A 57,671-nucleotide genomic window follows, 5' to 3' on the forward strand; every position below is an offset into this window, starting at 1 on the left:
GCTTGCGAAAGAAGTCTACGAACTGCCCTACACTCGACGCAACGAAGGCGCCTGCTGTGGTAGGCGTAGCGAGGAGACAGAGACAGGCGAACTTCCTGTCTGTGGCTCATCGCGAGAGCCATCCACCAGCGCCGAAGTGGGTACAATGAATTTGCCACTTAGATCGCTAGCTAAACCACAACCTCCTAATTGAACAGGAAAAAGAAAAGCACGTGCTAGAACCACAACCCATTGCCGATTCTTACGCACGCTTAACAAAACGTAATCCGAATAGGACTTAATCACTAAATCTAGTAAAAACAACTACCCAAACCGCCCTACACACTTCCTCGCTTCCCCGCTTATTTACTAAGACAAAATAAAAAGCAAACAAAAAAGACCGTTATAAGGAGCAAGCTCCTCATAACGGATCATTATATTATACAGTCAGCTGATTAACCTCTTTCGCAAAAACATTTTGCGCCTTAGAAATATCTACTTGATGACCCATCTCATTCAACGTTTCACCAATTTGCATAACGGCCTTTTCCAACATATCCGCTGTAGTATTCCCCATATGTCCGATACGGAACGCTCTTCCTGCTAAATGAGCGAGCGAGCCGGAAAGAACCGTCCCCTTCTCTGCCATCGCCGCACGGAACTTTCCATCGTCAACACCTTCAGGATACAAAATACAGCTCAGTGTCGGTGCCGCCACTTCTTCTGAAGCGATTGCCTTCATTCCATAGACTGCTAGACTCTGTCTGACAGCACGACCAAATGCTTTATGGCGTCGAATACGAGTGTCTAGTCCCTCTTCCAATACGATACGTAGTCCTTCTTCTAGCGCATACACTAAGTTTACTGCAGGCGTTGCGAAGTATTTTGAAGGATCATGCATGACCGGAATCCAATTATAAATATCACAATAGTAAGCTTGCACACGTCCCATAGCGGCACGTGCATCCAAAGCTTTCTGATTGAACGCTACGAGCGCAATGCCTGGTGGAACACCAATGGCTTTCTGTGATCCGGTCAAGACGATATCGACTGTATTGCCTGCTCCACCATATTCTTTACTCATGTCCTCGTCCATCGCAGTAGTTGCACATACGCCGTCTACGATGACAAGAGCACCGTGCTTCTTAATTACAGGCACAACGGCTTCCAAATCAATTCTTACGCCCGTTGAAGTATCTGCGTGCGTCACAGTAACTGCTTTATAATGACCTTCAGACAATTTCTTATCAATTTCTTCAGGTGTTACTTGCTGCCCCCATTCGGATTGCAATACATCTACTTGAATACCAAATGCTTGTCCCAATTTAATGAAGCGATCTCCGAAGTATCCTTGGCTGACAACGAGAAGTTTTTCGCCTTCTGCAATCGTATTAACAATCGCCATTTCCATTCCAATCGTTCCTGAACCAGCTACTACAAATACTTCACCGTCTGTATTAAAGATTTCCCTCGTCTGATCGATAGTATGTTTATAGATTTTGACAAAACGTGGATCCGTATGTGACCATGTCTCACTCGCCATTGCATCATAGATTGAATCCACGACTGGTGTGGGTCCAGGGATTAACAGCATTTCTTTATTTCTCATCATTGAATTCCTCCTCTTAATGAAGTACATATCTCTTATACTATATAAACTATCTAAATTTTTCAAATAAAATAAAAAGCAGGAAATTGGATATTTTTTATCCAATTCCCTGCACACTACATTTCATCTATTAAAAGATGTTGTGATCCGTTATCATATGAATACCCCTTTGTTGAAGCGAACGAAACTTTCTCCCAAAAGTGACATTCGGTAAAGCAGTTATACTATTAGAACTGTGCTGTTTCAGTTGAACCAGACATAGCAGTTGTTGAAGATTGACCTTCAGAGATTACCTGTGTCACTTCGTCAAAGTAACCTGTTCCAACTTCACGTTGGTGACGAGTAGCAGTGTATCCTTTTGCCTCATTTTCAAACTCAGCTTGTTGAAGCTCTGAGTAAGCAGCCATTCCACGAGTTTTGTAACCGTGTGCCAATTCGAACATGCTGTGGTTTAATGAGTGGAAACCAGCAAGTGTTACGAACTGGAACTTGTAGCCCATCTTACCAAGTTCAACCTGGTACTTCGCGATTGTTTCTTGATCAAGATTCGCTTTCCAGTTGAATGATGGTGAACAGTTATAAGCAAGCATTTTTTCAGGGAATTTCGCGTGAATTGCGTCAGCGAATTCTTGAGCTTCTTCAAGTGATGGATGAGAAGTTTCACACCATACTAGGTCAGCGTATTCAGCATAAGCAAGTCCACGTGCGATTGCTTGTTTGATACCTGGTGTAGTTTTGAAGAACCCTTCGTTCGTGCGCTCTCCTGTGATGAATGGAGCATCGATTGGGTCGATGTCGCTAGTTACCATATCAGCAGCGTCAGCGTCAGTACGAGCGATGATTACAGTATCAACACCTAGTACGTCAGCAGCTAGACGTGCAGCTGTAAGGTTACGAACTGCGTTTTGAGTTGGAAGAAGTACTTTACCACCCAAGTGTCCACATTTCTTTTCAGATGCTAATTGGTCTTCCAAGTGAACACCAGCAGCTCCAGCTTCGATCATGCCTTTCATTAACTCAAATACGTTCAATGGACCACCGAAACCAGCTTCCATGTCAGCTACGATTGGAGCGAACCAATCAAATCCGTCTTCACGGCCTTCAGCATGGTCGATCTGGTCAGCTCGTTGAAGTGCTTGGTTGATGCGCTTAACAACTGCAGGTACAGAGTTTGCCGGATATAAACTTTGGTCAGGATACATTTGTCCTGCAAGGTTTGCATCAGCAGCAACTTGCCATCCGCTTAGATAAATAGCTTGTAGACCAGCTTTAACTTGTTGTACCGCTTGGTTACCCGTTAGTGCACCTAGTGCATTAATGAAATCTTCTTCATGAAGAGAATCCCAAAGGCGAGCAGCACCCTTTTCAGCTAGTGTATTTTGAATTAGAAGTGAACCTCTAAGTTTAACTACGTCCTCAGCAGTGTAGTTACGTTTGATTCCTTTCCAACGACTATCCTCAGCCCAGCTTTTCTCCAATTGTGCAATTTGTTCTTGTCTTGTTGACATTATCTTCACACCTTCCCAATTTTTCAACGGCTAACTGTTACAACCTGTTTCATAACAGCTATCTTCGTTATGTATTACTATATAACAGCACTTCAGAATTGTCAGTTCATTTCGACAAAAAGGCTTTTTTAGAGGATGAAAGAATGATAGAATGGATGAAAGGGCATACATTGGAATATAACTATATAAAAAGGGGATTTTATGAAAATTATGGAAAATACCGATATCCCAAAGAAAATTCTGAATCAATACGCTTCTGTATTAGAAGACTGGATTCCAAAAGACGCTTCTATAGCTATTGCAGTCTCCGATCACTATATCTATTACGTTCCGGGTATGCATGATATTCATTTGCGGGAAGGCCAACATATCCAGACCGGCAGTATCGCTGAAGTTACGATTAAAGACCAGCGCAAAGTAGAAGTCGTTATGGACAACTCTCTTTATGGTACATCGTACTTCGGTATCGGCTATCCTATTAACGTGCAAGGCGAAAACGGCGCGTTAATCATTATCCTCCCACCTAACTTCCACGTACTCAAGAAAGATCAGTTACAGTTCCTAACAGGGAAGAAAGATGATGAATGGTTTCCTATTCCATTAAATCAAGTCAGTTATGTAGAAAGTTTACATAAGAAAACGTGGTTTTACACAGCGGACGATAATTACAATATTAGTTTCACGCTGAAAGATTTACACCTTCGTTTACCGAGGTACTTCTTACGAATTCATCGTTCGTACATTATTAATATGAATTGTATTGAAAAAATTTCACGTGACTTCTCTTCGAATCTTGTGATTAAACTAATAGACGGTACGGAGTTGCCAGTTAGTCAGACGTATTTGAATGAAGTGCGAGCTCTTTTAGGATTTTGATATAAAAAACTGAAGACCGTTCCTAATTCAGGATCGGTCTTCAGCTGGAGCGTATGATTTATTTCATATGCTTTTTTTATTTGTTCTTTTTAATGGCGTTGGTAAATTGTTCGGTCCCTTTCATTGCTTCTTCATATAATAAAGTGGAAAGGTTTTCAGTTTTTTTACACGTCTCTTTCCAGTCTGCCGCCAGCGAGTCGAAAGCTTTAGAGAAGTGGTCGTCCGCTTTATGCATTTCACCAATTGGAATAGCTACTTCCGATAGGTCTGCTAACTTCATGAAGTCCGTCACTTTGTGGTGATAGCAGACGGCAATGACAGGTGTTGCAGTACATGTCGCTAAGATCAGCGAGTGTAGTCTTGTCCCAATTACAATATCTTGTTCAGCAGAAATTTGTAGTAAGTCTACTGGTAGTAGATTACGATCGATCACTGTAGTTTTTTCAGCTTCCTTCATTAAGGACTGAATATCTTTCGTAACATCTGCGTCTTGAGGGAACTTGGTAGCGAAGAATGTGATTTCGACAGGATGCTTAGCCGCTAGTTCATCTAAATTTCTCGCCATTCCTTCTATATACTGTTGATAGATGTCTTCCTTACTCTCCGGCCAGTACCCCGCATGATAATAAGGTACAGCTGTAATACCGATTTTTAACGGACGATCAGCTGTCACTCTGCGCTCACGTTTTAAGGAAAAGGCTGGATCCCCTATCACTTCTACAGGATTTTGTACGCCTACTGACTTCAATAAATCAGCCGATTCAGGATCTCTCACGGAAATACTTTCAGCATGTTTACCCATGTACCGGATGAACCATTTGCCTAACTCACTACTGAGGGGGCCTGCTCCACAACCGTAAATCACATACGGAACGCCAGAATTCTTAGCCATCATAGCGTACGATCCGTATAAGGGTGCTTCGCGTTTATAAAGATCCATTAGAATTCCGCCACCACCTATAATGAGCAGGTCAAATGTTTTCACGATCTTTTTATTTTGAAGATAGGTGGCACCGAACGTTTTCACCGCGTTTCCCTTTTTATAATACAAAGGTGCACTCTTCACTTGATAGCGTTTCGCAGTTTGCTTCGGGTTATTGCTGAAGACCGTAATGACGTCACTTGGGACATTGAAGGTCGATGTAACTTGCGAAATAAGACTCAATAAAATGGCTTCATCGCCGTTATTGTCGTTTCCATAGTTCCCTACTATTCCTATTCTCAATTTTTACCATCCTCTACAGTTCATTTGCTATAAGTATAGCAGAGTGACCTTTTATAGTGTATTCAAAAGACAGGAAAGCCTTCCAATCCAAGGACATGCCAGGGATTGGAAGGCTTCTCTACTTACTTCGCTATACTTCTATATAGGAATGCACTAAATTGGGCACGGTTAACCGGCTTACCTGGCATGAATTCGCCTTTTTCATTGCCCGTTGTAATTCCGTGATTTGCCAGAATATGAATTTGCTTATACGCACCATGCTGTGGTGAGACGTCTATGAATTTCTTCGCAGACTCTCCTTCTAAACTATAAGCTTTGACTAAAATCATTGCCATCTGCGAACGAGTTAATTGACCTGTCGGATTAAATGTCCCATCAGAATGGCCGCCTACGATATTGGCATTGGCAATCGCACTGATTTCATTGTAATAGCGATGTGTTTTTGGTACATCACTGAACTCTCTACGCGCTTCCTCTGCCGGTGGTAAATTGAAAGCTCGGCTTAATATTAATGCCGCGTGCTCTCTTGATAAAGTATTACCCGGATTGAATGTTCCGTCCGTGTCGCCATTAATGATACCGCGATCATGTAAGAAATAAATTTCTGTCGCGTAAGCATAAGATAACGGTACATCTTTAAACAATTCTTTACTCGGATTATCTACAATAGGTGGCACAGGTCCTGGTTCTACTGGTTGAGTTGGGACTTCGGTGGATTTCACTTCAATCGGTACAGAAATCACTTTCTTGCCGAGAGTCACTTGCACTTGTCCTGTTCCTGCTTTGGTTGCCGTAAACGTTCCAGAAGAAGTGATAGAACCAATATCATTTGTAACGCTCCATACTAATTGGTGCGGTTGATAGATGATTGGTTTCCCGGAAGCATCTGCCGGAGTAGCTGTAAATGTAATCTTCTCCCCTGGTTTAACGCTTGTTGCAGAAGATTTCACGTCGAGTCTTGCAGGCTGATCAATGACCGTTACCGGGAAAGATTGTTCAGCTAATCCGTAGTTGACGCTGATGCGATCTTCCCCTGCCTGAACCGCTTTATATGTCAGACCTGTTCCTTCTACCGTTCCTTTTGCAGATGTGGTTTTCAATTGGGAAGCGCTTGGCACAATGGGATTATAATGCGCATCCAATACATGATTGATTTTCAGGTCAGCAGTTGCACCGACCAACATTTCTCCCACTTGAGAACGGGAAACACTTACGTATGCTGGTTCTCCTGTTGGCGCAGTACTTACCGCTTCAAGAATCGCTGAAATATTTCGCTGAGTAGAATTGGATGTACGATTAGCCAATACTACTTCGTTACTGCCATAGTTGCGAATTCCCATCGTAGTAGACCCGCCACCGTCAAAGTTTAACGCGCGATCGTATCCTTGTGATACAAGATAATTTGCAAATTGCGTCAATGTCATGCCGTTACTGTATCCAGCTCTTGAATCAACGGTCACCATATGCACTTGCTTTTTATCTTTACTGATCGCGATAGCAGTTCTTGCCGTCTTTGCTGTGGCACGCCAGTTATTCGTATCCATTGTGATATGGCGTTGTCCATCTTTAACAAGCATCGGGCCGCTCGCCATCATAAATTCGGAGTCTTTCCATTTATCATCAATGGATAGATTTAATGAAAGTGGATCTCCAACAGCTACTGATTTGAAACGCTCCAACCCCTTCTTTCCATGGATGGATACAACAAAACCATTTTTCGGTATCGTCACTGCCTGTTTATCTCCATAACCACGCACGTTGACCACTTTACCTTGAAGTTGCTGCCCATAATGTGTCGATGTGATCGGTGCATTCGTTTCAACGACTAATTCAATACCGTATTCATTGGAACCGGTCGTGTTTTTCACATGCTGCGGAGTGAAGATGATCGTTTCATCCGCCTGACGTTCACGGTTAAGTCCTGTCATTTGAAAACTGTTACCATTGACACCGACTTCAATTCCTAGATTAAAATAATCAATTTCGGCAAGACCGTTACTTGTCACACCAAACGCAATCGGATGGCTGACATAGTAGGAGTTCGCACTCGAGATGACACCGCCATTTACGATTTCATTCCCTTCGGACAACAAATACATCGGCATACCTGTCTTCATATCGAAGAACGAAGTGTTTACTGCACCGACCACGCGATGGCCTTCTTTTGAATCACGGTTTGCCATAGTCAATGTAGGCGCTGTCTTCGAAATGGGCGCAGGAAGGCCCATTTTCAGTTTCGTGAACGGATCACTCAGATCAACGCCTATGTGATTGATGTGACTGCTTGCTGAATATGTATAGTGAGAATAGGTAACTCCTGATGACACGGGGTAACTAGAAACAACTTTCGTGCTTGCTGCCGCTGAGAATGGCAATGAAATTAGCATGGCTGCTGACATAGCGGTAACAACTAACTTCCGCTTTGTGCGAGACAGCAAAGTATTTTGTACGATAACACAACTCCACCTTTTCTACTCATTATCAATATATAGTCTATCAAATAAGGCCTAGACTTTCATGTACCGTTTGAACGAAATAAGTAAAGAAAAGAAAATTTATGGAATTTAAGAGCGATTTTTGGTTTTCTTGAAGTGATGGATTGGGTTTATGCGTTTTTTTACTTGTTTTAGGTCGGGGGGATGGGTCTTGGGTTGAGTTATGAGCGCTTGTGGGGTGGTTATGAGCGGATGGCAGGTCGCATTGAGCGCTTGCGAGGTAGCTATGAGCGGATGGCGGGTCGCATTGAGCGCTTGCGGAGTAGCTATGAGCGGATGGCTGGACGCATTGAGCGCTCACGAGGCAGTTATGAGCGGATAACAGGACGCATTGAGCGCTTGCGAGGTAACTATGAGCGGATGGCTGGACGCATTGAACGCTCACGAGGCAGTTATGAGCGGATAACAGGACGCATTGAGCGCTTGCAAGGTAACTATGAGCGGATGGCTGGACGCATTGAGCGCTTCCGGGATAACTATGAGCGGATACCAGACAACATTGAGCGGATGCACAAGAACCATGAGCGGTTAAGCCGTTACTATGATCACTTACAAAAAACTACGCGCGGACAAGCCAAATAAAAAAACCTACGAATGGATTAACCATTCGTAGGCTTCGATGTGTCTTGCTGCTTGCTGAACGCAACAAATGCGCCAAGCAAGATAAAGTAAAACAATGTATACATCTTCAATTCCCAGATATTATAGTACATTCCGGAAACGCCTGTTGAAAACCATAGCGCAATCATAAACACACCGAAGTTCGTATGACGTGATTGCCAGAAGAGCCGCAGCATACTTAACAGGAAGAGTGCAAAAATCAGCACGCCAATTACACCGGTTTCTGCAATAACTTGAATATATTGATTGTCTGAATAGAAATATTTTCCACCATAGATATCCGAACTTATACCATAGTGATCATAAATCGGTGACCCGTACGATAATGTGGCTGAACCGCCGAATGAACCGAATCCGGTGCCCGTTATAGGATGATCACCAAAGATTTCAAAACCCTTACTAATATAGAAGAATCGTCCGCTCTCAGTCATGAGGGCTAAGTTCTTTTCATCAAACGTTTCGCCGAAGCGTCCCCCGATACTTCCGGCCCCGTCAGGTTTCTGTTCTACTTCTACGCCCAACGTTTGTATATATTGTACAGCCAAGTTTACTGGGTAATATATTAGTATAATCGAAGCGACACCTGCAATCACCAGTCGTTTCAGAAGATACCATTTTCTCGTCATGAGGATGAAGACAATACCGAACACCACTGCTGAAATCCACGTTCCTCTTGAATACGTAAGAACTAGTATTCCGAAGAACAATACGAGCAATACACGGAATGTCCATTTGTATTTATTTTGCTGGTACACATGTTGCAAATAAATGATCCCGATAATCCCGAAAAATAAAGATAAAGCCAAAGAGTTCGGATTACCAGTAAGTCCGTAAATTCGCACAGCATTAGTTGCGGATAAAACTTTATACTTCCATTCTTCAGGCAGTAGCCACTGACGCAGTGACAGTTTTTCCACCAAGCCATGAAGTGACATGACAACGTTCAACCAGACCGTCGTCCACGCAAGTTGTTGTAGCCATTTGTTCGTCAACGTCATTCTTGAAATAATGTAGTAAAGCAAATACATAATCAAAAATGTTCGAACTTGGAAAATGATAGACGTTGGTGTGACGTCATTTAGGAACCCTACGATCGAGCCAAATAAAATAAAGGCAAAGTAGGACCACTCAAACCATTTAAATGTAAATAGAGAACGAAGATTATGTCGATAATGGAACAACGTCCACGCAAATACGACAAAGATGATTAAATCTCCTATTAACTTCATCCCACTGTTTACTTCCAGCAAAAATGGTCGTATGTTGACGTAAATCACCAGAAATAGAATACTTTGCTGTGGTTTAATAATAGTAAATAGAACAAAAAATAAGGTCGTTCCAAGCAAAGCTATTTTTGACGGTAGTAATAATGCGATGAGCATTACAGCTACTGCAATCAGTATTGTACTTATGGTTTGTTTTTCTAATTGCTGTTTCCATATATTCATTAGTCTATAAAACCCTTTCTACGCTTGCTAGTTCCTTGTTGCATTATATCACTATCTAGGACGGAATAGTGAAAGCTTTCGTTGCATCTTCTTGAATAATTGTAGATTGTCGTTTATTGCTATATTTGGCATTTCATCTTAGATAAGTATTTTACATAATTAGTATGCATTTCCACCCTAACGATCTATATGTACCATTCATTATATAGGAACTTATTATAATAATAGTCTATTAATATATCAAAAGTTGCTTACCAATACTAGTCCTTTCTGCTACAATAGTAGGAGATTTATATAGGAGGTTTTGATTTGAAACGTTTGATTACAGTACTGACACTATTGCTTTTAATTGCTTCTCCTATCTTCACACCGGTGGCGAGTGCAAATGATTTCACTAGTCATCAAATGCAACAAGAACTGACATTTTGGGTAGATAAAGGGGTTATCCAAAAGGACGCAAAGGGGAATGTCTATCCGAATCGCGCAGTTACACGTGGTGAGTTTGCTTCGTATTTGGCACGTTCACTCGCATTACCTGCTTCGACAAGATATACCTTTAAAGATTTAAAAGCAAACCATTCCCGTACAATTGAAATTCAAAACGCTGCAGGTGCTGGAATTTTAGCAGGCTATCCTGATGGTACATTCAAAGCGAATCAGCAGATTACCCGACAGCAAATGGCAGGCATGATATTTAAAGCATTCCGTTTCCTTGACATCCCTGTCAATTCCAAGACCGTTCAATTTAAGGATAGCAAGAAAATCTCGACCAACTTCATACCAGCTGTATCAGCGGCTTCTTCATTGAATATCATACGTGGAGATCAAGGCTATTTTAAACCGACAAGTAACGCAACGATTGCTCATGCTTCTGCATTTTTATTCCGTATGTTCGCAGTTGCTGACGGAAAAGGTAATACCCGTCCCCCTACGAATGTTGGCGGTACGGACAATCCTAAAGTGCATAAAGTCAGCTCGATTTCCAACAGTCAGCTGAATGTAACGGATGAATCATACATCACGTTTGAAGACGCATTAGCAGCGTACAATGCTTCTTCCATCATTCAAACGATTTCCCTTAATAATAAAATCATCAAGATGAAGTCAGGTCAGGCGTTTGCTTCAGAAAACCCAAAGCAGTATACATCACTATATAGTGATCCTGCATTGAAAAATGAAGTGACATATGTGCAGAAAGGTTATGAACTAGACTATATAGGCAGTAGCCCAGAACGCGTTGTAGTAGATGTAGGCGGCTATACCTATTATGCGAAACACGCAGAAATTGATCTAGTCCCTTCACTGTTATCTAAAGGTGCAAGCCAGTACAAAGTAACCAGTGATGGCTTACTAATTCACCAACCATACTATCGTACATACGATGCCAAAACGAAACAGTATAAAGGTAGTTACGCAGAGTATACAGTAGGCCCAGCTTCTCCTGCAATGAAAAAAGGACAGACCTATACGAGTAACGATGGAGTTCACTTTAAAGAATTGAACGGCTCCGCAACGATTACCTATTATCCGTACTTCCAATTCCAATCGGTGCGCCAGCCTTCTACTTACACTGGGCAGGAACTAGATCGCTTTATATCTAACGCATTACAAGCAAGACAGAAAACAGGTATTGCACGCTATAAAAATGCTACATCCAAGTCGAAATTAATTGGACTAGGTACGTATGTGAAACAAATGGAGAAACAGCATAACGTCAATGCGATGTTCATCTTAGCAACAGCTATACATGAGAGTGATTACGGAATGAGCGGCAATGCGCAGCAGAAAAACAACATTTTCGGTATCCGCGTATTCGACTCTTCACCGGATAAAGGTGAAGTCTATGGTAATCCTACAAGAAGCGTCGATGCATTCATCACTCGCTACATCAACTTAAACTATGCGAATCCCCTCGGCGCGTATGCCAATGGTGCAGCTCCAGGTAATAAAGCAGTCGGCTTCAATATGAAGTATGCATCCGATCCTTTCTGGGGAAGTAAGATTGCGGGCCATATGTGGCGTATCGATCAGTTCCTCGGGAATAAAGATGCAAATCAAGCGCAATTAGCTGTGATTTCATACACAGGCAATACAGCGGTCAATATCCGGACAAGCCCTGAAGCGGTGAATAGAAATAATATTTTATTCTCTTACAAGCCTAAGCATCCAGGCAATTTGGCAGCATTCGGCTATCCGTTAATTGTTACAGATCGTACGACAGGCGCAGATGGCTTTGTTTGGTACAAGGTGCGTATGGATATCAATCCAGGAACGACACAAATCAATGAACCATACGGCTGGATCCGTTCCGATCTCGTTACGCTCGTTAATTAAATAAACAATAAAACCACCTATTCCAGAGACTTTGGAAAGGTGGTTTTTTAGTGTGAAGAAGTTTACATTTACAAACAACTTAGTGTCAATGGCTTTATGTGTAACGCTCATTCTTCCACGATATCCGCTCATAAAGTCTTTAGAAGTGCTCTATCATCCCTCGAAATCGCTCTATCTAACTAATTAACCGCTCAATGAACCTCTGCAAACGCTCTATGTCCGTTAGTAACCGCTCTATTAACCTTCCCGAATCCGCCTGGAACACCAATCCACATGCATCCCCTATCATTTCTCAGCAAAACAACAAAAACACCATCTCCTAAACTAACGGAGATGGTGTCTTCATCATTATAATGCGTCCGTATACTCTTTACCTGCTGGCAATAAGTTGGACATGTTGATTCGTTTCAGACCTTCTTTGATCTTGGTCGTATATCCTTTTTTCGTACTGTTCAAATAACCAGCCTTCGACTTAATCATCCGCTCGAATACTTTGGCTTTCGACTGATCGATTTGTGACCACTTTTCATAAGAGTAAATCAAGTCTTCCAATGTCAGATGAACATAATCTGTTCCTGAAAACTGACCATTTGGCGCACGTTTGTACCAAATGTCACCGTTTGGACGGGTCCAGTTCTTTTCTTCGAAGCGTATCGCTTTTTCAATAGCACTAGCATTTTCCAAATAGACTGGATCATTGAACTCTTGGAATGCGAGTAAGAGAATGTTCATGCCGCCAAGTAAATGGTTCATTGACGTATGAGTCTTCACCTGCGATTTTGCTGGGAAGTAATCCGGGATATAGTATGCAGTTGGAGACAAGAAGTTTACATTCCCTTTTCTATGTTGCTGTACAAGCAAGTTCGCATAGTTACGCAAGCCTTCATTGTAGTCTTTATGATTGAATGCTTTACCACCATTATAAAGGAATAAGGCAATCTGTTCATTGAAACGTGTATCGACGAATGGTGCTGTAAAGTTATATAAATGTGTCAAATACGTACTCGTCACTTCAGTTTCCCAATATGGCTTACTTCCTCTAAAGACGGCTAGGTTCGTAAAGGAGTTATGCAAAATATCTTCATAATAGCGTTCTTTCGTTTGGTTGTATAACAGCATGACACGATCTTCTTTTACTAGAAGTAAATTACGCCCATATCCTCGCCCTGAAGCAGGCATAGGTTCGATAGTTGTCGCCATCTTATTGTATGGCCCTTCAGCTGTATACCATTTGTTGCGCTTTTTATAGTTGGTAATGGATTCCCGAAGCCATGAATCCAATCTTTCCTTTGATGAGAAGAGTTTTTTATTGGATGAAAGATACCATTGATCCACAACATCGTATCCTCTAGAGTTTAACTCATACACCGATACGCGGTTATCGCCCATTAGAATATTGCTGTAAGTTTCTTTCTCGTCCTGTAGTTCCCGTGTTCGGCTGACTGCACCATTACGATACTTTAACTCAAGCTCACGTGAACGATATGTTTTCGATATCATTTGCTGTCCAGTACCTTGTTGTGAAATCGTTTCAAGCACACCTACTGGCGAAGTAGCAATATCGAATCCGAATGTATCATCCACATCTTTTTTCATTGGGAACTTGTCAAAACGTTCTATTGTATTCGTTTGGATGCCTCCATCAATTCGTACCAAGTCGACACGAATCGGTAGACGGTCAGGGTTTCTCAACTCTACGAATGTAAAATAATCACCGTTTGGCAATTCTCTTTTCGTTACAGTAACTTTTGTGCTTTTTCTTTCACTGACTCCATAGACATAAATATGATCCGTTGCATGCCCATGTGTTTTTACCCGTTTAGCTGATAAAGACAAGAAATGGTTTGAACGCAAGTATGTCTGTCCTTCTTGCGTCAAAGGAACTTCCGTAATAAATTGTTCAAAACGAATGGGTTCGAATTTCCCCATAGTTTGTGTTTTATTGAAAACAATCGGTTGCTTTTTTTCGAGCATTCCTGCTTGAATCATTGCTCTATGTAGGAATACAGCAAATGAACCACGGTTAACGGAAAGTTTTGGAGCAAAAGATCCATCCTCTTTACCAGTTGTAATACCGTGCTGCATAAGTACTTTTACACCGTATCTGTGAGATTCACTAATACTCTTCTCATCAGTAAAATGTACTTTTTCACCTGTATCTTTCAATTTAAATGCATTGACTAACACACTTGCCATTTGTTCACGTGTTAATTCATCACTAACACCGAAATTACCATCGGGCTTCCCTCTAAATATGCCTTCTTGATAAGTAGACATGGCACCGCGTAAATGGGAAGACTTTGCGCTAACATCTTTGAATATCGGCTGATAGGGAGCTTCAGGTAATTGCAATGCGGCGGTCAGCAAGTTTGCGGCTTGCCCACGTTTGATGCTAACACCTGGACGATATTGTAAATCTTGATAACCGTTAATGATTCCTTCTTCGACAAGCTGTGTTACTTCATCTTTTGCCCAATATTCATTGCTGACATCGGAGAAACGCTGGTTTACTGTTTCTGCTTTCGCATGTATTGGCAGTGCGATAAAGCATACTATCGCCGCGATCAGCAATGAATTAAAAATTGCGTATGTATTTTTCTTTGATGCGCTGAACATCTTTAAAATCAACCCCATTCTTTGAATTTCTTGGTTATAGTATGTAGTTTCCTTCGACAATTATAGCATACCTAACTTTTCATTTGGACTATCGTTATAAAGGAAGAAGTTTCCATGCAATCTAGTTATGATATTTACTCAGACCATCTTCCATTTCTCCATAATCGCACCGTACAGACGCAGAAAAACAGAATTAGTTTCAAAATTACACACGTTACTTTTAATATGTAAAAAACAGTTCATGCTTAGTAAGCGATGAACTGTTTTGAACTATGCATGCTTTTGTTCGTACTCTGAAATCTTGTCTTCATATTGGAATGTCAGGGAAATTTCATCCCAACCGTTCAACAACATCTTTTTATAATACGGATCGATATCAAAGCCGTATATTGAACCGTCTTCCCCTGCTACAGTCTGGTCTTCAAGACTAACTGTTAATGTATACGGAACTTCTTTCCCTTTTCGTAGAAATTCATCAATTTCTGCAACAGATAGTGTAATCGGTAAAATCCCATTCTTGAAGCAGTTATTATAGAAAATATCTGCAAAGCTTGGAGCAATAACTACACGGAATCCGTAATCCAAAATTGCCCAAGGTGCGTGTTCTCGAGAGGATCCACAACCGAAGTTTTCATGTGCAACCAAAATAGTTGAACCGTCAAATCGAGGATCATTCATCACGAAATCTTCGTTTTTTGTACCATCTGCATTAAAACGCCAATGATAAAATAAATATTTTCCGAACCCAGTACGCTCAATGCGTTTTAAGAATTCCTTAGAAATAATTTGATCTGTATCTACGTTATTTTTATCTAATGGAGTGAGTACACTCTCTATTTTATTAATTGGTTCCATCTGAATACCCTCCTCAAATTTGCACAGCTGCATCAATTTTACGAACATCTACGAAATGTCCGTGTAGGGCAGCCGCTGCAGCCATGGATGGGCTGACTAGATGTGTGCGTGAGCCTGCACCTTGGCGTCCTTCAAAGTTCCGGTTAGATGTAGAAGCACAGCGTTCGCCCGCTGGAACTACATCATCATTCATAGCTAAGCACATACTACACCCTGACTCTCTCCACTCAAAACCTGCTTCTGTGAAGATTTTATCAAGACCGATATCTTCCGCCTGCTTTTTCACTGTACGTGAACCAGGTACGACAATTGCAGTCACAGTAGGATGAACGTTCTTACCTTTTACGACATTCGCTGCTGCTTCCAAGTCGCTAAGACGCGCATTGGTGCATGAACCGATAAATGCGTGCTGAATTTCAATATCCGTTAACGCCATTCCTTCTTCTAGTCCCATATATTCCATTGCGGAACGAAGTGCAGATTTATCTGTCTCTGATACATAGTCTGCAGTTGTAGGAATAGTAGACGAAATTCCAGATCCCATAGATGGGTTCGTTCCCCACGTTACGAATGGTTCAATTTCATCTGCATGAATTTCAAGCACTTGATCATATGTTGCACCTTCATCTGTATTCAATGCGAGCCAACGCTCTGCTGCCGCTTCAAATTCTTCACCTTGTGGTGCGTAACGACGGCCACGTAAATAATTGATTGTAGTTTCGTCCGGACCAATCAAACCCGCTTTTGCTCCCGCTTCAATGGACATATTACAAATCGTCATACGTTCTTCCATTGTAAGTCCGCGAATTGCTTCTCCTGTATACTCGACGATATGTCCAGTACCGACGCCAATTCCAAACTTCGAAATAATCGCAAGAATGATGTCTTTAGCTGTTACTCCAAAGCCGATTTTACCTGTCACGCGGATCTCCATAGTTTTCGGTTTACCTTGCCATAGTGTTTGTGTAGATAATACGTGCTCTACTTCACTCGTTCCGATACCGAACGCAATCGCTCCGAATGCACCGTGTGTTGAAGTATGGCTGTCACCACACACAATGGTCTTTCCTGGCTGTGTCAATCCAAGTTCAGGACCGATAATATGCACAATACCTTGGTCAGGATGTTGCATATCCGCCAATTGAACGCCGAACTCTTCACAGTTTTTTGCAAGTGTAGTAATTTGTTTTTGAGCAATCGGGTCATTGATTACCGGTAAGTTTTTTGTCGGGACGTTGTGATCCATAGTAGCGAAGCAAAGATCCGGACGACGCACTTTACGGTTCGCTAGACGTAACCCTTCAAATGCCTGTGGTGATGTCACTTCATGAATTAAATGAAGATCAATATATAGTAGATCAGGCTTTCCCTCTTCCTCATATACAATGTGCTCATCCCATATTTTCTCAATAATTGTTTTAGCCATAATTGTTTCCCCTTCCCAGCCCTTGCCTTTACGTTCGGCATATGATTCAGTTCGTCTATTTCGGTCTAACTACACAGAAAGGGCGCACCAGTTTCGGTATGCCCTCATGTGCATGTCGAGACGTAGACAGCGGTATTTTTTTAAATATACGAGTACATAATACTATTGGAAACGAACTGAAGATCCAGTTCATCTACAATCTTATCTGTCCATTCTTTAGTCGTTAATGAACGTTGCTCTTTACTAGCTAAATCTGCTGTAAAGTGACCTTCTTCAAATACTGTATTAACTGCTTTTTCAATCGCTGTTGCTTCAGTTTCTAATCCAAATGAATACTTCAGCATCATTGCGACAGAAAGAATAGTCGCCGCTGGATTTGCTACTCCTTGCCCTGCTACATCCGGCGCTGAACCGTGGACTGGCTCATATAGACCTAAACCGTCTGAACGTACACTCGCTGATGGTAGTAATCCAAGTGATCCTGTAATGACCGAAGCTTCATCACTCAAAATATCTCCAAACATGTTCTCTGTAACGATTACATCAAAATATGCAGGATTTGTAATTAACTTCATGGCTGCGGAGTCCACTAGCTGATGCTCTACTTCTACATCTGGATACTGCGCTTTTTTCTCTTCTACAATCTTTCTCCACAGCTTACTGGATTCGAGCACATTCGCTTTGTCCACAGAAGTTACTTTGCCTTTACGTAGGCGAGCCAACTCGAAACCTTTGTCGACAATACGTTCGATTTCCTCACGTGTATATACAAGCGTGTCAACAGCCGATTGATCTGTGTGACGGCTCGGTTTACCAAAGTAAAGACCTCCAGTTAATTCCCGAACAATCATCATATCGACTTCTTTGACGATTTCTTCTTTTAAAGGAGAAGCTTGGATCAAAGAAGGTACAGCTGCAACAGGACGAAGGTTTGCAAATAGATCAAAATGTTTACGTATCGCAAGCAACCCTTTTTCCGGTCGTAATTCAGATGGATTCTGATCCCATTTAGGGCCACCCACTGCTCCTAGAAGAATGGCGTCGCTTGACTCACATAACTCAATTGTCTCTTTAGGAAGTGGGTCATTCTTTTCATCAATCGCTGCTCCACCGATAAGTCCATATTCTGTATGGAATGTATGGTTAAAACGTCTGCCGATCACTTCCAATACTCTGACTGCCTCTGCTACTACCTCGGGGCCTATGCCGTCACCGGGTAATACTGCTACTTTCTTTTCCATAGAACTTCTCCTCCTTGATCAATCTCGTATCACTCGATCGAATACTCTATCCCTTTGATATATGTTGCTTATTTCATTAACTCTTCTTTCCGCAATTGTTCGCGAACTAGTTGACGGTTGATAGCATTCAAATAAGCTTTTGCAGACGCTTCTAGTACGTCTTGCGCTACGTCTCGGCCTGTAAGCTCGAGTCCGTTATGTCTTAAGTTGACTACTGCCTCTCCCAGTGCATCGCGGCCCTTACCGATCGATGTTACACGATAATCTAGAATGAGTACTTCACCTTTAATGGCCAATTCCAGTGCGTTAAAGATGGATTCAACAGATCCTGCACCAGTTGTTGCCACAGTAACTGTTTCTCCGCTAGGCACTGTTGCTGTCACCGTAGCTGTCGGAATATTATTCGTTCCGTATTGTACTTGAACATTATGCAACTCGTAAATCGGTGTATCCGTATCGGCCAATTGTTGTCCTGTGAATAGAACAAACAAATCGTCTTCCGTAATTTCCTTTTTACGATCTGCTAACTTTTTGAAGTCATCAAACGCTTCATTTAATTGTTGATCAGTCAGTTCAAACCCCATTGTCATTGCCCGATCTTTGAACGCAGCACGTCCGGAGTGTTTACCTAACGCTAGCGGAATATCCGTTTCACCAATTAATTCAGGTGTAATAATTTCGTATGTTTCACGGTTTTTCAGCATGCCATCCTGGTGAATACCCGATTCATGGGCGAATGCATTCTTTCCGACAACTGCTTTGTTTGGCTGGATGACTACCCCTGTCAAACGACTAACAAGCTGACTTGCTTTCTTGATTTCTTTCAAGTTGATTCCAGTTTCCATGTTATAGAAGTCTTTACGGATGTGCATCGCGACAGCAATTTCTTCTAATGCTGCATTGCCTGCGCGCTCTCCAATCCCGTTAATCGTACATTCTACTTGATCTGCACCATTCTCAACTGCCGCAATGGAGTTGGCAACGGCCATTCCAAGATCATCATGACAATGAGCTGAAAGCTTAACTTTCTCTATTCCTCTTACGTTCTCTTTCAAATACTTGAATAGAGCACCGTATTCTGCCGGTGTTGCATAGCCCACAGTATCTGGAACATTAATCGTTGTAGCCCCTGCCTCGATTACTTTATTAATAATACCTACCAGGTATTCCTTATCAGAACGGAAAGCATCTTCTGCTGACCACTGAACGAGCGGAAAATACTGTTTAGCGTATTTAACTGCATCTACTGCAATATCCACTACTTCGTCTGGAGACTTCTTTAACTTATACTCCATATGAATCGGTGATGTTGCTAAAAATACATGGATATGTGGCTGTTCTCCGCCACGTAAAGCTTCCCATGATATATCAATGTCATTCTTCATTGCTCTAGCAAGCCCCGTAACAGTAGAATTTTTCACTGTGTTGGCAATGCGTTGAACGGCTTCAAAATCACCTGGGGAGGAAGCAGGAAATCCTGCTTCAATAACTGCCACCCCAAGTTTTTCTAGCTGACGAGCAATTTCTAATTTTTCTACTGTATTTAGATTAATACCTGCAGATTGCTCACCATCGCGAAGAGTTGTATCGAAAAGATCAATTTTTCTCACTCGCAACCACTTCTTCCTCTTTTGATTTAGCTCCTTCGTTGATGAATGGCATCATAGAACGAAGCTTCTGTCCTACCTCTTCGATTTGATGCTTAGCTTCTGCTTCTTCGATTGCATTAAAATTAGGACGTCCGTTTTCATTCTCTTCGATCCATTCTTTTGCGAACTTACCTGATTGGATGTCAGTAAGAATATCTTTCATACGTGCTTTTGTATCTGCATCGACTACGCGTGGTCCGGAAACGAAGTCGCCCCACTCTGCAGTGTCAGAGATTGAATAACGCATTCCAGCCATTCCGCCTTCATACATCAAGTCAACGATTAGTTTTGTTTCATGCAATGTTTCGAAGTACGCTAGTTCAGGCTGGTATCCAGCTTCTACTAGTGTTTCGAATCCAGCTTTAACTAGTGAAGTCAATCCACCACAAAGTACTGCTTGCTCTCCGAATAGATCCGTAACTGTCTCTTCTTCGAAAGTTGTTTCCAAAACGCCGCCACGAGCAGATCCGATACCTTTTGCATACGCAAGAGCTACGTCTTTTGCTTGGCCAGATACGTCTTGATACACCGCGAATAGTGCAGGAACACCGCCGCCAGCTTCAAATGTTCTACGTACAAGGTGTCCTGGTCCTTTTGGAGCTACTAGGAATACATCTACGTCAGCAGGTGGTTTGATTTCACCGAAGTGTACGTTGAAACCGTGAGCGAATACTAAAGATTTACCTTTAGCAAGAGCAGGTTCGATTTCTGCATCATAGATTGCTTTTTGGTTTTCATCCGGAAGTAAGATCATGATCAAATCTGCTTTTTCAGAAGCTTCTTTTACCGAAAGTGTTTCAAGACCGTCTGCTTTTGCTTGATCAAATGATTTACCAGCACGAACTCCTACAACTACGTTAAAGCCTGAATCTTTCAAGTTACGCGCGTGTGCGTGGCCTTGTGAACCGTATCCGATTACTGCGATTGTTTTACCTTCTAATAGTCCTTCATTGATATCCTGGTTATAATACATTTTTGTCATTTTTATTTCCCCCTAAGTGTGTGTGTGTATTACTGCTTTAAAATTGATAACTGTGGTGCTTGAACTTTTTGCATATCACGGGCAAAGCCGGTTGCGCCAGTTCGTGTTAATTCTTTGATGCCATATGGTTTCAGCAAATCGATAAACGCTTCGATTTTATCTGGGTCACCCGTTACTTGGTAAGTTACTACATTCTTCCCGGAATCAACTATAATTGGACGGAAAGGTTCCACAATACTATTCATTTCAGAGCGAATCTGTGGTGGTGAGATGACCTTTACTAGCGCTAACTCACGTAACACGATTGCTTTGTCTGTTATATCTTTCACTGTAATAACATCAATCTGCTTTTGCAGCTGTTTTACAAGTTGTTCAATTTTGTTTTCATCTTCAACGTGAACTTGGAATGTCATCTTGGATCTATTCGGCTGTTCCGTAGCACCAACGGTAATACTTTCAATATTGAATTGACGCTTCATCAGCAGTCCCGTTACACGGTTTAATACCCCGCTCTGATTAATTACTGTTACTGTAATAATTCGTTTCACTGAGGACTCACTCCAATCATGTCTTGTAATCCTTTACCTGGAGCAACCATCGGATAGACGTTTTCACGTTGTTTCACTCGGCAATCGATCAAGACCGGCTCGTCAGATAATAGCGCTTCTGTAAATACTTTTTCAGCTTCTTCTAAATTGTGGATACGATATCCTTTTAGGTCGTATGCTTCCGCCAATTTAATAAAGTCTGGCTGTACAGGAACTAGCGACTGTGAATAGCGTTCTTCATAGAATGTCTCTTGCCACTGACGTACCATACCTAGTGCTCCGTTATTTAAAATGATGACTTTCACGGGAATACGCATTTCTTGAAGAAGTGATAGCTCTTGTGCTGTCATTTGGAAACCTGCGTCTCCAACAACTGCAATTACACGCGCTTTCGGTCTTGCAAGCTGTGCACCGATTGCTGCTGGGAAGCCAAAGCCCATTGTTCCTAATCCGCCTGATGTTACCCAGTTGTCCGGATTATTGAAACGATAATATTGAGCCGTCCACATTTGGTGCTGGCCAACATCTGTCGTAACAATTGCATCGCCATTTGTAATCCGATGAATGATTTCGAGAGCTTGTTGAGGTAATAAAGCTTCCTCGTCCTTTTGATACCAAAGTGGATATTGGTCTGCTAAACCATTCAAATAGCCCACCCATTCTGTTGTATCCGGTGATTTGAAATCCGCTTTTAGCAATGCTGTTAACGCTTCTTTCGCATCAGATACAATCGGAATTTCAGTAACCACGTTTTTACCAATCTCTGCTGGATCAATATCAACATGGATAACACGTGCATTCGGCAAGAATGCATCCAAGTTACCTGTTAGACGGTCATCAAAACGGGCACCGACATTGAGAAGTAAATCACATTCGCTTAGTGCATAGTTGGCAGTTGCCGTACCGTGCATTCCAGCCATTCCGTAGAATAGTTCATGTTCTCCATGGATTGTACCCAAGCCAAGTAATGTATTGACGATTGGAATACGATGCGTTTCGACAAGCTCCTTCAGCTCGGTCGTTCCACCTGCATGAAGTACACCTGCACCGGCAAGGATCATAGGCTTTTTCGCTTCAGAGATCGCTTTTGAAGCTTTTTGAATTTGCAGATAATTTGGTGTAGTAGTTGGCTGATAACCAGGCAAATTCACTTCTTTACTTTCTTTTTCGACAGGAATAAAGAGATCTGTTGCGATATTTTTTGGTACGTCGACAACGACTGGTCCTGGTCTTCCGGTAGAAGCAATATGGAAAGCTTCACGCATAATACGTGGGATGTCCGCTACACTTTGCACTTGATAGTTATGTTTTGTAATAGGTTGAGTAATCCCTATAATATCCGCTTCCTGGAAAGCATCCGATCCAATCACTGTAGTCGCTACTTGGCCTGTAATAACTACTAATGGAAGCGAGTCCATCATGGCATCTGTAATTCCCGTTACTAAGTTCGTTGCGCCAGGACCTGATGTGGCAATGACTACCCCTGTCTTTCCGGACACTCTCGCATATCCTTCTGCTGCGTGGATTGCCCCTTGCTCGTGACGTGCTAATACGTGTGGTATTGGGTCGTTATATAGCGCATCATAGATTGGGAGAACTGCTCCTCCGGGATATCCAAAGATCATTTCTACATTCTGTTCTTTAAGAGATTGAATCAAGATTGCAGAACCATCTGCAAGTTTATTTATGGATTGTTCCTTTGGCATAGATGCAGTCTGTTTTTCCTGTACTTCAGCACTCATACTGAACTCCTCCTTACATTTTCAACTATATATATATATTGACCAATGACGTTTTCCCCTAAAAAAAAACCTTTTCATCCCACGCAAAGAATACTACTCTCTTTACATAGGGATGAAAAAGCTTTCATGGTACCACCCTAGTTCGTGACGTTTGTCACCTTATGAGAAAGCAAGCCGAAGCTGTACTTTCTCATTGCTAACGAGCCCGAATATCGAGCCCGGGACTGCCTAATCGGTATACCTTTTAGCAATCCACTCCGAGGGGATGTCGCAAATAGCTGTATTACCGGCTCGCAGCACCACCGGCTCTCTGTGAATACACTCTCTATCTACTTTAACCTCATCAACGTTTTGTATATTAAATTTTCATGACTCCGCCAGTACTCGCTGAAGTGACTAGTTGAGAATATCTAGCAAGATACCCTTTTTTAATTTTAGGTTCAAATGGTTTCAGTGCATGGCGACGTTCTGCAAGAACTTCATCAGATACCATCAGTTCGATCGTACGATTCGTTAGATCAATTTCGATAATATCTCCATCCTCTACAAGTGCAATCGGTCCACCGGATGCTGCTTCTGGTGAGATATGTCCAATGGATATACCTCGTGACGCCCCAGAGAAACGACCATCGGTAATTAAAGCAACTTCTTTACCTAGCCCTTTCCCCATAATTGCGGATGTCGGCGCTAACATTTCTGGCATTCCTGGTCCACCTTTAGGTCCTTCATATCGAATGACGACGACGTGGCCTGCTTTTACCGTGTCATTATCAATATTTTCTTGGGCCTCTTCTTGTGATTCAAAGACAATCGCTTCTCCTCTAAACTCTTTGATAGAAGGATCAACTGCGCCCACTTTAATGACAGATCCTTCAGGTGCGATATTACCAAATAGAATGGACAAGCCACCTACAGGACTATATGGATTATCTTTCGTTCGTATGACATCTGTATTTGTAATTTCATGACCTGCGACATCTTCTGCAATCGATTTGCCTGTGATTGTCATTCGATCATTGTGCATCGCACCATCGATTTTACACAATTCATTGATAATTGCGCTCACACCGCCGGATTTTTCAATGTCATCCATTGAATAATCAGACGCTGGCATGATTTTAGCTAAGTATGGTACTCGTTTTGCTACCTCGTTAACATCTTCAATATTGTAATCAATTTCTGCTTCGTGGGCGATCGCTAATGTGTGAAGTACTGTATTAGTCGATCCTCCCATTGCCATATCAAGTGCAAATGCATCATCAATTGTTTCTTTCGTAATGATGTCACGCGGTTTAATATCTTTTTCGATACAATTCATTAGATGTTTCGCTGCATCTTTAATGAGTCTATGACGATCATCGGATGTAGCAAGAATTGTCGCATTTCCTGGAAGAGCCATACCGAGCATTTCCATTAATGAGTTCATGGAGTTCGCTGTGAACATTCCCGAACAAGATCCGCATGAAGGACAAGCATTCTGTTCGATGTCGAGTAATGTTTCAGCTGACATCTTACCACTCTTGTAAGCTCCTACACCTTCAAACACGGATGTTAATGAAAGAACATCTCCTGTTGCGGAAACACCTGCCTCCATCGGCCCGCCAGAAACGAAGACGGAAGGGACGTTTGTTCGAACAGCTGCCATCAGCATACCTGGTGTGATTTTGTCACAGTTAGGTATATAGAAAACACCATCAAACCAGTGCGCATTAATGACTGTTTCAGCTGAATCTGCAATCAACTCACGACTTGGCAATGAATAACGCATGCCGATATGCCCCATTGCAATTCCGTCATCAACACCGATTGTGTTAAATTCAAACGGTACGCCGCCCGCTTCCCAAATCGCTTCTTTCACTACTTCCGCGAATTTGTTTAAGTGCATATGTCCCGGAATGATATCTATATAAGAGTTACACACTCCGATAAATGGTTTGTTCATATCTTTCGTTTTAACACCAGCTGCATATAGTAAGCTACGATGTGGTGCACGATCGATTCCTTTTTTAATCATGTCACTTCTCATTTGCAATCTCTCCTAAACTAATTGAACGAATCAATTGCTAATTACATCAATTGCATTCAGTTGAATATTCTGAACAGCTAGTGAATTGTTCACCGCTATGAACTAGATTGCTGTAATCATATCTTGAATACGAATAAAGGTCAACCGTATTTTTAAAGTTTTTCGTTAATTGTGACTAATTTAAAACGTCTGAATACGCTTACACACGCGACATATAGCGATATATTGCATATCGAAATATTTGAAATTTATTTTGCATTTGAGCTTTTTTCTTTCATTAAATAAAAGAAAATCCAGACAATATCCTTATTATGCAAATAGAAGGTAAAGTTTGTACATTTATTCAACATTCTGTCTAGCCTCTTTTGCTTTGTATGCATCAATCAGATTTTCGCTTTGTTTCATTGTAACTCTCTCATCTACTTACGAATCAATAAGTGTAGACTTCAACTAATGCTCTACCTCTTCTATTCAAGAAACAATATTTTTTCGTTAAGTATGTAGAATGCTAGTAAGTTTATGACAAGTTTCGCTCGACAGTATTCGACATTTATATTTTGTTCATAACTCTATACACATTATCCACCGCATATATTGGCAGTTTCTGTATACCATTCACATATTACCCACAACTTACCCACCAACATTGTGGATAATTCGAACGCTTGTTCTTTTTAGATTCCTTTGGTAAAGTAAGAGATAACATCTAGAGAGAAGCATGCAGACTGATTACAATCTATTCATCCTAAAGGAGGCGGTTCTACTGTGCCACATTTATCGGATCAATTGTTGATCTATTCCTATCAACAAGCTCAAAAATACCATCTAAATCTGGAATTCATCCAACTGTTGGAACGCGAGATACGTAAACGTGCCTTGGAATCGATAAAACTCAGTAGCTGATCTTTCGGATACAATAAAACGGACATGCCTTTTTATCATAGCAATGTCCGTTTTCCATTCTATAAGTACATCTCCTTCTATTTAAGGAGATATATTTTATGATAACGCTTTGAGTCCAACTACGCCGATAACGATCAGAATAAGACTCACTACTCTACCTGTACTCTTCGATTCACCGAAGAACACCATATTGATGAGTACGGCACCCGCTGTACCTATACCAATCCACACGGCATAAGCTGTACTAACTTGCAGGAACTTAAAGGAGTTATACAGAAAGAAGAACGCGATACCGAACCCTCCGTAGTATAGCAAGCCGTTACCCAATGTCTTGTTCTCACTAAACTTTTTCAACCCGATTACACCTGCAAACTCACTTAGAGCTGCCAATAATACTAGAATCCAACCCATCGTCTTTCACTCCCTCCAGCGCTTTCTTTTCATCCTGCCCATCCGCTATCTTTAATCCTGCTACACCAACCACTAGGAGGAAGATGAAAAAGATCTTCCCTATACTAATATGCTCACCGAAGAACATGACATCCATTAACGATGTACCCACTGTTCCGATTCCAGCAAATATTGCATAGACCGTTCCTGTCGGTAGCCCCTCGCAGGCTTTTGTAAGGAAATGAAAATCCACAAAGATAAACCCTACGATATATATCCAGTGCCACCAGTGAGTCGCTGTGTTAAAACCAAAAATCCACACTAATTCAAAAAAACTAGTTAATGCGACATATAACCATGCTTTATTCATACCATTCACTCCAATTTTATTTCTTAGTTCAACTATATGACTGACTATCATTCATTTTATCATAAAAGCTAACATATTGCTATGTTAACCTTTCGCTGTTTGAAATTGCAGTGCATGAGATATAAAATCGAGGACTTCTTCTTTCTGTCTATCCGCTTCACTTTCATCATGTTGAGCGTAAAGGAATACTTGCTCAGCCGCTGATTCAATAAGACCAATAATGATCTTTGCTGTCCTTTCAGGTTTGATCGATTGGCGAACTGCGCCTGCTATTTTGGCAGCTTCAAGCTTTTCGCTAATCCATTCATAAAATGGTGCATATACGGATTCCCACTCGCGAATATGTTCCGTTGAAGCTATCCCTGAATAGATGACGGCTAATATTTCATAATACTCTTTGTTCACTTTAAATATTGCATCTACCATTTGTTCGAACTGTTTTGGATACGTTGCTTCATCATCAACCGTTAGTTTGACGATTTCAATCGTTTTCATAACCATCACTTCCGCAATTGCAGGCATAAGGGATAATTTTGACGGAAAGTATAAATAAAATGTTCCTTGCGCAATCCCTGCACGCTTGACGATATCGGAGATCTTCGTTTTCTCAATCCCTTGCTCTTGAAATACTTCTATAGCTGAATATATAATCGCTGTCTTTTTCCCCAAGGTATTCCCCACTCTCTATAGATTCTAATTAGTATATCGTACTATTCTTTTCTTACAGGTAATGACAATGATTACTTCCGGATTTACTTAATACTCTTTAAATCTACCATCATTTGATGCAAAGTACACATCAAAACTATAAGATGATTCGTCTTTATGTCAGTAAACGCGTTATTTGCTGTAGCTGACGGGCTATATACTGTAAATAGTAAAACAATACTCATATACGCCATCTAGAAAATTCGTTATTCTTACTAGTGTTCAATACGTTTACTCTTTTTGTTTCAGTAGTAGGAATAGCTGAATAATAATCTATGAGTTGTAACGATAAAAATACCGTCCTTTGACAGGACGGTATTTTTACGTTCATTATTTGACATCTTTTGTTTCTTGTACGAATGTTTCTCCACTTTTACGTGCTTGGATATCAATGCTATGTTCTGGGTACTCTTTTTCAAGACGTTCGTAGTATTTTTTACTAATTTTTTCAGCATCTTCTTTTTTCATGTCTTCGGTAACTTCAAAGTCCAGCAAGACGAAACCACCTGCATCTTCAGTAATGATTAAACTTACTTCCGATACCCCTTCTTCTTTCTCAAACTCTTCTTTTAACTCATCATTAGAAGCCGTTGTATCAGATTTATCTACAGGTTCTTTAACAACATTTTCAGTAGGTTCGGTTTGTTCCTTGTTCACTTCTTTTTCGTTGTCAGTATCCGCGTTACATGCTCCTAATAGTAGAAGTGATAGACTAAGCGGAGCTAATATCTGTCTTTTTTTCATGATAAACCGACCCTTTCTTTTTGTTCATTATATTGTGTATCCTATCATATTTGTAAATCCTTGGCAAAGAATTTAGTACTATGCAATTTACTGTCAAACAGTTATGTGGCGAAAAGACTAAACTTGAATATGACTTTCTTGACTCTTCTCTTCGTTCTATTAATTTACAATACAACAGTATTTTACACTCCATTCTTTTACCAACATTCGCAAGGTTTTTGTAGGACGTGAAATGGGTATGTTATATAAACCAACTATAAAAAGGGAGGCGATACAATGGATGAACTTGTAAGCAAAACATTTATTGGCGTATATTACAAGGATGCTGATCTTCTAAGTAAGATAGAGGAATTAAAAGAAACAGGTTATATCGATGATAATATTTATGTAATCGCTAAAAATGAAAACGATGTATCCATGCTACGCAGTCGAACAGGCGTAGATGTGTACTCCGCATATGATACGTGGACAGATCGCTTTATAGGCTTCTTAACTGGCGAAAATCAGATCAAACAAATGATGTATGGTATCGGAATGGACACCATTCAAGTAGACCGCTATTACGAAGAAGTTCAACACGGTGGTATGATGCTATATGTAGATGAAGGGTTGGCTTACAGCGTGTATTCGAAAGATGAACCTTTCTCTACAGACGGATTATCGCCTAGTGCGTCTAAACCTGTCGTTAATCACAATAGAACGACAGATCCATTTATTGAGGATACAGTATCTGAACCGTCTTATGGCGGATATGAACCTTTGCAAAACCCTCCACAACCAGAAGTTCTACAAGCAACCAATCGGGCCGATACAATTCAGACAAATGATCTTACTTCTAAAGAAGAGGATGCCGTAGTATCCGAACAAATTGAGGATGAAGATCCTTCTACTTTCCCTAAAAAATAATCATATTCTTTTTGAGCCTTTCATTTCTACGGAAGGCTCTTTACTTTGTTACAATTTGTTTACAAAACACGTTTCTTGTAACCTCTTCTTAATGTGAACGTAATGTTTCACTCTATAGCTGTCGTGTAAGATATTACTTGCAGCTAGAAAGTGATATCTATTATTTCGGAGGAGAGTCATTCATGAAAAAGTTTTTATGTTCAATTTTGATGGCATCAGCCATGTTCGTCGGGTTCACTGGCGGGACAGCCGATGCAGCAAGTAAAGCTACAGCTAAAAGTGGTACATACATAACAGTACATAATGCAAACGTTCGAGCAAATGCTGGAACACAACATAGAAGAGTCTTTACATTAAAAAAAGGTACACGCGTTCAACTGACACATCAAAAATATGCAGGTAAACAATTGTGGTATAAAGTAAAAATTAATGGTAAAAAAGGATATGTTTCAAGTTCTCTATTAAAGAGATCTACAGGCAAGGCAGTAGCAGCAGCTTCCCATACTAAAGGTGGAGGATCTGGTGTTGTGAAAACAGCAATGAACTTGCGCGGAATCCCATACCGTTTTGGCGGCACTACAACTAGAGGATTCGATTGCAGTGGATTCATCCAGTATTCATACAAGAAGAATGGTAAGTCTGTAGCTAGAACAACAACCGGGCAATTCAAACAATCATCAAAAATTAAATCACCAAGACCTGGAGATCTAGTATTCTTCCATAACACCTACCGCAAAGGTATTTCGCATGTAGGAATCTATGTCGGAAACAATAAATTTGTTCATGCTGGTGGCAAGAAGTCGGAAGTCGTCAGCCTTAACAATCCGTACTGGAAATCTAAATTCAACAGTTTCAGAAGAATATAATCAGTAAAACGACCCGATGAACGTTCATCAGGTCGTTTTTTTATTCAACGGAATGGACTTTCCCTTGCTCATCTTTATAGATTACATGATGCCTTTCAAACTTTGTTGGAGAATCTAAGCCCGCAGCCGCAGCCACACGGAATAATCCTTCTCTCATTGTCAAAATATAATTTGTTACACGGAATTTCTTCTCTTCTACAACAAGTGCTCGCTGTAAGCTTTGATCTGTCGTGGCGACACCAGCTGGGCATGTATTCGTATGGCACCGCTCTGCCATAATGCAGCCTACTGAAATCATGAAACCACGTGCCACTTGTATCAAATCTGCACCTAAAGCCAATGCAATTGCTGCTTTATCAGGTGTGATAATTTTCCCTGATGCAATAATCTTTACTTGATCACGCACTTCAAACTTACGCAACGCATCGTCTAGTAGAATAAGAGACGAACGAAGTGGTAAGCCCACACTATCCGCTAAGTCTTGATAGGTAGCCCCCGATCCACCCTCTGCTCCATCGAGTGAGATAAAATCAGGACCCATTCCTGTCTCAGCCATATACGATGCGAATTCTTCAGCATCTTGCTTTCCACCAATGACTATTTTGATGCCTACAGGTATTCCACCGGCATGCCGGATGTCTTCAATGAATGAAAACAGTGTCGGATAATCATGGAACTGTTTAAATCGGTTCGGACTATTAATAGAGGTATAAGGTTTTACATTTCGTATAGCCGCAATCTCTTCTGTCACCTTCTCGCCTTCTACGTGTCCTCCACGCATTTTTGCTCCTTGGGCTAACTTGATCTCAAACGCCTTAACCTGTGGTATATTTGCTTTCTCTTTTACTTTTTCAATATCGAACTGTCCATCTTCTGTACGGAACCCGAATAACCCCGATCCAATCTGCGCAATAATATCTGCGCCCCCTACCAAGTGATGGTCTGATACGCCACCCTCACCTGTGTTCATCCAGGCACCTTGCGCCATACCAATACCTTTAGATAGTGCAGTAATTGCATGGTCTCCGAGCGCACCATAACTCATACCGGACTGCCCCAATAAGCTACGCACGACAAATGGATGCTCACAATTTGGTCCTAATACAATCGCATCTTCCTCGGGTAACAACCAAGGCAATGTTGTCACTTCTTCACGATGTTCTTTGCGCGAGAATAAATTGTCAGTTTCTACTTCATAGCGCATAGTTTTCAATAGATTATCATTATCTACACGCATTTCCTCGTTTTGTTTCGTGAACATGGCATTACGAATATAGTGACCAGGTTCCTGGTAGTCTCGTTTAGACCCAAAACCAATGATACTGTTTAAGTACTTCCCGGGCATCACCATATGTAAGTATTCTTCGCGGCTGAATGGCTTGCCGCTATTATCGTCATTAAATAAATACTGTCTAACCTCTGGACCCACCTTTTCAAATATATAGCGAACTCTACCTAAGATTGGATAGTTACGTAAAATTGCGTGCTGTTTCTGACTTCGATCAAAAAAGTATAGAAAAATCCCTATACTGATTGGAATGGCTAATATAATCAGCACAACCAATGAAGTTGTAAAATTGATGCCTTCTAACCAATTCATAGCCCCACTCCTTTCTATTTGTCTGTACTTTACCTGTACCCCTGATAAGCGGCTGACTAAACGTAAAAAAGCCCTAATCCTTGAATGTCTCTCAAGGATTAGGACTGGATGTTGCTAAATTATTGATTTGTTAATTTACGTTTTGATTACTTTGGAACGTTTACTTCGATTTGCTTAGTTGCAATCGCGCTAGATTGGCCATCTTTTTTCACGCTTACTACAACAGTGCCTTGAGCACCTTTATTAGCTTTACCAGAAAGCTTACCGCCTTCTACTTTCAAATCAGTAACAGCCGCAGAATCTCCGGAATAGCTCGTTGCAATCGTACCTAAAGTAATTTCATTTCCTTCGTTTACCATATAAATAGTACCGTCATTTTTAATTAGAGGAGTAGCTTCTGATGAAGTCAATTTAATTCCATCTCCAGTTACTACCTGCATATTGAAATCTCCTGAAGTGATGACAGGTGTAGTCTCTTTAAACTCTACTGAAGATATTGACGGAGTTGAATTCACTACAGTAATCGTAGCAGTTGCTCTTGTAATATCTCCTTGTTTAATCAAGATATTCGTAGTTCCTGCTTCTTTAGCTTCAACAGTCAGTTCTCCTGTTTTAGCATCTTTTGTAACTGTTGCAACACTTGGATTAGACGAAGTTACTTCGTATCCAGCACCAATTTTGTCGTTGCCTACATAAAATCCTTGGCTATTGTACTGTTTCCAAGCTAATGTTACAGAGCCGTCTTTTGAACCATTAATAGCATCAATTGTCAAATCGTCTGAAGCAGATACTGTTTCTAGCTTTTTAGTAGCTACTGTTTCATCATCCGAAACAGCAACTGCTATATTACCTAGAACTGTATCTCCAGATTTAACTTGGACAGTTGTTGTTCCAGCTTTGATCCCTTTTACATTCACAGTAGCCTTACCTTCTGCAACTGCTAAAGTAGCTGCTTCAACAGTAGCAATCTCAGCGTCTTTTGACTCGACAGTTACATCGCCAGCATATAAGTCACCATACTGGTCTTTAACTACTACATTAGTGCCTTGAGTTGTACCTTTTATTAATTTTGTGTCTGTTGACGATAATGTAGCACTGCTTGCAACACGCTTACCAGCACCTACTGTAAGCTTTATGTCCTTCGTAACATCGCCAACTTTTGCTACAATCGTAACTTCTCCAGTACTGATCGGCGTTACTTTTCCAGCAGAAGTGACTGTTGCTACGCTTGGATTAGAAGAAGTGAATGTTGCAGTCGAATCAGTTTTTGTTGCTCCGCTAAGAGTAATAGTTTCTTCGACTTTTACATCTACTGCACCGTCTTCAAGTGAAATTTTTCCACTTTCTACCGTTACTCCGTCTTGCTTAACTGAAACTTTACTAATCTCAGAAACTGTATTAGCGTAGTCTACTACTTTAACATCTACTAATTCTGATTCAACAGTTTTTCCATCTTTATCTGTCACGACAACTTTATACGAGAATCCGTCAGTAGTCTTAAGTGACTTCAATGTACCAGTTGCCTGCTCAGAGAACACACCAGTATTAGTAGACTGGAACGCAACCGTATAACCAGCATCCGTCAATTTCTTCATATCAGCAGGTTTACCATCAACGTTGAACGCCAACTTCTGACCAGCTGTACCAGCATTCACTTGAGTAGTAGTAGCTGTAACTTTCTCTACTGTCAGCTCGTACGTGAACTTGTAAGAAGTCACTACATCTTCTTCGCCTTCAGCTTCTGCTTTTGTCGTCAAGTTAAGAGTCATTTCTTTACCCGACGTTAGTTCGTTTTTTAATTCGATTGTCGCTTTTGTACCGTCTTCGTTCGCTTTGAATGAAGCCAGTTCATTTCCTTCAATCTTCAACTGCTCTGCTTTCAACACGTGTAAACTCTTACCTGTTAGCTCAAGTTGCTTTTCGCCAGTTGCTGTAACAGAAGTGATTTCAGATACTTCTGGAGCTTCCGGTTCTTCTCCAGGTACTTCAACTTGAATCGTTTTGTAAAGGAATGAAGCGAATTGTGCGCGTGTTGTAGTTTCTTTTGGTCTGAAGTTTGGTGCAGCTGGGTTTGTAATGTCGAAGTAGTCTAATACATCGATTGCAGTACGTGCTTCAGCTTTCGCCTTATTCAAATCTACTACGTCTTTATCAAATTCTTGTTCTTGCACATATGTTAATAAGCTCGTTTTATTCACTGAATCGAACGCACGAACCAATACAACCGCCATATTTTCACGGGTAATAGATCCAGCTGCGCCTAATGATCCATCTTCATATCCTCTAAATACATCGTTATCCTTTACGATTGCCGCTGATTGCAACAATTCGTCATTCGAATTGGATGTTAAATCTGTGAAGCGTGGATTTGTTTTATAGTCTGTCGGAATTGAATAACCTTTTGATACAAGCCATTTTCCCATTAACTTCACTACGTCGGAACGAGTTAAAGTCTTATTAGGCTTGAATGAACCATCCGGATAACCACTGATTACACCTGTTGCTGCTAGTGCATCAATTGCTTCCTTGTGTGAGTTAGTTTCCACAACGTCATTAAAGTCTGCTGCACTGACAACTGGTGCCACCGCTGATGCTACTAATGCCGCTGATGCTACGCCTGTTAGATACTTACTGTACTTCTTTTTTGATTGTGATTTCATTAAATAATTTCCTCCTCTAGTTTGTTTGCGTGATTGCTGGTTGGTTGTAGAGCAGCATAAAAACCACTCTTTTACTCTTATACCCTCTTTCACATTAAATAATCCTTAAGACTATTAAATGAATAAAGTATAGGAAAGGAAAGAATGATTACTAGGCGCTCAACTAAAATAATAACATACATTTCCTTTGTTGGTAATGGAAAATGAAGGATGCATTTCATATATTGTGGAACTACCAGCACTACGAGAGTGTACACCTTGCATATTACATTCAGGTTACAACCTTGTAACTGCGCAATAACAAATTAAAATATAGCTCGCCTACATCATATGTTACTTTTCATGATACAATCCCATTATGAAAAAATTACTGGCTCTTCTCTTACTACTCAGCATTTTAATCGGACTGTCGATCTCATCCAGTCAGACATACGAACAGCAATCGCTTGTTTCCACATTACAACAATGGCTACCCAGCGAACCTGGCAAAACTGCTTTATCCACGTGGGAATTCTCCTATTGGGATAGAACTATCTCTATTGAAGAACGGGGATATTATCATTTTGTAGAATTCTTGATTCGAAAAGCTGCACATTTCTTTACATTTGGATTTTTAGCTTTAGTCATTTATTGGCTCTTGCCTAAAGGAAAGGGTCGTTTATTGTTGGCCGCTCTATTCAGCTTCGTTTTAGCATGTGCTGATGAATTACATCAGTACTTTACAGGAGGCCGCACCGCGACGATGCAAGATGTGTATTTAGATACAGCAGGTGCTGTAACTTTTCTTTTACTGCTAGCGTTAGTTCGTTTAGCCAGTCACTTACGTAAAAATTGGTTCCATAGTATCGTTTAGGTTTATAGTATTCCTAACGTTTTTACGAGCATAGTACTCTGTGTTATGATAATGACGAAATGGGAGGTCGTCTAATGAATAACTCGAGTGATCAGCTACTCCTTTCACTTAGCTATATTTCCATCCACCGAGTCGTGGATCGCATAGAACAAACGCACCAAAAATCTTACCACACAATGTGCTTATTCCAAGATCGCATTACAACGTCGGAGCGCAGTTTCCCTCTGAAGCATGTTTTTGATGTATCCTATCGCCCTTTCTCTGGTCACACAGGATTATTTTATCTTCATACAAATGAAGGTGTTTTTACATTTGAAATCGAGGAAGAACCTGAACAATTTATTTTATTATACAAACAAATACAATCAAAATAAGTTATATATAATGTATAATTCTACGTCCTACTTCATATTTTGAAGTAGGACGTTTATACTTTTTGTTTACAGGGTATATACAACTATAGTCTATAATGTATTCAATGGAATATTCGTAAAATGAGTATTTTTAAATGTGTTCATTTATTCATGACGTGATATGATAGCATTACATTTAACACAATATAACGCATACATTAGAACTATAAAAAATACTAAAACTTCCTATATCGGAGGAGAACAGCAATGGCAAAGGAAAATGAGATAACGGCTATTTATAGCAAAATTAGTGAAGCAAGAAGCGAAGGACGCTATGACCTAGTCATTACATGGGCAGAAGATTTATTAAATAAAGGTCTTTTATTTTCAAATAATGAAGCTGTTTTAACCGCACATTACATTTGTGCGATCTCCCATTATTACACAGGTGATTTTGAAAAAGTTCTCTTTCATATAGAAGAGCATCATACACAATGTATTTTGTATGGCAAGAAGTCCGATTATATGCGTTCGTATTATTTGCAATACTTCGTCAGCTCTTTCGCATTAGACTATGACAGAGGACAAAAGTTATTGGAAGACATGCTCTCCATTGCGATTGAGAGTGAAGATTATTCTTATATCAGCATGGCCTACAATAAACTAAGCCTTCTTCACAATAAAAAAGAGCAATATGATAAAGCTTTAGAATTTGCACAATTAGCCGTTTCTTTCGCAAAGATGAAAGATGTAGACAGAGAAATTTTATTGATTCGAGCACATCTGCACGTAATTGAATCCGCTATTAACCTACAAAATTCCTATCTTGCTCAGACTAGCCTTGATTTTTTGCGCCAGTTACCTACTATGAACGATCACCCGCGTGAATTGGCATTTCTAGAAATCTTAAAAGGTAGATTCTATGATTTAATAGGTGATCCAGAAAAGGCTTTCCACTTTTACACGAAAGCAAAACAACGTGAGGAGAAATTGAGAGATTACTCTATACTGAAAGATATCCAGCAAAAACGAATTGTGTTGGCAGAAAACCTTTGTACTTTTGATGAATTAGCAATCATTCAGAAGGAATATATTGATTTATTGCATGAAATTGAAGACAGCCGACTAGTAAAAGCAGCACTCGAATTGCAAATACGGTTACAAAGTTCTTCCAGCACGACGAGCGAAAACACGGATTATTTGACAGGTATATATAATCGAAAGTATTTAGAAGAAACGACTAATTTATGGTTGGATGAAGCCACAACGCCTAAAAAACCCGTTGTTTGTATTGTTTTTGATATCGATAATTTAAAAGCAATTAATGACACATATGGTCATCTAGTCGGAGATGAAGCCATTAAATTTGTTGCGAACACTTCTATCCATGAAATAAGGAAAGAAGATGTGTTAGCTCGTTTCGGTGGAGATGAATTTGTTTTAGTGATGCAAGGCATTTCTATGGCAGATGCAAAAAGAAAAGCTACTTTACTCGCTGGAAAAATTGAGTCCTTGTCATCTACTTCAGATGTTTTACCTATTCCAATAACGATCAGTATAGGACTCAGTGACAATACGAGGCGCAATATACAAAGCTTCAATGAACTATTTCATTTAGCGGATCTCGCTCTTTACAAAGCAAAAGAGAACGGCAAGAACCAAGTCATTTCTTTCATATAACCCAAACATGGATGCCTGTAAGATAGGGTTCATGTTTTTTTGTTATCCATACTAAAGCACAGTTAATCATACCCATGTATGCAATAAAAAAAGCTCACACCGCCACTATGCGATGTGAGCTTTCAATATATTAATTTAGAACTTTTACTTTTACGTTTTTACGTCCCCATTGGTAGGCACGTGATTTACTTGGAATGAATACGTCGATTTTATTACCTTTGATTGCTCCGCCAGTATCTCCAGCGATGGCATATCCGTACCCTTCAACGTGAACTTTTGTGCCTAATTCGATAACTCGTGGATCTACAGCAATTACTTTCAAGTTGGGATTTTTACGTAAGTTCAATCCTGTTCTTGTAATACCTGAGCAACCATTGCAATGTGCTGTATACGCTGTTGCACTTACCATAAGTTCTTTTGATACATTATCTCCATTTGAACGAGATGGTGTGCTTTGTTTCTTCGGAGCGCTAGCAGCCACTTTAGAAGACTTCACTAAACGCAACTTTTGATTTGGATAAATCACTGTGGATTTTAAGTTATTCCATTTTTGAATATTAGAGACAGATACATTGTTTTGTAGAGAGATTTTATATAGTGTGTCACCTTTTTTAACTGTGTGAACTGATGATGCGGCCGATGTTTCGTTCATCCCGCTTGTGAATACTGTGATTAACATGGCTACTGTCAATACAAATAATAACTTCTTCAATATGCCACCCCTAACGATTTGATAGCCTTATCTTACCAAGTCTATATTACAATTAGATTACAAACATGAAACAATGCAATGACAACACCTACATTTGTGTTACAAATAGCTTGTTTTCATTTCGAATTATAAGAAAACTTAGGTATTAAATCCTGTATCAAACATTACATTTCGATATGACTAAACATTGCCGAGTTTTATTTGGATAGTAAGGGGTAGTTTATAAGTAATGTAAAATTATACTCTAGCAAATTTGAAGGAGGGCTATTTTATGAAGAAAAGACATGTAGTTGGAACCTATGACACAGATAGAGAAGCCATTGCCGCTATCGAAAATTTAAAGCATCTCGGATTTACCGCAGATGAAATTTCAATCATGAGTAAAGATCGTGAAGAAGCAGATCACGTAGTCGAACAAACAGGCACACATGCTACTGAAGGTGCCGCGACAGGAGCTACAACTGCTGGCTTGATCGGTGGTTTTGGAGGAATTCTTACAGGCATCGGTGCTTTGACTATTCCAGGGATAGGTCCTATTATAGCAGCTGGCCCAATAGTAGCCGGCATCACTGGAGCTGCAGCCGGAGCGGGTGTCGGTGGCCTTGCGGGTGCGTTGATCGGAATGGGAATCCCCAAAGAAGAAGCCCATCGCTACCATGATCATTTCGAACACGGTAAAATTTTAGTGTTAATCGACTCAGATCTATATAATCCAGTAACACATACACATGCTTCCTATACGACAGGCTCAATTGATCAACCTACCGGTAGAGATATCGAATCAAGTCCATTGATTGATCCAAATCCACTAGCTAAAAATCATAGCTACGATCCATTAACTGATCCAAAACCTGCTGACAAAGACACTCACAATTAAATTGAATTAAGTCTCTTCGGAGGCTTTTTTTATTGAATAAAGTTACTATATATTGCTTCACTTGGTTTCTTTTCTTCCACAGAAGGGAAAGAATGATTGAGCGTAACTATTTACAGATAAGAGAGGTGCGTTACATGCCGGTGACTCGTGATCAAGATGATGTTTCACGCGCGATTATACAATTGATTAAAGATGGTAATCTGGAATCCGTAAGAAAAGTAATTAGAGAACTAGAACCTAGAGAAGTAGCTGCTCAGTATAAGCGATTACCCCGAAAACGACATACAACATTTTTAGAAGTACTGGATAAAGATCATCTGGTGAAGATGCTAGGCTTTTTACCGAAAAATGAACAGTTACGCGTACTGGATTTAGTAGGGCCAATTCGTTCCACAGAACTGCTGGAAGAAATGAAAAGTGATGACTTATCTCACCTTTTGTCTGAGCTGTCAGATAAACAAGTGGAAAAACTCATAGCTGAATTGCGCCAAGAACAAAAAAAGAATATTTTACAGCGACGAAAGTATCCAAAAGATTCAGCTGGACGGATTATGACGACACGTTATGTATGGGTTCATCAGTCATATACTGTTGAAAAAACGATTGAAAAGCTCAAGCATTATGAATCATTTGCTCATTACTTAAATTACGTATATATCATTAATGATGAAAAGCAATTAGTAGGTGTGCTTTCTTACCGTGATTTATTGCTCGCTAAGGAAGATTGTATAGTAACGGAAATTATGGAGACCGGTCTCGCCAAAGTATATGATACGACTGATCAAGGCGAGGTAGCCAAAATGATTGGGAGATTTGATTTCGTATCACTACCTGTTGTCAATAAAGAGAATATATTAGTGGGAATCATACGGACTGACGAAGTACTCGATTTAGTCGTTAGAGAAGCAAACAAGGATATCGAAATGCTTTTCGCTTCTGGTAAATCTATTGACTTCAAAACAAAGCCTCTAGTAGCGGCCTACCGTAGACTCCCTTGGCTCATTCTATTGTTATTTATCGGCCTCATATCTGGTAGTATCATTTCCAAATTTGAAGAAACGTTGGAAGCTGTTGTCGCTCTCGCCTTCTTCATGCCGATGATTGCCGGTATGACCGGTAACACAGGCACCCAATCTTTGGCTGTCGTAGTGCGTGGTCTGGTATCTGAGGACTTGAATATGAAAACGGCACTGCAACTAGTTCTTCGCGAATTAATTGTTGGAATTATATTAGGTGTCGTGTGTGGTGCCGTGATCTCAGTGATCGCCTATGTATGGCAAGGTAGTTTCACACTAGGATTAGTGGTAGGTTCCTCTTTAGTTGCTACACTGATTATCGGAACGATTGCAGGAACGACTATTCCTTTGATCCTCAATAAATTTAAAGTAGATCCAGCTGTAGCTTCTGGTCCTTTAATTACGACGGTTAATGACATTCTATCGTTACTGATTTACTTCGGAATTGCTACAATGTTCATCTCAAAATTAATGTAATTGAATATTCAGATTTCTCTTGCATATAAACAGAACATTCAGCATAATATATAGTAACGGAAGGTTAGTGTAAGGTTGTTGTAATATATCTCAATTTGATGCCAAACACTACAGAAACATGACATTCTTCACAGTTTGATGATTTACGTTTATTGCGTTTTGTATAGGTTATACTACTAGTAACAGCAATTGCACAAACGGATTTGGGTTGAAGTTTGGTGCAGCTGGGTTTGTGATAGTGAAGAAGTAAAGTCGAATAATCTGTACCGCTTCGTCGAAGAGCGAGTACATAACGAAGAGCTCCGCGGCCATGGGTTGACCGCGGAGCTTTTTGTTGTTTCATGCTTTTGTGAGTAAAGGTGGTTTTCTATTCTTCATCGGATTCGTTTGCTCAATCGCATAACCGACATCGAGCAATAATGCTTCTGAGAAAGCCGGTCCAATAATTTGCACTCCGACAGGTAGATCTCCTTTGAAACCGCCCGGTACTGATAATGCAGGAAGGCCAGTTAGATTACTCGGCCCTGTGAAACGAATAATGTTATCGATTAGATCAACTTGTTCCCCGTTAAGTTCCACGGTGTCCGAACCGATTGTACTCGCCACTACTGGTAGTGTGGGCGCGATGAGTACGTCGACTCTTTTAAATACTTCCTCGAATTCCTGTTTAAGCTGGCGACGTACTTGCTGTGCCTGAAGATAGTCCACAGCAGAAGGTAGTTCACCAAGCTCAAACAACATTCTGATATCATCACCGAAATCTTGCGGACGCTTCAACATGTCTTCATGATGAATAGCAGACGCTTCTGACAGTGATGTGACGAGTTCCGCCCATTCCGCATATTGTAAACTCGGAATTTTCACTACTTCTACCTTTGCTCCCTGATCTGTAAGCGCTTTAATATTTCCACGCACTACTTGATTCACTTCGTCATCTACTTTATTGAAGAAATATTCCTCATTTACGCCAATGACTAGGCCAGATACATCCCCCTTGATTTTCTTCAGGTGCTGGTCCACAGGTGCAACGACTGAAGTTGGATCCTTTTCGTCAAACCCTGAAATAATATCCATCATTCCAGCTGCATCTTTGATAGTCTTAGTCATCGGTCCAATATGATCAAGCGTCCAAGCCAATGGATAACATCCGTATTTACTAACACGCCCATGTGTTGGCTTTAAACCGACAATACCACAGATGGATGATGGAATTCGGATCGAACCTGCTGTATCAGTTCCCAAAGAAGCGACGCTTGAGCCAATCGAAACAGCTGCACCTGAGCCGCCACTCGAACCGCCAGGAATCCTGTCTGTATCCCAAGGGTTTCTAACTGCTCCATAGTGAGGATTATTATTGGTAATTCCCCAAGCATATTCATGCATACTTAGTTTACCTGTGAAAATGACCCCAGCTTCTCTCAACTTGCTTACTACTGTGGCATCGTCTTCTGGAATGAAGTCCTTATGAATTTTTGAAGACATTGTAGTGACTTTACCTTTAAAATATAAATTATCTTTCAAGGCCATCGGTATTCCGTGATACATGCCTCGATAGTTCCCATTTTTTATTTCTTTCTCCGCTTCACGCGCAGACTGCTCCGCTTCTTCGCGGTAGATTGTCATGTAGGCATTGATTGTATCTTGCGTTTCTTCTGCATGATCTAGCACTGCATTGGTTAACTCGACTGGTGATAATGATCCGTTTTCTAAAAGCGGTGCCAATTCCTCGACCGATTTCTGAATCAATTCTTTAGCCAATATGATCACCTCCGGGGATATTTCGAAGTCCAATATCGGCGTCTTCGATTTTCACACCTTCCAATGTTCCTCTTAACCCCTGCATCCCCTTCCAGCGTTCCTCTAAGATTTCTAGATGTTCGGGTTTAGCCTGAATCCCTTTGTTCTCCAATAGTTGCTTAACAGACAGAGACAATACCATCACTCCTCTAGTTACTATTTATCTATATAGGGTTATCCTATTGAGATCACAACAATATGGGCGACCGTTATATAAAGCTAAGTCGCTGAGTACGTAAGAATGTATATACTCTATCACTCAATAAATGAATAATCAAACTATTATAAATTGAGTGACTAACGAAAGTGGAAAGGTGCTTATGATACGAGCTATCATTATTGAAAGGAATGGATGAAGAAAAAACCCAGTCACATGTAACATGACTGAGTTAATTTTTCACATTTATGATCGCTTTCTTGGACGAGATATCACACTATAGAGAATAGCTGTTGCTATAATCGTTGGGTACACTGCACCTGTTGTCTTCATAACAAAGTCAACATTTAGGACTGCCAAGTAAAAGACAACACCTAAAACCCAAACAGTCACAGCTTTTAAATTAACTCCTTTAAAGTACCAGTATTTCCCACCGACTACATCGAATTGACTCACATCATATCGTTTTTTATTCACATAGAAGTAATCAGCGACGAGTATGCCTAGTAAAGCACTTAATACCATGCCGATATATTCAAGGAAAATCATAAATGCATCAAGAAAGCTTGTCATATAAAGCGGGACCAACATGAGAATTCCTGCAATAACAGTGACGAGCCAGATGGAATGGAGCGGTTTCACTCTTCTCGTTACATTCGTTACGGAAATGCCGGCTGCCATAAGATTGACAACGTTTGTCGTGACACACGCCACAACGATCAGCACTAACGCAACCCATCCAAGCCCCAGATTCGTAACGAGCGAACTTGGATCAGAGTTATCCGGATTATAAACACCTGTCGTTAATGTTGCACCGATTGTTGAGATGATTCCGACGAAAGCGAACCATGCCAATGCAACTAATGCGCCAAGCAATGGGGCAATGGTGGCTGTTTTCACCGTGCGCGTATACCTCGTAAATTCCGCAACGCCCAGCACCCAAGCTAAACTGAACGCCGCCATTATGTCAATTGCCACGCCAGTAGGCATTTTTAAATCTGCCGGTGGCTTCCAAGCAATGATGTCTGCCATCGAATGCTCCTGCAAAACAACCGTCGTAATCCAAACACCTAGGATAAGTACGAGCAACATACCGATTCTCTCAACGATTTTTATCGAGTTTCTGCCGAGTGAAACTGCAGCCAAATTCAATAACGTCATGACAATAATACCGATAATCATAGGTCCAGTACTTCCCGGTTCTCCATATGCAGGCCAACCGAATAAATCACTAAAAATAAAACTCATGGAAATGACGGCGATAAACGTATTCACAACCGCCCAACCTAAAAAGACAATCGTATTTAAAACGGTCGGCAGTGCACTTCCTTTTATACCAAATGCCGGTCTTGTGAGTGCCATCGTCGAAGTTCCGACTTTGTATCCCATATAACCAACGAGCGCTAGGATAAGATAAGCAATCGGATTGGCAATTAAAGTGACGGTCATTGCACCCGCAAATGCTGCACCTGCCACAGTACCTCCTACATACCATGAAGCGTTATTTGAATTTGCGCCGACCCAAATCGCAATCATATCAAAGAAACCTATATTCCTCTGATTCATCGGCACTTCATCTGTCGCATAATATTCTACTGTTTTTACCTTTTCACCTGGAACTGTTTCTTTCCCCAGGTGTAAGCTGGGTCCATCTTCGCTTTCATTCGTCAATGTTGACATCCTTTCATTCTACCAGCACATTTATTTTTCTTTACTTGCTGAAATTCCCGTAAATACTTCTTTCATATTGTCCGGTGTAAACTGCAATTCATCCGGTCCGCTTGAAGTCCAAACGTGATAGGGTTCTTCGTTTAACTTCTTGCATAGCTCCGCTGTTTCATAAATTTCTAAATCATAGATCCAGTTTGCCATCATTAATACGGCGGCCATATGTGCACCTTCAGTTGTCGTCCCACATATGTCTTCTACTAAACTGACGCGGTAGTCTCTGTAATACGCATCCATGACGGTTGACAGGACACAAACATCTGTCAAAACGCCGCCAACAATGAGATGTTCTACCCCTAAACTTTTTAACATTAAATCCAAGCTCGATTCATAAAACCCACTATATCGATACTTATCAATGATAATATCATGCGGTTTCGGTTTAATGATATCCGAGACTTCGATTGCATCTGTTTGATCGTGATAATAAAGCGGTTCTCCGTCCTCGTTTAACGGCTCTTTGTTCGCCAATCCAATGGCATCGCCTCTATTAATATGTCTCGTATAAAGTATCGGAATGTCCTGCTTACGACATTCTTCTATTAACGCCGCACTGTTTTGTAATATTTCATCCATGCGCGCGACAGCAGAAGTCCCGCCCTCATTTTGCAAATCTATTAATAGTAAAGCCGTTTTTTGACGTTTCACTTTACGCCCTCCTTTCCCTCGTCTTGTTTTCTTCTGCGTTGTCATAGTTATGGATGATACCACATACTTGTTCGGCCGAAAAGTTTCTGAACATTAATAATTATTAATCCGCTTGTAATAAGTTTAAAGCTTGTTACACGAACAAAGTAAAGTAAAAACGCGCCTTTTTCTACAACATGATTGCTGTAAGAGAAAGACGCTTACTATTTAGGTGCTTGAAACAATTCAGATACAGTGTAGTACGACAATCGCACCCGTTTATGGATTTTCTTTTCTGTTTTTATCCTTTATTGCCTTTATAATCTCAGGGATACCGACAAAGACTATTATTCCACCTATCATTGTTAAAAAGGTGTCTAGGCTTATTACTTTCGTTAAAAAAAGCAAAAGCATAACGGCAAGTACGAATATTCGCCAGTAAAAGAGAGATTTCTTCTTCATCGAAACATCCCCGTTTATTTAATAAGCCTTCCTCTTACACCCTATTTTAGCACAAAATACTTTGTTCCTTTCGACGTTTTCAATTAATTCAAAATTGCCTTCTAGGGAACCATTCCAGCTACCAATTAACAAGCACGTTAACAATGTAATTAGCAGTGGCACTTAAATTTATGTGCTGTTGCTAATTCGTCTTAAACCTTAATACAACAAAAAAAACGGGGACACCAATTCATTTGCGAACTGCATCCCCATATGCCATGTTTTTAACGTTTTCTCTCCGTGTACCGAACCTGTGATTCTTCATCTTCTTCAGGGGGATATGTTACTTCACCTTCTTTTGACACTACAGGTTCCGCGCCCCACTTCCCTACGACATGGTTTTCTATCAACGTCTTTTCTTTCGGGCCATCTATAATGTGTTTCACATTCCAACCATGTGTAGCTAGCCAATTACTAATCAACAAGCGATGGCATCTTGCCGGATGCCGTTCGGAACAGCATATGGCAATTCGCTGTTCTTTAGCTTCCTTCATCAATTTGTCGATTCCTTCTAGAAATTCCTCTGTCAATGTATAATCCGCGTAGTTATGAAACGATTGATTGTTCCAACCACCATTTATTTCATCATCAATTGTTTTGGATTTCCTTCTACGGCCACCTAACTTACCACAATGTTCATAGGCGATATGATGTGCCGGTAACCATACTTTCATCTCTTCCTCATGGAAATGTGGAAATTTGCGACTGCCAGGAAACGCACGGATATCGACTAACTTCTCAATACGTGCATCATCCAATAACTTCAAAAACTCTTCTTTTTTATGCGTTGAATGTCCAACTGTGTAGATAGCCATATATACTCACTCCTCTTATATTTACCATTCCCCGAGATTTTCATAAATAACCATTTGCTTGAATCCATTTCAACGCATGGTTTCTACATCTTGAAATCGGGAATACTAAAGAAAAAAGGAAGTGACTATTATGCTTCATTTCAACTGCGCACTCTTTGTTTATAATCAGACAGCTGGAGAAGATGATACACAGCTAAAGCTTGAGAAGACACTTCATATTTTTGCACAAGCAGTAGATGAACTCATCGTGTTGAACACCACTTCCAAAGAACAACTTCAGCAAGCTTGCGTAAAATATAGCGACCAAGTCGATTTGCTCATCATACTTGGCGGTGACGGCACTGTACACACTTGCTTAAATAGTATCGCACCTCTTGCTAAACGACCTGTCATCGCGATATTGCCTGGTGGTACATCAAACGATTTCAGCCGTACTTTAGGTATTCCACAATCTCTTAACGAAGCAGCTACTTCTATACTCAATGGCTCCATTATCGATACCGATATCGGCAAAGTTGGCGAGCACTACTTTATGAATTTTTGGGGAATCGGACTCGTCACCGAAACATCAGAAAACATAAATTCAGAAGAAAAGAAACGTCTTGGTTCCATCAGTTATGTGCTCAGTACATTACGTACGCTAAATCGGAGAGAGCCATTTCATTATAAAATCCAATCTACGGAAGCGGAATTAGAAGGAGAAGCTATTTTACTATTCGTTCTTAATGGACGCTATGTCGGTACAACCCAGCTCCCTATCGCTTCCCTATCTCCTTATGATGGCAAATTAGATGTTTTAATTGTGCGTGACTCCAACTTCGCTGCTTTTCGCGAATTATTTGCGTTGCAAAATCCGACTGTGGAAACTGAGCAATTAAACGAACTCGAATATATTCAAGTCACAGCACTTGAAATCATGCACCCCATTGGCAATAAAATCGATATGGACGGAGAAATTTATGAAGAATCTGCACAACAAATCACTGTGTTACCTGGTCATTTACAAATGATTCATGTAAACACGCTCTAAATAAATAGATCATCTATTAGCTATATCGCAATCGCATATGTAACTTTCAAATCCTACTTCAAATTTGTACTGCCCCGCATGGTACATAAGTGAAGCTAATTTACTTCCTCACTGAGTTTCCTACAATACTAATAACCGATGTTATGCTCAAGAAGTTATTTCTGCATCGTTAGTCAGTAAGGAAGCTCTTCTTTTCTATGAGTAGAACAGCTAACTGTGCATACCTCCAACCTTTATCACTCCCTTACACTTTTTAATGAACAATACCATTTAATATTTCGCATAGCATGGTATTCTATATCTACTAACATGTTTACCGGGGGTTCGACATGATCCGCATCCGAAAAGAAGATTTATCCATTTATCGAACAAAAAACAAACCCTTTGTCAATCTTCACCTGAAAATGATTAGCTTGATAGGTGCGCTGTCTATCACGATCATTCTGATAATCGGTGGATTCATGAGTTTCTTTGTCACGGATACGTTAGAAACTCAAATTGGTGAAAGGGCGCTCAGTGTTGCAAAGAGTGTGGCGGTAATACCTGAGATCTCTCAGGCTTTTGAGTCAAATAATCCTTCTGCAATCATCCAGCCGATCGTGCAGAAAATTCAAGCCCAGACAGACGCAGAGTTTATCGTTGTTGGTAACCAACAGGAAATCCGTTATGCCCACCCGACTCCCGATCGGATTGGTGAGAAAATGATCGGCGAAGATAATGAACGTGCCCTACAATACGGAGAAGCCTATACTTCCAAATCAACCGGATCTTTAGGTAACTCACTCCGTGCAAAAGCTCCAATCTATTTAAATGGCGAAATCGTGGGCGTTGTTTCGGTAGGGTTCTTAGTAGATTCCATTGAATCAATCATTTGGGGGTATAGCAAGGAAATCTGGCTTGTTCTTCTAGGCGTTTGCACAGCCGCGATCATTGGCGCCGTGCTGATTGCGAACTATATAAAGAACGTGTTATTTGGATTAGAGCCGGAAGAGATTTCGCATTTACTCTTTCAAAAAGAAACTATTTTGTATTCAATTCATGAAGGCATTATTGCTATAAATCAGGATGGCCGAATTACGATGGTCAACTCCGCTGCGTTAAAGCTTTTGACAGGCGACGAACAGCGCGCTGACGAATGGATAGGTAAACCTATACAAGAAAGCTTCCCAAATTCCGATCTGCCTTATGTGCTGGAGCATGGTGAATCCGTCTTTGATCAGGAAAGAGTTTTTAGCAACCACATCGTGTATGTAAACAGTGTGCCGATCTTCTACGAACAGGAATTGCTCGGTGCAGTCGCCACTTTCAGGAATAAAACAGAGATCGAGAAGTTAACGAAAAAACTGACGCACATCCAACAATATGCTAATGCCTTGCGATCACAGACACATGAATTCGCTAATAAATTGTATACGATCATGGGACTGACGCAGCTAAACAAAAAAGATGAAGTGCTTGATTTTATCCGACAAGAAACTAGCATTCAGCAACACTGGACAAACACACTACTTGATAATATAAATGATCCATATATTAGTGGTCTGCTTGTAGGAAAACTTAGTCAAGCGAGCGAATTGCAAATTAATGTATCAATCCAACCAGACAGCCAATTCCATTCTCCAGTGTCCGACGTGAACCGCCAAGCTTTGTTGACGGCGATCGGAAATCTACTTGATAACGCATTTGATGCTGTACATGACGAACGCGCCATTTCCCGAGAAATATCGATTTCATTTACTGATATCGGACAAGATCTGCTGTTTGAAATCGATGATGCAGGTCCGGGTATCAATGATGCTTCACTTGATAAAGTTCTAACCCGTGGTTTCTCGACAAAAGTTGGAACCGAGAGAGGTTTCGGCCTTGCTCTAACAAAGAACGCTATTGAAGCAGCGAATGGCCAGCTGTCCATTGAACCGAGTGAATTAGGCGGTACATACTTTGTCGTTTCATTGCCTAAAGATAAATGAAGGAGGGATTCTTCTCGTGATCAGTACTATACGCGTAATAATAGTTGAAGATGATTTTCGAGTGGCAAAGATTAACCGCCAACTAATTGAACAGATTGCTGGCTATGAAGTTGTATCGGAACAAAGAACGGCTTCAGAGACCATTGCCTTTCTACGGCAGTCAGAAGTGCTGCCTGACCTGATTTTATTGGATGTCTACATACCAGATAGCCCCGGACTCGATTTATTTTGGTATCTGCGGAGGGAATTCCCCAGCGTTGATCTTATGATGCTAACCGCTGCTAAAGAATCAAATATAGTAGAAGAAGCACTCCACGGAGGTGTGTTGGATTATTTAATCAAACCCGTTGAACCTAAGAGGTTTACGGAAACTTTCAGACGGTACCGTTCTAGAAAAGTATTACTATCATCAAAAAGCGAACTATCTCAAGATGATCTTGACCGCATATTATTTGGTATCGAGATACAACAAGCCCCTGCCCTTACATCTGATGGATTGCCAAAAGGTATAGACCGCCTGACACTTGAACGCATTGAAAACGTATTACTACAATGTTCGAAAGAAGGAGTAACTGCTACTGATGCTGGCGAGGCAGCTGGTGTCAGTCGATCTACCGCACGTCGATATTTGGAATACCTTGTATTGGTTGAAAGAGTAAAAGCCAAATTGCACTATGGGGATGTTGGCAGACCGGAACGCACGTATATCAAAATCTAAGTGCTATCATGTGAACAGAATGAACAAAATGCATAATAAAAACTATATTCGCCTTATGATCACAAGCTTTTTAGCGACTTTTCGACATGGTACATTATGGACAACTTAAGAGAATCTATTCAGATACATATGTTTGTATCCGCTTACATCACTCTTTCACCATTTTATCCATTGGAGGGAAATCACTATGTTAAGTATTATTGGATTACTGACTATCTTTATTATCGTGGCATTACTGATCAGCGGCCGGATTACACCTATTGTCGGTCTGGTCATCGTGCCCATTTTCGGTGCATTCTTTGCCGGCTTCAACTTCAAGGAAATCGGAGAATTCTTCAACAGTGGAATTGAATCTGTTATCAGCGTTGTCATTATGTTCATCTTCGCTATTCTGTTCTTTGGTATTATGCAGGATGCAGGGGTATTCAACCCGCTAATTAATACGATGATTAAAATCTCACGGGGAAATGTAATTGCTGTTGCCATGGCGACAGTGGTTATCGCAGCTATTGCACAGTTGGACGGTTCAGGTGCTTCCACATTTCTAATTACAATTCCTGCGCTATTACCGCTCTATAAAAGATTAAAAATGAGTCCTTATTTATTGCTACTGCTTGTCGGAATCTCAGCAAGCATCGTCAACATGGTTCCATGGGGCGGACCTCTTGGACGAGCTGCAGCTGTGCTTGGTGTCGATGTTACGGAACTGTGGCGTCCACTCATCAAAATCCAAATTGTCGGCCTACTACTATTAATCGCGTTTGCTTTCATTCTCGGATTACGCGAAAAGCGAATTATCGCTAGGAAGTTTGCTAGCGGATCTTTTGAGGACGAGCTGGATGAAATAAGTGAAGAGGGAGAGCATAAAGTAGGATCTGAAGACGTTCTTCTTCTTCGTCCAAAAATGCTCTGGATCAACGTAATTATTGCCTTAAGCGTCATCGGATTGCTCGTTTGGGGAAAAGTACCGGCAGGCTTTATCTTCATGGTTGGATTCAGTATCGCTCTTCCATTAAATTATCGCACTGTGAATGAACAGATGGACCGTATTAAAGCGCATGCACCGAATGCTCTACTTATGGCGGCAATCATTCTAGCGGCCGGTTCATTCCTGGGTATTCTTAACGGTGCTAACATGCTAGATTCTATAGCAACAGATTTAGTGAAAGTGCTACCGGCGATCATCGTACCGTATTTGCATATCATCATCGGCCTCTTTGGTGTTCCGTTCGATCTATTGCTAAGTACAGATGCCTATTACTTCGCATTACTGCCGATTGTAGAACAAGTCGTCTCTAGTTTCGGTGTTCCATCGATTTCCATCGCGTATGCATTAATTGTTGGGAACGTTATCGGTACATTCGTCAGCCCCTTCTCCCCTGCGCTATGGCTAGCCTTAGGACTTGCAGGTTTGGAGATGGGCAAGCATATCCGCTACTCATTCCTCATCATGTGGGGCTTCAGTATCGTGTTATTTCTAATTACAATAGCTATGGGTGTTATTACATTCTAAGATATCTAATCTATAAAGATCATATCATTCTTATAAATACACGCTAAAAGCAACTAGAGAGACATTCTCTAGTTGCTTTTTTAACGTTCTATTTCTACTATTGGTTCATTAGGATTTGACTTCCCTGCCAATTCATCACGCAATAAATACGCACCCAACATACTGTAGACTGTTCCGTTACCGCCAAGTCCAATTAGGTAGTAAATATTCGGCTCGACTGGATGACGTCCGATGACTGGTAATTCATCTGTTGACTCACCGAATAATGCCGTCCACTCATATTCAAAGTCGAGCTTCTGATTAGGAAACAACTCTTGCAACTCTTGCTTTAATTGTTTAAATTTCTTATCGATTTCTTCTTGTGAGCTCGGTAATGTATCCATATCCTGATCCAAACCACCCGCCACGATGCGGTTTTCATCCGTCAATCGTATATACAAATAAGGTCGTTTCGTTTCCCAAATCATCATACGTTCATGCCAGAATGACAAATCGTCTATTGGCTGTGTAGCGATTGCATATGTAACTTTCAAGTCTTTTTGGGGAATTTTCGTATCAAGAGTTGGCTCATAACCCGTAGTGACAACGACTGACTTTGCCTGAAAGTCTCCATTCGTCGTTTTTATGAGAACGCGTTCTTCTGTATCTCGAATCCCAAGCACTTCCGTATGTTCAAATATATCCATGCCCTTTTCGTATGCATAATGAATCGCCCCCATACACAAACGTAAAGGATTCACTTCTGCATCTCCTGCTGTCACGATTGCAGCAGGTTGTGAAAATGGGAAGTGTGCTTCAATATCATCAGTTTCCCAAAACTCTACTGGAAAACCATATTCTCGTAGCACTTCAAACTCTTTGCGTAATCTGGCGACATCTTCTTCTGTACTAGCATAGTATAAACTTTCGCGTGTATGGAATTGGACATCGAACGGGGCATGTTCTGCAACGTCTTTTAAATTCTCCATCGCTTTTTCACATGACCGATAAAATTCCACGGCTTTCTCTTCGCCAATTTGTTCCATCAATTCATGCAGCATAATATCATTGGAGAACTGCAATAGACCAGTATTCGCTGAGGTACTACCCCCTCCTACTTCTTCTTGTTCAATCAACGCGATCGAATAGCCTTCATTCGCTAATACGTAGGAAGTCAATGCACCCGACATCCCGCCACCTACTATGGCGACATCATATACATCTCGACGATTTACTTTCGCAAAACTTTCTTTTGTAAAAGTCGACTCCCAATATAATGACCCTGTATGTAACTTCATCATTAGCAATCTCCTATCTATTCGTTTTTCCTTTCTTTACCCTATAAGCTTGGTCTTATAAACATAGATAAAAAAGGTGCCCAGTTAGTAGCTGAGCACCTTTTTCTTATCCTCTAAACGGCCACCAAACACCGCGTCCGAATGATACCGTAATGGCCGGAATTAACAGTGGCAAAATAATTAACCCATAGAGCAGTAATCCCGAAATAACAATTGTTGCGATTTGCATGAGACTCAAGACGCCTGAAGGCATCATCGCACCGAATGTCCCTGCCAATATGACAGCTGCCGTAATAATAACCGTACCCATCTTCGCCATAGAATACATTAAGGCTTCCTTGACTTTCATACCCCCGATACTCTCTTCGCGGAAACGATCGAGTAAGAAGATGGAGTAATCTACGCCAAGCGCAATAAGCATAATAAATCCGAAGAACGGAACGGCCCAACTGACACCGTCATAGCCAAGACCATTGACGAATATCAATTCCGTAATAGAGATCGCCGTGTAATATGTCAGCAATAGTGAACCAATCATATACAACGGCATGATCGCTGAACGGAATAAGACGAAAAGAACAATGAATAATCCTATTAACATAATAGTGACAGTACGTGTAAAGTCAGCAGATGAAATATCACTCAAGTCTGAGTTCATGCTCGATATACCACTGAATGCTAAATCCGCATCTTCAAATGGCGTACCGATGACCGAGCGCTTCACCGTATCTTTAATATCATGCACCGTCGAAATGGCTTCACGAGAATACGGATTTCCCTTCAAGATCACTTCCATCAAGATCCCTTTTTCATCATCGAATGTGTAGCGGTCAATGACGGGTGTAAACTCTTCGTTATCAAGCGTCCCTTTGGGAATGAATAAACCCGTGTCGCGCACACTTTTCGTGTCTGCCATATCATCGAGCATATCCGCAATTTCCTGAAGGCCTGTCGTCACTTCAGCTAAACCATCCTTGGAAGCTTTAACACCACTGCCTAGCTGCTTCAAACCACCTTTTAACTGGCCAATTTGCGAACCACTTTGATTGATCTGCGAGCCAGCTCCTCCAATGCCTCTACTGATCTTATCCAATTCATTACCTAGAGCATCTAACCCTCCAGCAGCTTGTGCGGCTGGAAGACCTTGTCGTAGGCCTCCCGAAATTTGCGCTAGCTGACCATTGATTTGTTCAATACCTTTTGCAGCTTGAATTAGGCCGCTACTGCCACCCGTTCCACCAGAAGGCAATTGATTAGCTGCGTCACGTAAATTATACTGCACCGTTGCCAATCCTAAACGAATTTCCTGTATACCATCATTCGCTTGCTTCAAACCGTCTGCCATCAAACCGATTTGATTATCTACATATAAGTCTTCCAACAATTCACCAGTTGGTCGTGTAACAGTACGAACACTTTTGACTCCCTCTACTTTCTCCAAGTCTCGGGAAATAGCTTCCAAATAAGTGATATCTCCTTCTTTAACAATTGGAGAATCTTTCTTTAACAATACTTGGACTGGTAGTGAATCCCCTTCACCGAATGCATCGGAAATGAGATTTAATCCTTTTACAGACTCTTTACTTCCATCAATTTCATCTACCGTATTGAATGAAAGATCATTGTCGTATGTCAATAGTAGCGGTATCGTGATGACCGCGACGATTAACATAGAAAGTAACGGGCGCATAACAGATAATTTACTGAATGCAATCCATAGTTTACTATCTTTGTGCGAAGCTGCACCTTTCGCTGGCCAGAATAATTTGTCTTGTAAAATAGACATCAATAGCGGTACGACAGTGAATAGGACGAGCATCAACACCGCGATCCCCACCGCAACTGCGACTGCCGATTTAAATATAGGGAAGTCCGCAAATCCGATTGCTGCGAAACCGATAAATACTGCCAGTGCACTGATGAAAAGTGTGCGTCCTGCTGTTTTATACGTATTGATAATGGCCTCTTCCACTTCATGTCCAGCTAGTAACTCTTCTTTATACCGACTTAATAACAGAATACAGTAATCTGTTCCAAGACCGAATAAGATCGCTACTAAAAATATTTGAGTATAGTTCGAAACCGGGAACCCAAACCAGTCAATGAAGAATGCTACGAATGACTGACTTAATAAATAGGTGATCCCTACCGCCACTAACGGAACGAATGGTGTCACAATCGAGCGGAAAACAATGAGCAATAAGGCGAAAATCAATACAACAGTAATAATTTCTGTCTTTTTCAACCCTTCTTGCGCACTTTCATTTACGTCATTATTAATGATTGCCTCGCCCGTCATATATACTTTGTCTTCTTTAGATACGATATCTTTTTTTATTTTTTCAGCCAACTGAATGATTTCATCCTCTGTACCGTCTACCGTGATCGGAAGCAATACAGTTTTCTGATCTTCTGAAACGAGCTGATCTTCCATTTCTTCACTTTCAAACGGATCTAGAACATCCGTTACAATCTTGCTGGCACTCGTGATCTCTTTGGCAGTCGCGGAGATCTCTTGTTTCTTTGATTGATCTGCCGGTTGATCGAGATCATAAACTAGCGAAATGGTTTCATCTGCTTCACCTGCATCTTCTAGCATTTGTGCAGCCTTTTGGGAATCTGCTGAGTCGAGCAGTTGGAAGGAACCTGCTTTTTCCGCCTGCTTTGCCAAGTCAGGTGCTAGTATAAATAAAACAGCAGTCAGTATCACGATTCCAATCGTAATAGGCCATTTGAATTTCACTATCGTTTTCACGCGTTATCTCTCCTTCGTTACTAAAATCGATTTAAGTTTACGAAATGTCTTGATGAATTGATCGAGCTCCTGTTCATCGATTTGATCTGTAAACAGGCTTTCGATGCTTTCATTTATTGCCGCATTTGAAACGGATAGTACTTCGTGGCCTTTTGAGGTCAGTGATATCCGGTTAATTCGCTGATCGTTCAAGTCTTTTTCAGACTGTACAAGATCTTTTTCGACTAGTTTCTTAAGACGTGTCGAAATAGCGCTTTTATGTACACCTTGAATTTCTGCCAGTTGTCCGCTAGATAGTTTCCCGTAGGCTGCCAGGATTTTTAGTACTTGTATTTGTTCTGGTGAGTAGTCATTCCAGATAGCAACGTCCAAGTTTTTCATGACATGTTCCGTGCCGTAGATCATGACTTCTTCAAATAGTTCTACCGCTTCTTGAAGTTGATTTTTCAAAGTAGTCCACCCCCTAAACCAATAATTAATAGTTTAGGGGGTGGACTAAATAAAGTCAAATGAAAAAGCTAGCTTTAGAGATATTTCTCTGAAGCCAGCTCTGCTAAATGCTATCAAATAATAAAGTACGCGATGACCGATAATAGTATGGATGTGACTGTCATAGCCGCTAGCGGACGCATAGCACGTTCTTTCAAGTCTCGTAGGCTAACGTTGAGTCCAAGTCCTACCATGGCTGCTGTTAGTAACCAAGTAGTCAATGTGAAGATGCCTTCCATTACATTATCTGAAACAGGAATAGAGTGACCGAATACGAAGCTTCCAAGAATACTTAGGATGATAAATCCTAACAGGAACCACGGAAACTCAATTTTAGCCCCTGATTCGTCTGTGTCTTTATGTTTACGTTTCATGATAAATATTAAAATAAAGCAGAGCGGTACTAATAGGAATACACGACCGAGTTTGGCAAGTAAAGCAATCGCTAGACCATCTTCCCCTGCCGGTGCACCCGCCAATGCTACGTGCGCGACTTCATGTAAACTGATGCCTGCCCACATTCCATACTCGATTGAATCGAGCGGAAGAATAGGACGCAAAATCGTGTAACCGATTGCAAACACCGTACCCATTAATGCGATGATTCCTACACCTATTGCAGTATCTTCATCCTTTGCTTTGATGATGGGTGCTACTGCCGCAATTGCCGCCGCACCACAGACGCCTGTTCCGACCCCTAAAAGCATAGATATATTTTTATCTGCCTTAAATACTTTTGCAAGCCAAATTGTCATGAAAATCGCGAAAAGGATGACCCCTACATCTCGTACAAGCAAGCCGAGACCATCACTTAAAACCGTGTTTATATTTAATTTCAAACCGTATAAAATGATTGCTGTGCGCAGTAAACGCTTGGATGAAAAAGCAATTCCACTTCGGATCACTTCAGGATAGCCGAAGAATTGACGATATGCCACTGCGATAATGATGGCACATGCTAATTGTCCGATATGATCGAATCCAGGTACTTTCGCTAATAAATACCCTAATAATGCAATAAAAAATGTAAATAGTACTCCACCGATCCAAGGTAACCATTTGGATGAACGCTGTGATGCTTGCTGTTCTGAAGTTATATTTGAAGAAATCACGATAACAACACCTCCTGCTAGTAGTATATAAAATAGCTGGCTATAAGAGAAATAACTATTTATAATAGGTATGATAAGTAAATTTATATACATGGAAAGGAGTTTTTTCCTATCGATCAGCAACTGCAAGTATTCATCGAGGTAGCCGAACAAAAGAACTTCTCTAGGGCAGCGGAAGAACTTCATATGACACAACCCGCTGTCAGTCAATACATTCGTTCATTCGAAGAATCCATCGGGGTACGATTGCTTGAGCGTACCAATAAATACGTACGACTTAATCAAGCTGGGGAAATTGTCTATCATCACGCAAAAGAAATTGCCGGACTATACTCCAAAATGCAAAACTTAGTTGATGACTTAGCCAATAAAGCGAGTGGCCCTCTAACCATTGGGGCTAGCTATACATTCGGTGAATACGTCTTACCCCATGTTCTATCTAAACTTGTCGCAGACTATCCATCGATTGAACCACAAGTAACAATCGGCAATACAGCAGACATTGCGGAGTTAGTCATTACTCACCAGCTCGACGTCGGTTTGATCGAAGGACACTTCAAGGAAGCCGCCCCGCTTCAAAATGAAGATTTTGCAGAAGACGAAATGTACATCGTGACTTCCATCGATCATCCGCTTTCACAGAATAAAGATCGTCAATCGATTACTGAATTAGAAGATGATATTTGGCTATTACGCGAAGAAGGCTCAGGTACACGCGAAGCAGCAGATTTATTCTTCTCCCAGTCAGGGTTCTATCCAAAGCGCATTATGCAATTCAGTAGTACGCAGCCGATAAAAGAATCCGTCGAAGCTGGCCTCGGCGTCAGTCTGCTGTCACAGTGGGCGATCCAAAAGGAATTGCGCTATGGTAATTTAACTACCCTGTC

48 protein-coding genes (1 of these 48 running past the window's edge) are annotated in these 57,671 nt (G+C 40.9%); 16 read left to right on the top strand and 32 right to left on the bottom strand.

Translation table 11 applies throughout. The annotated features are described in order from the left end of the window. Positions 1–418: 418 nt before the first annotated feature. The gene (locus CSV74_RS13025; RefSeq protein ID WP_099692055.1) at positions 419–1,588 is read right to left on the bottom strand and encodes a pyridoxal-phosphate-dependent aminotransferase family protein; all 1,170 of its coding nucleotides are present in this window, start codon (positions 1,586–1,588) and stop codon (positions 419–421) included. Positions 1,589–1,815: 227 nt separating this feature from the next. Then, on the bottom strand, positions 1,816–3,096 hold the full coding sequence (gene aceA, locus CSV74_RS13030) for an isocitrate lyase (RefSeq protein ID WP_099692001.1): 1,281 nt from the start codon (positions 3,094–3,096) through the stop codon (positions 1,816–1,818). 201 nt (positions 3,097–3,297) lie between these two features. Between aceA and CSV74_RS13035 the strand changes: the two genes are divergently transcribed. After that, on the top strand, positions 3,298–3,972 hold the full coding sequence (locus CSV74_RS13035; RefSeq protein WP_233190930.1) for a LytTR family DNA-binding domain-containing protein: 675 nt from the start codon (positions 3,298–3,300) through the stop codon (positions 3,970–3,972). 76 nt (positions 3,973–4,048) lie between these two features. On the opposite strand, the gene CSV74_RS13040 is transcribed toward CSV74_RS13035, so the two are convergent. Further along, a complete protein-coding gene (locus CSV74_RS13040) occupies positions 4,049–5,197 on the bottom strand; it encodes a polysaccharide pyruvyl transferase family protein (protein ID WP_099692002.1) in 1,149 nt (382 codons plus the stop codon). 122 nt (positions 5,198–5,319) lie between these two features. Continuing rightward, positions 5,320–7,596: an S-layer homology domain-containing protein gene (locus CSV74_RS13045; RefSeq protein WP_099692003.1), complete on the bottom strand. Its 2,277-nt coding sequence runs from the start codon at positions 7,594–7,596 to the stop codon at positions 5,320–5,322. 252 nt (positions 7,597–7,848) lie between these two features. On the opposite strand from CSV74_RS13045, the gene CSV74_RS16665 reads away from it, so the two are divergent. Further along, the gene (locus CSV74_RS16665) at positions 7,849–8,274 is read left to right on the top strand and encodes a coiled-coil domain-containing protein (protein WP_158231804.1); all 426 of its coding nucleotides are present in this window, start codon (positions 7,849–7,851) and stop codon (positions 8,272–8,274) included. 17 nt (positions 8,275–8,291) lie between these two features. Here the strand turns inward: CSV74_RS16665 and CSV74_RS13055 are convergent, their stop codons facing one another. Continuing rightward, positions 8,292–9,761 (bottom strand): O-antigen ligase family protein, encoded by a 1,470-nt coding sequence (locus tag CSV74_RS13055; RefSeq protein WP_099692004.1) that lies wholly within the window; start codon positions 9,759–9,761, stop codon positions 8,292–8,294. Between the two features lie 309 nt (positions 9,762–10,070). Here CSV74_RS13055 and CSV74_RS13060 point away from each other — a divergent pair, with 309 nt between their 5' ends. Beyond that, positions 10,071–12,095 carry an S-layer homology domain-containing protein gene (locus CSV74_RS13060; RefSeq protein WP_099692005.1) on the top strand — a complete coding sequence of 675 codons (2,025 nt, stop codon included), beginning with the start codon at positions 10,071–10,073 and terminating at the stop codon, positions 12,093–12,095. Between the two features lie 348 nt (positions 12,096–12,443). Here CSV74_RS13060 and CSV74_RS13065 read toward each other — a convergent pair whose 3' ends face one another. The 9 genes from CSV74_RS13065 to ilvD form a co-directional block, all read right to left on the bottom strand. Further along, entirely contained in the window at positions 12,444–14,771 is a 2,328-nt protein-coding gene (locus CSV74_RS13065; RefSeq protein WP_233190932.1) for an S-layer homology domain-containing protein, read from the bottom strand. Positions 14,772–14,981: 210 nt separating this feature from the next. Next, positions 14,982–15,566 carry a 3-isopropylmalate dehydratase small subunit gene (gene leuD / locus CSV74_RS13070; protein WP_099692006.1) on the bottom strand — a complete coding sequence of 195 codons (585 nt, stop codon included), beginning with the start codon at positions 15,564–15,566 and terminating at the stop codon, positions 14,982–14,984. A gap of 13 nt (positions 15,567–15,579) precedes the next feature. Beyond that, a complete protein-coding gene (leuC, locus tag CSV74_RS13075; protein ID WP_099692007.1) occupies positions 15,580–16,992 on the bottom strand; it encodes a 3-isopropylmalate dehydratase large subunit in 1,413 nt (470 codons plus the stop codon). Positions 16,993–17,132: 140 nt separating this feature from the next. Then, entirely contained in the window at positions 17,133–18,233 is a 1,101-nt protein-coding gene (gene leuB, locus CSV74_RS13080) for a 3-isopropylmalate dehydrogenase (protein ID WP_099692008.1), read from the bottom strand. Between the two features lie 68 nt (positions 18,234–18,301). Further along, a complete protein-coding gene (locus tag CSV74_RS13085; protein ID WP_099692058.1) occupies positions 18,302–19,843 on the bottom strand; it encodes a 2-isopropylmalate synthase in 1,542 nt (513 codons plus the stop codon). Beyond that, on the bottom strand, positions 19,830–20,864 hold the full coding sequence (gene ilvC, locus CSV74_RS13090) for a ketol-acid reductoisomerase (protein WP_099669797.1): 1,035 nt from the start codon (positions 20,862–20,864) through the stop codon (positions 19,830–19,832). Before ilvC ends, CSV74_RS13085 begins: the two co-directional genes overlap by 14 nt. Positions 20,865–20,893: 29 nt before the next feature. Next, positions 20,894–21,412: an acetolactate synthase small subunit gene (ilvN, locus tag CSV74_RS13095; protein ID WP_029052604.1), complete on the bottom strand. Its 519-nt coding sequence runs from the start codon at positions 21,410–21,412 to the stop codon at positions 20,894–20,896. Continuing rightward, positions 21,409–23,154 carry a biosynthetic-type acetolactate synthase large subunit gene (gene ilvB, locus CSV74_RS13100; RefSeq protein WP_099692009.1) on the bottom strand — a complete coding sequence of 582 codons (1,746 nt, stop codon included), beginning with the start codon at positions 23,152–23,154 and terminating at the stop codon, positions 21,409–21,411. The genes ilvN and ilvB overlap by 4 nt, the downstream gene beginning before the upstream one ends. 358 nt (positions 23,155–23,512) lie before the next feature. Continuing rightward, positions 23,513–25,180: a dihydroxy-acid dehydratase gene (gene ilvD / locus CSV74_RS13105; RefSeq protein WP_029052606.1), complete on the bottom strand. Its 1,668-nt coding sequence runs from the start codon at positions 25,178–25,180 to the stop codon at positions 23,513–23,515. A 765-nt stretch (positions 25,181–25,945) separates the two neighbouring features. Here ilvD and sda point away from each other — a divergent pair. Continuing rightward, positions 25,946–26,083: a sporulation histidine kinase inhibitor Sda gene (gene sda, locus CSV74_RS13110; protein ID WP_029052607.1), complete on the top strand. Its 138-nt coding sequence runs from the start codon at positions 25,946–25,948 to the stop codon at positions 26,081–26,083. Positions 26,084–26,179: 96 nt separating this feature from the next. Here sda and CSV74_RS13115 read toward each other — a convergent pair whose 3' ends face one another. The 4 genes from CSV74_RS13115 to CSV74_RS13130 form a co-directional block, all read right to left on the bottom strand. Then, the gene (locus CSV74_RS13115) at positions 26,180–26,494 is read right to left on the bottom strand and encodes a DMT family transporter (protein WP_029052608.1); all 315 of its coding nucleotides are present in this window, start codon (positions 26,492–26,494) and stop codon (positions 26,180–26,182) included. After that, positions 26,457–26,843: a DMT family transporter gene (locus CSV74_RS13120; protein WP_099692010.1), complete on the bottom strand. Its 387-nt coding sequence runs from the start codon at positions 26,841–26,843 to the stop codon at positions 26,457–26,459. The genes CSV74_RS13115 and CSV74_RS13120 overlap by 38 nt, the downstream gene beginning before the upstream one ends. Before the next feature lie 84 nt (positions 26,844–26,927). Then, the gene (locus tag CSV74_RS13125) at positions 26,928–27,512 is read right to left on the bottom strand and encodes a TetR/AcrR family transcriptional regulator (RefSeq protein WP_099692011.1); all 585 of its coding nucleotides are present in this window, start codon (positions 27,510–27,512) and stop codon (positions 26,928–26,930) included. A gap of 369 nt (positions 27,513–27,881) precedes the next feature. Continuing rightward, positions 27,882–28,295 (bottom strand): cation transporter dimerization domain-containing protein, encoded by a 414-nt coding sequence (locus tag CSV74_RS13130; RefSeq protein WP_099692012.1) that lies wholly within the window; start codon positions 28,293–28,295, stop codon positions 27,882–27,884. Between the two features lie 276 nt (positions 28,296–28,571). Here CSV74_RS13130 and CSV74_RS13135 point away from each other — a divergent pair, with 276 nt between their 5' ends. Then, positions 28,572–29,201 carry a YflT domain-containing protein gene (locus CSV74_RS13135; RefSeq protein WP_099692013.1) on the top strand — a complete coding sequence of 210 codons (630 nt, stop codon included), beginning with the start codon at positions 28,572–28,574 and terminating at the stop codon, positions 29,199–29,201. Between the two features lie 182 nt (positions 29,202–29,383). Continuing rightward, on the top strand, positions 29,384–30,067 hold the full coding sequence (locus tag CSV74_RS13140; RefSeq protein WP_037561364.1) for a C40 family peptidase: 684 nt from the start codon (positions 29,384–29,386) through the stop codon (positions 30,065–30,067). Positions 30,068–30,107: 40 nt separating this feature from the next. On the opposite strand, the gene CSV74_RS13145 is transcribed toward CSV74_RS13140, so the two are convergent. Further along, positions 30,108–31,667: an FMN-binding glutamate synthase family protein gene (locus CSV74_RS13145; protein WP_099692014.1), complete on the bottom strand. Its 1,560-nt coding sequence runs from the start codon at positions 31,665–31,667 to the stop codon at positions 30,108–30,110. A 146-nt stretch (positions 31,668–31,813) separates the two neighbouring features. Then, entirely contained in the window at positions 31,814–34,327 is a 2,514-nt protein-coding gene (locus CSV74_RS13150) for an S-layer homology domain-containing protein (protein WP_099692015.1), read from the bottom strand. Between the two features lie 358 nt (positions 34,328–34,685). Between CSV74_RS13150 and CSV74_RS13155 the strand changes: the two genes are divergently transcribed. The 3 genes from CSV74_RS13155 (at position 34,686) to CSV74_RS13165 (ending at position 37,213) form a co-directional block, all read left to right on the top strand. Continuing rightward, the gene (locus CSV74_RS13155) at positions 34,686–35,180 is read left to right on the top strand and encodes a VanZ family protein (RefSeq protein ID WP_099692016.1); all 495 of its coding nucleotides are present in this window, start codon (positions 34,686–34,688) and stop codon (positions 35,178–35,180) included. Positions 35,181–35,254: 74 nt separating this feature from the next. Continuing rightward, positions 35,255–35,554 (top strand): hypothetical protein, encoded by a 300-nt coding sequence (locus CSV74_RS13160; RefSeq protein WP_099692017.1) that lies wholly within the window; start codon positions 35,255–35,257, stop codon positions 35,552–35,554. 246 nt (positions 35,555–35,800) lie between these two features. Beyond that, positions 35,801–37,213 (top strand): GGDEF domain-containing protein, encoded by a 1,413-nt coding sequence (locus tag CSV74_RS13165; RefSeq protein WP_099692018.1) that lies wholly within the window; start codon positions 35,801–35,803, stop codon positions 37,211–37,213. A gap of 130 nt (positions 37,214–37,343) precedes the next feature. Here CSV74_RS13165 and CSV74_RS13170 read toward each other — a convergent pair whose 3' ends face one another. Then, a complete protein-coding gene (locus CSV74_RS13170; RefSeq protein ID WP_233190934.1) occupies positions 37,344–37,925 on the bottom strand; it encodes a 3D domain-containing protein in 582 nt (193 codons plus the stop codon). Between the two features lie 271 nt (positions 37,926–38,196). Between CSV74_RS13170 and CSV74_RS13175 the strand changes: the two genes are divergently transcribed. Both CSV74_RS13175 and mgtE read left to right on the top strand, forming a co-directional pair. After that, positions 38,197–38,802 carry a general stress protein gene (locus CSV74_RS13175; RefSeq protein ID WP_099692019.1) on the top strand — a complete coding sequence of 202 codons (606 nt, stop codon included), beginning with the start codon at positions 38,197–38,199 and terminating at the stop codon, positions 38,800–38,802. Between the two features lie 134 nt (positions 38,803–38,936). Further along, positions 38,937–40,295, top strand: coding sequence for a magnesium transporter (gene mgtE, locus CSV74_RS13180; protein WP_099692020.1), 1,359 nt, complete (start codon positions 38,937–38,939; stop codon positions 40,293–40,295). 168 nt (positions 40,296–40,463) lie between these two features. On the opposite strand, the gene CSV74_RS17060 is transcribed toward mgtE, so the two are convergent. From CSV74_RS17060 to CSV74_RS13210, 7 genes are all read right to left on the bottom strand, one after another. After that, positions 40,464–40,586, bottom strand: coding sequence for a hypothetical protein (locus tag CSV74_RS17060; RefSeq protein ID WP_255408344.1), 123 nt, complete (start codon positions 40,584–40,586; stop codon positions 40,464–40,466). A gap of 48 nt (positions 40,587–40,634) precedes the next feature. Then, complete coding sequence (locus CSV74_RS13185; protein ID WP_099692021.1) at positions 40,635–42,053, bottom strand: amidase; 1,419 nt, start codon at positions 42,051–42,053, stop codon at positions 40,635–40,637. Beyond that, a complete protein-coding gene (locus tag CSV74_RS13190; protein WP_233190935.1) occupies positions 42,046–42,234 on the bottom strand; it encodes a hypothetical protein in 189 nt (62 codons plus the stop codon). Before CSV74_RS13190 ends, CSV74_RS13185 begins: the two co-directional genes overlap by 8 nt. A gap of 261 nt (positions 42,235–42,495) precedes the next feature. Then, the gene (locus CSV74_RS13195) at positions 42,496–43,920 is read right to left on the bottom strand and encodes a purine-cytosine permease family protein (RefSeq protein ID WP_369823725.1); all 1,425 of its coding nucleotides are present in this window, start codon (positions 43,918–43,920) and stop codon (positions 42,496–42,498) included. 30 nt (positions 43,921–43,950) lie between these two features. After that, entirely contained in the window at positions 43,951–44,625 is a 675-nt protein-coding gene (locus tag CSV74_RS13200; protein ID WP_099692024.1) for a cysteine hydrolase family protein, read from the bottom strand. A 258-nt stretch (positions 44,626–44,883) separates the two neighbouring features. Beyond that, complete coding sequence (locus CSV74_RS13205; protein WP_099692025.1) at positions 44,884–45,066, bottom strand: hypothetical protein; 183 nt, start codon at positions 45,064–45,066, stop codon at positions 44,884–44,886. A 263-nt stretch (positions 45,067–45,329) separates the two neighbouring features. Beyond that, the gene (locus tag CSV74_RS13210) at positions 45,330–45,920 is read right to left on the bottom strand and encodes a DUF488 domain-containing protein (protein WP_099692026.1); all 591 of its coding nucleotides are present in this window, start codon (positions 45,918–45,920) and stop codon (positions 45,330–45,332) included. A gap of 130 nt (positions 45,921–46,050) precedes the next feature. On the opposite strand from CSV74_RS13210, the gene CSV74_RS13215 reads away from it, so the two are divergent. The 4 genes from CSV74_RS13215 (at position 46,051) to CSV74_RS13230 (ending at position 51,151) form a co-directional block, all read left to right on the top strand. Continuing rightward, positions 46,051–46,950: a diacylglycerol/lipid kinase family protein gene (locus CSV74_RS13215; protein WP_099692027.1), complete on the top strand. Its 900-nt coding sequence runs from the start codon at positions 46,051–46,053 to the stop codon at positions 46,948–46,950. A 329-nt stretch (positions 46,951–47,279) separates the two neighbouring features. After that, entirely contained in the window at positions 47,280–48,920 is a 1,641-nt protein-coding gene (locus tag CSV74_RS13220) for an ATP-binding protein (RefSeq protein WP_099692028.1), read from the top strand. Positions 48,921–48,936: 16 nt separating this feature from the next. Next, the gene (locus tag CSV74_RS13225) at positions 48,937–49,638 is read left to right on the top strand and encodes a response regulator (protein ID WP_099692029.1); all 702 of its coding nucleotides are present in this window, start codon (positions 48,937–48,939) and stop codon (positions 49,636–49,638) included. 187 nt (positions 49,639–49,825) lie between these two features. After that, complete coding sequence (locus tag CSV74_RS13230; protein WP_099692030.1) at positions 49,826–51,151, top strand: CitMHS family transporter; 1,326 nt, start codon at positions 49,826–49,828, stop codon at positions 51,149–51,151. A gap of 80 nt (positions 51,152–51,231) precedes the next feature. Here the strand turns inward: CSV74_RS13230 and CSV74_RS13235 are convergent, their stop codons facing one another. From CSV74_RS13235 to CSV74_RS13250, 4 genes are all read right to left on the bottom strand, one after another. After that, entirely contained in the window at positions 51,232–52,431 is a 1,200-nt protein-coding gene (locus CSV74_RS13235) for an NAD(P)/FAD-dependent oxidoreductase (protein WP_233190937.1), read from the bottom strand. A 103-nt stretch (positions 52,432–52,534) separates the two neighbouring features. Then, a complete protein-coding gene (locus tag CSV74_RS13240; protein ID WP_099692031.1) occupies positions 52,535–55,183 on the bottom strand; it encodes an MMPL family transporter in 2,649 nt (882 codons plus the stop codon). 3 nt (positions 55,184–55,186) lie between these two features. Then, positions 55,187–55,633, bottom strand: coding sequence for a MarR family winged helix-turn-helix transcriptional regulator (locus tag CSV74_RS13245; protein ID WP_099692032.1), 447 nt, complete (start codon positions 55,631–55,633; stop codon positions 55,187–55,189). 113 nt (positions 55,634–55,746) lie between these two features. Further along, positions 55,747–56,769 carry a YeiH family protein gene (locus CSV74_RS13250; RefSeq protein WP_369823727.1) on the bottom strand — a complete coding sequence of 341 codons (1,023 nt, stop codon included), beginning with the start codon at positions 56,767–56,769 and terminating at the stop codon, positions 55,747–55,749. A gap of 126 nt (positions 56,770–56,895) precedes the next feature. On the opposite strand from CSV74_RS13250, the gene CSV74_RS13255 reads away from it, so the two are divergent. After that, on the top strand, positions 56,896–57,671 hold the 5' portion of the coding sequence (locus CSV74_RS13255; protein WP_099692033.1) for a LysR family transcriptional regulator. 139 nt of this gene lie beyond the right edge of the window; the window shows 776 of its 915 coding nt (coding positions 1–776); the start codon lies at positions 56,896–56,898; the stop codon falls past the right edge of the window.

Origin of the sequence: Sporosarcina sp. P19, from assembly GCF_002743165.1 — a bacterium.
GTDB classification, from domain to species: Bacteria; Bacillota; Bacilli; order Bacillales_A; family Planococcaceae; genus Sporosarcina; species Sporosarcina ureae.

What these genes read in the sequence shown, in the direction of transcription:
- CSV74_RS13230 (WP_099692030.1), top strand. Translation starts at nt 49,826, where the DNA reads ATGTTAAGTATTATTGGATTACTGACTATCTTTATTATCGTGGCATTA.
- ilvC (WP_099669797.1), bottom strand. Translation starts at nt 20,864, where the DNA reads ATGACAAAAATGTATTATAACCAGGATATCAATGAAGGACTATTAGAA.
- CSV74_RS13235 (WP_233190937.1), bottom strand. Translation starts at nt 52,431, where the DNA reads ATGATGAAGTTACATACAGGGTCATTATATTGGGAGTCGACTTTTACA.
- CSV74_RS13055 (WP_099692004.1), bottom strand. Translation starts at nt 9,761, where the DNA reads ATGAATATATGGAAACAGCAATTAGAAAAACAAACCATAAGTACAATA.
- CSV74_RS13145 (WP_099692014.1), bottom strand. Translation starts at nt 31,667, where the DNA reads ATGAATTGGTTAGAAGGCATCAATTTTACAACTTCATTGGTTGTGCTG.
- CSV74_RS13215 (WP_099692027.1), top strand. Translation starts at nt 46,051, where the DNA reads ATGCTTCATTTCAACTGCGCACTCTTTGTTTATAATCAGACAGCTGGA.
- leuC (WP_099692007.1), bottom strand. Translation starts at nt 16,992, where the DNA reads ATGGCTAAAACAATTATTGAGAAAATATGGGATGAGCACATTGTATAT.
- mgtE (WP_099692020.1), top strand. Translation starts at nt 38,937, where the DNA reads ATGCCGGTGACTCGTGATCAAGATGATGTTTCACGCGCGATTATACAA.
- CSV74_RS13155 (WP_099692016.1), top strand. Translation starts at nt 34,686, where the DNA reads ATGAAAAAATTACTGGCTCTTCTCTTACTACTCAGCATTTTAATCGGA.
- CSV74_RS13035 (WP_233190930.1), top strand. Translation starts at nt 3,298, where the DNA reads ATGAAAATTATGGAAAATACCGATATCCCAAAGAAAATTCTGAATCAA.
- CSV74_RS17060 (WP_255408344.1), bottom strand. Translation starts at nt 40,586, where the DNA reads ATGTACTCGCTCTTCGACGAAGCGGTACAGATTATTCGACTTTACTTC.
- CSV74_RS13210 (WP_099692026.1), bottom strand. Translation starts at nt 45,920, where the DNA reads ATGGCTATCTACACAGTTGGACATTCAACGCATAAAAAAGAAGAGTTT.
- CSV74_RS13025 (WP_099692055.1), bottom strand. Translation starts at nt 1,588, where the DNA reads ATGAGAAATAAAGAAATGCTGTTAATCCCTGGACCCACACCAGTCGTG.
- CSV74_RS13130 (WP_099692012.1), bottom strand. Translation starts at nt 28,295, where the DNA reads ATGAAAAAAAGACAGATATTAGCTCCGCTTAGTCTATCACTTCTACTA.
- CSV74_RS13140 (WP_037561364.1), top strand. Translation starts at nt 29,384, where the DNA reads ATGAAAAAGTTTTTATGTTCAATTTTGATGGCATCAGCCATGTTCGTC.
- CSV74_RS13150 (WP_099692015.1), bottom strand. Translation starts at nt 34,327, where the DNA reads ATGAAATCACAATCAAAAAAGAAGTACAGTAAGTATCTAACAGGCGTA.
- ilvB (WP_099692009.1), bottom strand. Translation starts at nt 23,154, where the DNA reads ATGAGTGCTGAAGTACAGGAAAAACAGACTGCATCTATGCCAAAGGAA.
- leuD (WP_099692006.1), bottom strand. Translation starts at nt 15,566, where the DNA reads ATGGAACCAATTAATAAAATAGAGAGTGTACTCACTCCATTAGATAAA.
- CSV74_RS13165 (WP_099692018.1), top strand. Translation starts at nt 35,801, where the DNA reads ATGGCAAAGGAAAATGAGATAACGGCTATTTATAGCAAAATTAGTGAA.
- CSV74_RS13120 (WP_099692010.1), bottom strand. Translation starts at nt 26,843, where the DNA reads ATGAATAAAGCATGGTTATATGTCGCATTAACTAGTTTTTTTGAATTA.
- CSV74_RS13190 (WP_233190935.1), bottom strand. Translation starts at nt 42,234, where the DNA reads ATGGTATTGTCTCTGTCTGTTAAGCAACTATTGGAGAACAAAGGGATT.
- CSV74_RS13135 (WP_099692013.1), top strand. Translation starts at nt 28,572, where the DNA reads ATGGATGAACTTGTAAGCAAAACATTTATTGGCGTATATTACAAGGAT.
- CSV74_RS13160 (WP_099692017.1), top strand. Translation starts at nt 35,255, where the DNA reads ATGAATAACTCGAGTGATCAGCTACTCCTTTCACTTAGCTATATTTCC.
- CSV74_RS13220 (WP_099692028.1), top strand. Translation starts at nt 47,280, where the DNA reads ATGATCCGCATCCGAAAAGAAGATTTATCCATTTATCGAACAAAAAAC.
- aceA (WP_099692001.1), bottom strand. Translation starts at nt 3,096, where the DNA reads ATGTCAACAAGACAAGAACAAATTGCACAATTGGAGAAAAGCTGGGCT.
- leuB (WP_099692008.1), bottom strand. Translation starts at nt 18,233, where the DNA reads ATGGAAAAGAAAGTAGCAGTATTACCCGGTGACGGCATAGGCCCCGAG.
- CSV74_RS13045 (WP_099692003.1), bottom strand. Translation starts at nt 7,596, where the DNA reads ATGTCAGCAGCCATGCTAATTTCATTGCCATTCTCAGCGGCAGCAAGC.
- ilvD (WP_029052606.1), bottom strand. Translation starts at nt 25,180, where the DNA reads ATGAGAAGTGACATGATTAAAAAAGGAATCGATCGTGCACCACATCGT.
- CSV74_RS13205 (WP_099692025.1), bottom strand. Translation starts at nt 45,066, where the DNA reads ATGAAGAAGAAATCTCTCTTTTACTGGCGAATATTCGTACTTGCCGTT.
- CSV74_RS13175 (WP_099692019.1), top strand. Translation starts at nt 38,197, where the DNA reads ATGAAGAAAAGACATGTAGTTGGAACCTATGACACAGATAGAGAAGCC.
- CSV74_RS13115 (WP_029052608.1), bottom strand. Translation starts at nt 26,494, where the DNA reads ATGGGTTGGATTCTAGTATTATTGGCAGCTCTAAGTGAGTTTGCAGGT.